This window comes from Aminobacter sp. AP02, assembly GCF_003148805.1.
Lineage (GTDB): Bacteria > Pseudomonadota > Alphaproteobacteria > Rhizobiales > Rhizobiaceae > Aminobacter.
The window spans coordinates 1-51,862 of sequence record NZ_QGGX01000026.1; the positions used below are offsets into that span (position 1 = coordinate 1).

Consider the following 51,862-nt stretch of genomic DNA (forward strand, 5'->3'; position numbering starts at 1 on the left):
GGAAGCCATCATCCCGCCAAGCCAAAACAATCCAGAACCAACCCGCCCGCCCCGCCACAACCAGCCAACAGCTTCAATCCCAACGCGAAAACCGCTGAGACGAGCGCTCGCAATTCGCGCAACCAGGCCAAACCACCAAGAATCGGACGCGAAAAATGCCGTAAGCCACGGCCTATATCGGCCAGCAAGAATGATTCAGAACCGATTCACTGGCACACCCCAAGCCGAGGGGCCATCGTAGGCGGGCCGCAAGGCCCCCGCTCTCCCTGGCTGCCGATGCCGCCATGCACAGCGCTATGTATATGAAGAGGGCACCGCCGGCCGGTCCCTCTTCCATCCCTCTTATATAGAGAGGGACAAAGTCTCCCTGATCCTGACGAAGCCCTATTCCCGCCCCATTGCGCGCAGATGTCTCGAAGCGGCCTTGGCGCGAAATGAGTCTGTACGCGCCACTCTTATATATGGTGAGGCTGACGGATCGCGGTTCGTTGACTTGGAGCGCCATGACAGGCAAATGTCTTGGCAACGAAAGCAAGCGGGCGCCAAGCGTCGGGGATAACTACCGTACTTGATGCAGGATACGGACCAGACCATAGCCGAGCTCGGCAATGAGCCGCCGCTTATCGCGGATGGCCGCGCCGGTCCCCCGGACCGTCGCGAGGTCTCGGCACGTTGGCTGTCAGGCACCTTCCTCACCGGCGTGACCTCCTCCGTTTTGATGGGCGTGGCACTCTTTGCCGCTCTCGACGGCCGCGAGCAGCTGGCGACGCCACCCGAGATCGCCGAACTCGCAACACTTGCCGCCGGCGGCGACGCCGGCCAGAAGGCCAAGACCACGCGCCTTGCGCCGCTGCGCCAGATCGCCAAGGCCAAAGACCGGCGGCGCATGGAAGTGTCGATGGTCACCAAGCAGGGCGATCGCGACGTGATCCGCACCATGCCCTTCGTCCAGATCAAGATGGCGCTGGCCGCGAGCCACCCGACCACGCGCAGCTACCCCGCCTTCGACCCGCTGACGGTTTTTGCCGAGGACGGCCCGGCACAGCCGGCGGCACCCGCCGCCGCGACCGGCCAGATCTACGGCGTCAAGGTCGAGAGCGAGATGAGCCTCAAGACTGTCGACTTCCCGGTGGAGACCGCAGCCTTCGACGAGACGTCCGCCCTTTCGGCCAACGAGGTCGAAAAAGTGGTCCGCGACGCCGGCGGCGACCTCACCGAAGGCGACATCCAGGTGGCATCGCTGCATTATGTCGACCCGCAGCGCTTCGGCGACGCCTTCGCCGACCAGACGCTGGCCGGTTCGTATGGCATCAAGATCGTGCCGGAGAATGTCTCGGTCGCGGCGCGCGCGGACGTTGATCCCGAAACGCTTTCTTATGCCGAAGACATCATCGCCTTCGAAAAGGACCGCAAGATCGTCGATGCGCTGGCCGATTCCGGCTATGTCGGCGAAGACGCACTCGGCATGGCGAAAGCGATCTCGCGGCTGCTCAACGCCACCGCGCTCAAAGCCGGCACCGTGCTGCGCATCGGCCTCGAGGTGCACGGCGATGTCGGCAAGATCGTGCGCACCAGCGTCTACGACCGATCCCAGCATATCCTCACCATCGCGCTCGACGACAAGAAGCAATTCGTGCCGGGCGACGAGCCGGAACCAAACCCGGAGATCGCCACCGCCTTCGATGACACGCCCCGGGTGCCGACGTCGCGTGGTGCCTTGCCCACGGTCTATGACGGCATCTATCGGGCGGCCTATTCCTACGGCATGTCGCAGGACATGACCAAGAAGTTAGTCAGGCTCTTGAGTTCCGACGTCGACTTCCAGTCGCGGCTCAACCCTTCCGACCGCATCGAAGTGCTGTTCTCGCAGCCCGACGGCGACGACAAGGCCTCCGACGATTCCGAATTGCTTTATGTGTCGGCGAATTTCGGCGGCAATGCCCGCAATTTCTACCGCTTCCAGATGGGCGATGGCGCGGTCGATTATTTCGACGAGGACGGCCGCAGCGCGCGCCAGTTCCTGCTGCGCAACCCACTGCCCAACGGCAAGTTCCGCTCCGGTTTCGGCGGCCGCAAGCACCCGATCCTCGGCTATGTCAAAATGCACACCGGCGTCGACTGGGCAGCTCCCACCGGCACGCCGATCATCGCCTCGGGCAACGGCACCGTCGAAAAGGCCGGCTGGGCCGGCGGCTACGGCAAGCAGACGATCATTCGCCACGCCAATGGCTACGAGACATCCTACAATCACCAGAGCCGCATCGCCGGCGATGTCGTTCCGGGCGCGCGCGTCCGCCAGGGCCAGGTCATCGGCTATGTCGGCACAACCGGCCTGTCGACAGGCGCGCATCTGCACTACGAGCTGATCGTCAACGGCACCAAGGTTGATCCGATGCGCGTGCGCCTGCCCACCGGGCGCGTGCTGGCAGGCGACGAACTGACAGCCTTCAAGCGCGAGCGCGAGCGTATCGACGACCTGCTCAAGGACGAAAACAAGGACTCGCTGAAAGTGGCGAGCACCGCAAAAGCCAGCGGCTAAGCCCGGCTGGCGACAGCGATGCCGTCGCTCGCCAGGGCATCATATTTGGCACGCTTGGCGATATACATGGCACGGTCCGCGGCCGCGATCAGCGCTTCGGGATCGCCGCCGTCTTCCGGGAAGACAGCGATGCCTATCGTGGCGCCTACGGTCAGCTGCAGCGTATCCGCATCGATGGGTCTGGCGACGTCGCGCTGGAGCCGCTGGCTCAAGAAGAACAGCGCCTCGGGATTGGCCACATCGTGCGGCACCACGCCGAACTCGTCGCCGCCAAGCCGGGCCACGATCGCTCCCCTTGGCACTGCATGTGCGATCCGTTGAGCAACCTCCACCAGCACGATGTCACCGGCGGCATGGCCATGGCGGTCATTGACCGGCTTGAACCCGTCCAGGTCGATGTAGATCACGGCACAGCATGTATCCTCGCCAGATGGCGGTGTTCCACGGCGGTGCCTTGATTAGGCCCCGGTGCCGATCGATCGCAGACATGATTTCCGCCCCTTTTCGAAACCAAAGACTTGCCTCCAATGCCTAACAAGGTGCTAGCGCAGCCCAATGCAATCGCATCAATCGGTGGGCGCCTGGGCGCTGGTTCCGGGCTTTTCGGCGACCCTCTTCCATGACGGCTGGGTGAACCAGGCAACGCCAGCCGCGGCGAAACACATCGCTGCTGAAATCGCGGCGATCGCTGAAAACGCCCGGTTGGTGGCCTGCACCCTGAGTGCTGCGGCGGCTGCATCGAGCGGGGTAGCGACAAATGCCCCGAACTCGGCACCCGGTGCCGCAGCCCCCAACACCTTGGCGAAGACGACGCCGGCAACCGCGCCGAGCGAGGCAACGGCCATCAATCCGGCTGCGCGCGCGAGCGCGTTGTTGATGCCCGAGGCGAGCCCGGTGTCTTCTTCGGGCGTCGCCCGCATCACCGCCGCCGAAACCGGCGAAACGACGATCGCCATGCCGAGGCCCTTGAGCAGCAGGATCGGGAATGTCACCTGCCACAGCATCATCAGCGGCATGGTCAGCGCGAGGCCGGCGTAAGAGATGCCGACGATCGCTGCGCCGATGGTCAGTGGCCAGCGGGGGCCGATCGCGTCGGAGAGCCTGCCCGAATAGCTCGACAGGCCGGCGATGAACAACGACAGCGGCAAGAACAGAAGGCTAGCTTCCCATTCCTTGGTGCCCCAGCCGGAGACGACGGTCATCGGCAGGAAAAACAGCACCGCGTTGAAGGCGAAGAACAGGATCAGCGTGTAGAGATTGGCCCCGGTGAAAGCGCGCGAGGCGAACAGGCCGAGCTTGACCATCGGTGCGCGGGCACGCTTTTCCCAAATGATGAAACTGGCGAAGATCGCGGCACCAAGGGCGACCCAGGCCCATGGCGAGACGGCTCGTGTTTCCACAGGCAGACCGAAGGCGGTAAGCCCCCATGCCATCAGGCCGAGTCCGGCAGTCGCGAGGATCGCCCCGGTTATGTCGAGCCTGCGCTTCGCGGACGGCCGGTCGCGCGGCACCTTGGCAAAGATCATGCCGAGCGCGACGAGCCCGATCGGAACGTTGATGGCGAAGATCAGCCGCCACATCCATTCGGCGCCGAACGACAGCACCATGCCGCCGATGAACGGTCCCATGGCGGTGGTCAGAGATGAAAACGCCGCCCATTGGCCGATTGCCTTGCCGCGGGTTTCCGTCGGGTAGGCCTTTGCGATGATGGCCAGGCTGCCCGGCACCATCAATGCCGCGCCGATCCCTTGGGCGGCACGCGTGACGATCAGCATTTCGGCATCGACGGCCAACGCGCAAGCCGCCGACGTGACCATGAACAGCAAGATGCCGGTGGCGAAGATGTTGCGGACGCCGAAGACATCGCCAGCCGCACCTCCAAGCAGGACCAGCGCCGACAAAAACAGCATGTAGCCATTGCTGATCCACTGGGCATCGACCAGCGACGCGCCGAGATCGGCGCGGATGATCGGCATGGCAAGCGACACCACAGTACCGTCGATGAAGCCCATGCTCGAGGCAAGGATCGCCGACACCAGGACGTAGCGCCGGGCCTCGGGCGGGCAAAATACGTGGTTGTTGCTTTGCACAGTATCGGATGTATCCATCTGTCGAGACTATGTGTGTGAAGGGTGCGCGGGAAGTGACCAAGGGAAATGAATCCGCGGAGCCAGATGAAGCGAAGTCAAGGACCCACGCACTTGTTCGCCGCAATGCTCGCATGGGCCCTGCCGACTGCGCAGATCGCCCCGGCGCGTGCGTCCCTTTCGGCGCCTTCCAATTAGCAAGTCCTTAAATACAACTGGTGATTCGGCCACGTGGCTGGTAAGCTCGAAAGCTGGACCTAGCCGTCCAATAGCCCGGCCACGGCGGTTAACCGTGTAGTCAAGATCGCCGAGGTCCCTGCACTCCCAACACAGGAGGAGGACGATCGTGGCAACAAATCTCATCTCGCTTGTAATGCAATCCCTGACGCCGGACCTGATCAGCAGGATCGCGTCTGCGTTTGGCCTCGACGCCAGCGCGACACAGAAGGTCGCCTCAGCTGCGGTACCCGCATTGCTGGGAGGCTTCACCCAGGTGGCCGGCACGCCTGACGGCGCGCGCAAGCTCTACGATGCAGTGTCGCAACAATCACCAGGCATCCTGGACAGCCTGACCAACGTGCTTGGCGGATCAGGCCAAAAGACCCTCGAACAGAACGGGCTGAACCTGGTTTCGTCTCTCTTCGGAGGCTCGAACACGCAAACGCTCGCCAGCACGATATCCAGATTTGCCGGCGTCGACCCCGGCGCATCATCTTCCTTGCTCGGACTTCTTGCCCCTGTCGTGACGGGCGCACTGGCAACGCAAGCCAATGCCGGCAATCTTGATGCCTCAGGCTTGGCCCGGATGTTGAGCTCGCAGAAATCCAGCATTCAAGCCGCACTCCCCGCCGGATTCGGCGATCTCCTGAAGGGGTCAGGCCTGCTCGGCGATATTGCTGGCGTGGCCGGCCAGACCACCCGAGCCGCAAGCGCGGCAGCACAAAGCACAACCTACGCCGCGCAGCAGGCGGCGCGCGCAACGACATCCACGGCTTCGTCGATGAACTGGGCGTATTGGGTCATCCCGGCCGCGCTCGTTCTGGCTGCCGGATGGTGGATGTTCGGGCATCGAGCGACACCGCTGGTCAGGGAGCAGGCTGGAACCGAGACCCAGCAGCCGGCTTCCTCGGAAACGACAGCATCCGTTCCCACCGGCAACATGGCCGCAAGCGCCACCCAGGCGTTGACCGTGCTGAAGGGTGTCCCCGGCGGAACCGAGATCGCGGACCAGACCACCTCGGCGCTGGATAAGCTGAGCAGCACCTTGAATGGGATCAAGGATGCGGCAACAGCCCAGACTGCCCTTCCCCAGCTTCAGGATGCACACACGCAACTGGACAAGGTTGGCGGACTCGCAGCGCAGCTGCCAACGGCAGGACGCGGCGCGCTGGCCACCATCGTCGCCGCCTCAATGCCGACGATCAATAAACACCTCGACCAGATCCTGGCGATACCGGGGGTAGCTGCGGTCCTGCAACAACCTGTCGACGCGTTGCGCTCCAATCTGGAGACCCTGGCAAAGGCTCCTGCCTAGGCCTTGCTTCGGTGCGCTCGGGCTCGCTCCCGAGCGCACCGAATGCGTTGTCGCTGCACGACATGCTTATTCACCGCCACGCTCGCTTGCGCGCCTGGCCATTGTCAAAGAGCACTCCCGTTTCGGGAGGAACCGGGAAGCGGGGCGCGAGGCCGAGCCGTCCTAGTTTTACAATGTGGCGCGACGTTCGCGCCCCGCCAGCGATTTTTGTTCCCGTCCGTTCCGCTTCCGCAGGCAAGGGCATTTGCGTCCCTGCCCCACTAGCGCATCGTCCAGCGCACCCGGGCCGTAATACCCGGAGGGGAACCCTTGGACGGAACCTCCCCGGGCAACAGGCTACGTTGGCCCATTGCCGGAGGCGCCGGTTCCTCCCCGCATGTCACCGTCGCGACCGGCGTTCCCGCGGGAGGAACTCAGGGGATTGTACGGGAGGTTTTCAGGGCGTGGAAAAACGGGAGCCGTCTATCCACGCTGATTGCTGACAGATGGTGACAGCGATCAGGTGGAGAGGACGTCCGCTCGCTTCTCCGGAGCGCCCAAGGCGCTGGCTATTTCCTGCACCGTCGGGCGCATCCGCGTTCCTTCCCTGCGCCCCAGCGGGATTCTGCGGCGAGAGCCAACACCATCCTTGCGTTTGCGACGAACAAGTCGGCAGGCTCGCCGGCGCCCAACAGCAGCAATCTCTAATATTATGAGCAGTCTGACCCAGTCGAACAAAATCCGATTGTCGCGGCAATCCATTTTCAATTCGAGGACTGGCACAAACGATTGATTGTCCATTTGCGATTTTTGACGGCTTCGCGCTTCCACTGTCATTGTCGCGGGCTATGCTCTCGCACCGCTCCTGCGCATTCGATCTGAGGAGCGAGGTTACCGGCTCATGATGTGATGAAAGGCGGAACTATCGTGCGAACATCCACCAAAACCAGCGCATTGCGCGTACTACTTCTCAGCTGTTCGGTTGCAATGGCTTTTCCTGCGACCTCGCTGGCGCAGGCGCCGAGCGTGCCTGAGATCAGCAAGGAAATCCCGGCCGGCCCGGTTTCGGGCACACACCTGCCGGATGCCTATGTAAGGGACATGGCGCGGGTCGCCTTTCTCTGGGGCTGGCCGATGGTGAACATGCACAATCGCCAGCTGGTGTTTTCAAAGGTTCCGGAGAACGGCCTTGGCGACGGTGTTCTGCCTGTCGGTCCGCTCAACAGCCTCACCATGCTGACCGACTACATCAAGCCGGAGGAGCGCGCGGTCGCGACGCCCAACCAGGATGTCGCCTATGGTTTTGGCCTCTTGGCGCTTGAAAAGGAGCCGGTGGTTTTCCAGGTGCCCGATTTCGGCGACCGCTTCTGGGTCTACCAGCTCGGCGATCAACGCACCGATACGCTCGGCGGCATGGGCAAGATGTATGGCAGCAAGCCCGGCTTCTACATGGTCGTCGGTCCCGACTGGAAGGGCGAGGTGCCCAAGGGTATCGAGGCTGTCTTCCGCTCGCCCACCAATCTCGCCTTCATCATCCCGCGCGCTTTCCTCGATGACACCAAGGAAGACCGCGCGGCGCTGCAGCCCGTCATCAGCCAGATCATGTCTTATCCGCTGAGCGAATTCGACGGCAAGATGAAGACCAAGGACTGGAGCAAGTTGCCGTTGCTTGCGGATCCGGCCGGCGGCAAGCAGGGCGGTGGCGGCGAAACCCAGTGGGTCAAGCCGGAAGCCTTCTTCGATGAGTTGCCGCAGGTCCTCAAGGAGGTGCCGCCACAGCCCGGCGAGGAGGCACTATATGCCTGGTTCGGCTCGCTGCTCGAGGCCGCCGCGAAAAACCCCGACGTTGCAGCAACCATGAAGCAGGCCGCGATCGACACCGACAAGGAGCTGATGAAGCAGATCCACAGCTACTACTACGCCGGCGTTCCGGTCGGCAACGATTGGATCGCGCCGATGAACGGAGCCCAGTTCGGTACCGACTATTTCAGCCGCGCGGCAGCCGCGCGGGCCAACATCTTCGTCAATCCGCGGCGCGAGTCGGCCTATTTCGGCCAGGAATACGGTGCCGACAAGAAGCGGTTGGACGGCGCCAATGGCTACACGCTGACTTTCGCCAAGGACGAGCTGCCACCGGTCGACGGCTTCTGGTCGCTGACGCTTTACGACGCGGATCACTTCTTTGCGCCAAACGAGATCAACAGGTTCTCTCTCGGCACCAAGAACAAGGACCTGGTCTTTGGCAAGGATGGGTCACTGACGATCTATGTGCAGCACGACAAGCCTGAAGGCGACAAGGCGGCCAACTGGCTGCCGGCGCCCAAGGGCGAGTTCGAGCTGTTCATCCGGGCATATGCGCCAAAAGCCGCGATCCTGGAGAACAAGTGGGCGCCGCCGCCGGTGCTGAAGGCCAAATAAGCTGGAGTAACCGGCAAACCGCGCCGCCGTCCGATCGGACGGCGGCGCGGTGGAGTGACCTCCGCCGCAAAGTTTCGCGCTGCCGACGGTCCTCAGCGCTCAGGTGCCTTGTGGCGGGCGAGCAGCTTGTCGATCCGCTTTCCATCCATGTCGATGATCTCGAACCGCCAGCCCTCGTAGTCGAAGGCCTCGCCCGCTTCGGGCAGATGGCCGAGCTGCGCCAGGGCAAAACCGGCGATGGTGTGAAAATCGCCTTCCGCCGAACCGGATCGGAAGCCGAGGCGCGCGAAGGCGTCGTGCGCCAGCATCATGCCGTCGATCAACAGCGAGCCATCCTCGCGCACGACGATCTCGGCTTCTTCTCCTTCCACTCCAGGCAGGTCGCCCGCGATGGCTTCGAGCAGGTCCGTCTGCGTGACGATGCCTTCCAGGCTGCCATATTCGTCGATGACGATCGCCAGGCGCACCGGCGCCTTCTTGAACTGTTCGAGCACGCGGAAGATCGCCGTCCCTTCGTGAACGATGACCGGCTCGCGGATCACCGACAGCGGATCGAGCGGCTTGCCATCGAGCACCTGCTCGAGCAGGTCCTTTTTCAGGATCATGCCCAGCGGCTCGTCGACGTCGCCGCGGCCGACAAGCAGCTGCTCATGGCGACATTCGCGGATGGTGCGCAACATCTCCTCGGTACTGTCATCCGCGTCGATCCAGTCGACGTCGCGGCGCGGCGTCATGATGTCGGCGATACGGCGGTTGCCGATGGAAAAGACGCGCTCGACGACTTCCTGCTGGGCCTGATGCAGCAGGCCCGCCTCCTGGCTCGCCGCGACAAGCAGCTTCAGCTCCTCGGGCGAATGCAGTGCTCCTTCTCCAGCCCCGGGACGCAGACCGCACAGGCGCAGGACGAGGTTGCCGAGACCGTTGAGCGCGACGATTGCCGGACGCAGCAAAAGCAGAAACAGGCCAAGCGGACGCACGACCCAAAGGGCCGTGCCCTCGCTGCGCTGAAGGGCAAGGCTTTTCGGCGCAAGCTCGCCCAGGACGATGTGCAACGTCGTGATGATGATGAACGAGATCGCGACCGCGAACGCATGGGAGCCCACCGTCGCAAGCGATCCCGGCAACGCGCTGAGCAATGGTTCGATCAGATGGGCAAGCGCCGGCTCGCCGATCCAGCCCAGCGCGAGAGACGAGATGGTGATGCCGAGCTGGGTGGCCGCGAGGTTGGCGTCGAGATTTTCGACGGCACGCTTCAGCGCGGAGGCGTTGGGCCTGCCGGCATTGACCAGTTCGGTCACCCGGCTGCTGCGGACTGCGACGAGAGAAAATTCCGCGGCGACGAAAAAGCCGTTCGCAGCAACAAGAACGAGTACGGCCAGTATGCCGATCAGATCGGACATACCGCCATCAAAACTGGACATGGTCTCCCTTTGGGCGGCGCGCCGCCACGATTGTTGGCAAGAGCTCACCTATAACATGGCTTGATGCCATTGCGATGAAGGGGCGAACCGGGTTCGCCAGGCGCGAGGGCCTCAGCTTGCCCAGAGCGCCGGGATCGCATCCGTGGTTCGCGCGTTTGTGTAGCGAATGGGAGCCAGATCAATGAACGTCGCCAACTTGCAGCTCGAAGGCCTGTTGATGGCCATTGCTTCGATTAATCACGTGCTCGTCCGCAAGGGCGTGCTGTCGGCCGAGGAAATCGACATCGCCTTGCGCCGGGCCGAAGCGAGCGAAACGGCCGAGGAGCGATCCGACGGCATGTCATCGTCCAACCGGGACGCCATCAATTTCCCCATAAGATTGCTGGAACTGGCCAACCGCTGCCAGCCCGAGGCCGATATTCCGTCGTTCTCCGCGCTGGCCCGAATGGTGGGGCAGATGAAGGAACCCTACAACGACCAGCTATGAGACGGGGATTGCCTGGATCTCAGGGACCGCCACCAGATTTGCGGGAACATCAGAATAACGTGAAGCGACATGGGTTGCCCCGGCCATAACGGCTGGTTACGCTCCAACATAATCAGGGAGCACGGACAACCGGCCGTTACGGCTAGCCAGCAAAGGCAATTCATGACCGACTTAAGCAAAGCGGCAATCGCCTACTCAGCCCTTATCCTGCTCGCCAATATGGCCCTAGTCTACGCGATCATGGGGTTCGTCACCGAGCCCTGACCTGCTTTCGGCCAACCCCCTGCCCTATTCGATGAACTCGACCGGCACGCCGGACTTGACGATCTTGGCGAGTTCGCGCGCGTCCCAGTTGGTCAGGCGCACGCAGCCATGGCTTTCGGTCTTGCCTATCTTGGACGGGTCGGGCGTGCCGTGGATGCCGTAGGTCGGCTTGTCCAGAGCGATCCAGACCGAACCCACAGGACCGTTCGGGCCCGGCGGGATGGTCAGGATCTTGTCGTTTTCGCCCTGCTTGAAATTGAGATTGGGATTGTAGGTGTAGTTGGGGTCGAGCGCGATGCGTGACACCGCGTGGATGCCGGTCGGCGAAGGGGTATCGCTCGAGCCGATCGTCGCCGGATAGGCCGCGACCAGCTGGCCTGCCTCGTTATAGGCGCGGACCTGCTTCAGCGTCTTGTCGGCGACGATGCGGGCGACCGGCTTGTTCACCAGCTTGCCGAAGTTCGCGACCTTGACGATGGTGCCGGGCCTGTTGAAGTTGGCTTCCGGGTTGAGCGCCTTGAGATAGGTCTCGTCCATGTGAAAACGCTCGGCCAGCATTTCGGTGACCGATGTGAAGGCCATGCGCTCGAGCTTGGCCTTTTCGCCGTAGTCGGTGGGAATCGAGGCCACGAACGGCCCGGCCGCGTCTTCCGGCGTGATCGTGTAGGAACCGAACGCGTCACCGCCGGTCGCGGCAAGTGCTGCCTTGATGCCTTCGGCGTCCGTCGATTTGAGGCTTGTGCCGGTCATTTCGTTGTAGGCGGCCAGCGCCTTGTCGACATTGGAGCCGAAGCGGCCGTCAATGACACCCGGCGAAGCACCGGCTCGATCGAGCAAGATCTGCAAGCCCGCGACATCCTCGCGGCCCTTGACGCCGATGGTCGGCTCGATGGATGCGCCGCCCGAACGCATCGGGTTTTCCGGAAGCGCAAGCTGGTCATCAGGGTTAGGCAGCGGCTCGCGCTCGACCAGCCGCTGGCCCGGGGCCTCGGGAAAAGCGTTGGGGTCGTTGACATAATAATCGTCGCCGCCGCCAAACGGCTCTTGGGGTATGGCTGGCGCGTCGTCGCCGTAGGAACCGTTTTCAACCGGGCCGAGCAGTTCGTCGCCCTGGCGGTAATCGCGTTGCAGTTGCTGGCGGCGCAGCTCGCGGCGCAGCGCCTGGCTGTTGTTGTAGCGGGTCTCCGGCGGCTGCACGGCGATGACCTTGCCAGTATAGGGATCGACAAGCACGCGGTTGCCGCGGCCGTCATAGAAAATCTCGACCTCGCTATCCTGCGCCAGGCGAATCGCCTGCGGATCCGCCCGGCGCGGCTCGGCCGGCCCTTCGACAGGTGCAACGGCAGCCATTGCCTGGAACGCCGACAGCGCAGTCGCCATGGCCGAAAGCACAATGATCTTGCGCAACATGGTCCCCAAATCTCTCCGAACCCCGACCGCCCCCAAGGCGACCTCCGGTGGAATCATGATTATCCACCGTCATCAAATAACGATTTGCTAACCCTTCCAACATGAACGGGGCATGAAAATGGCCATGGTCTAAGCCGGGATGCCAAGCTGCTTGCGCATTGCCCTGGGCAGCTTCGCGGTGACCATGCGGTAGCTTTCGCGGATGTAGTCGCGCAGGCCTTCGTCGTCCACACTTTCGTCCGAAGTGTGCTGGATCCATTTCAGGCCACGCGAGGCCATATGGGGTGCCGGCCGCAACCCCGGCTGGTCCTTGAGCACGTCGTAGGCAATTTCCGAGACCTTGAAGGTGACCCACGTCCCCTGCCCGTCGTTCTGGCCGCCGATGGCGAAGACCTTGCCGCCGACCTTCCAGACATGCGCCCCACGCCACTGCACGACATAGGTCGAGTGCGGAAACGAGGCGCAGAAGGCGTTGTATTCGTCGAGCGTCATGCCCCCCCATTCGGTTTGTCGTTCATTTCGCCTCGTCGCGCGAGGCACCTCCCCCCGTTCGACGGGGAGAGGTGCAAGCCGGGGCTCTCTTATGCCGCCGCCTCTTCGGCCGCGACCGTCGGCTTGGAGCGGAAGTTGAGCCGGTCCGAGCCTGCCGTGATCTTGACGGTGGAGCCGTCGAGGATATCACCCATCAAGATACGCTCCGCGAGCGGATCCTGCAGGTCCTTCTGGATCACCCGCTTGAGCGGACGCGCGCCATAGGCCGGGTCGTAGCCCTTGTTGGCGAGCCAGTCGATCGCATCCTTGTCGAGCGACAGCGTAATCTTGCGGTCGGACAACAGCTTCTCCAGGCGCTTGAGCTGGATCTCGACGATCTTGCCCATGTCCTGGCGACGCAGGCGATGGAACAGGATGACCTCGTCGACGCGGTTCAGGAATTCGGGCCTGAACGACGCCTTGACCACGCCCATGACATCGTCGCGGACCTTGTCGACATCCTCGCCCTCACCCAGCGCCACCAGATATTCGGCGCCAAGGTTGGAGGTCATGATGATCAGCGTGTTGCGGAAGTCGACGGTGCGGCCCTGACCATCGGTCAGACGGCCATCGTCGAGCACCTGCAACAGCACGTTGAAGACATCGGGATGCGCCTTTTCGATCTCGTCGAACAGGATCACCTGGTAAGGCCTGCGGCGCACGGCTTCGGTCAGCGTACCGCCTTCCTCATAGCCGACATAGCCGGGAGGCGCGCCGATCAGCCGGGCCACGGAATGCTTTTCCATGAACTCGGACATGTCGATGCGCACCAGCGCGTGCTCGTCGTCGAACAGGTAGTCGGCGAGCGCCTTGGTGAGCTCGGTCTTGCCGACGCCCGTCGGTCCCAGGAACATGAACGAGCCGATCGGCCTGTTCGGGTCCTGCAACCCCGCACGGGCACGACGAACAGCCTTGGACACCGCCTGCACGGCTTCACCCTGACCGACGACGCGGACGGCCAGTTCGTCTTCCATGCGCAGCAGCTTCTCGCGCTGGCCTTCCAGCATCTTGTCGACCGGGATGCCCGTCCAGCGCTCGACCACATGGGCGACGTGGTCGGGTGTCACGGTCTCCTCGACCATGGTGCCACGGCTTTCCAGGGCTTCCGCCTCGACGAGCTTCTTTTCGAGCTCGGGGATGCGGCCATAGGCAAGCTCGCCCGCCTTCTGGAACTCACCCTTGCGCTGGGCGATGGCGAGTTCGTTGCGGGCTTCCTCGAGCTTGCCCTTGAGATCGGCGGCGAGGCCGAGCTTTTCCTTTTCCGCCATCCACTGGCTGGTCACCTTGGTCGACTCTTCCTCGAGCCCGGCGAGCTCCTTTTCGAGCCGTTCGAGGCGATCGCGCGAAGCATCGTCCTTCTCGAGCTTGAGCGCTTCGCGCTCGATCTTGAGCTGCATGATGCGGCGGTCGATCTCATCGAGCGCTTCTGGCTTGGAATCGATCTGCATGCGCAGCCGCGAACCGGCCTCGTCGACGAGGTCGATCGCCTTGTCGGGCAGGAAGCGGTCGGTGATGTAGCGGTTGGACAGCGTCGCGGCTGCGACCAACGCCGAGTCCGAGATGCGCACCTTGTGGTGCTGCTCGTACTTTTCCTTCAGGCCGCGCAGGATCGAGATGGTGTCCTCGACCGTCGGCTCCGAGACGAAGACCGGCTGGAAGCGGCGAGCGAGGGCGGCGTCCTTTTCGACATGCTTGCGATACTCTTCGAGCGTGGTTGCACCGACGCAATGCAGTTCGCCTCGGGCAAGCGCGGGCTTGAGCAGGTTGGAAGCGTCCATGGCGCCATCGGCCTTGCCGGCGCCGACAAGGGTGTGCATCTCGTCGATGAACAGGATGATGCCGCCGGCAGCCGCGGTGACCTCGGAGAGCACGGCCTTCAGCCGCTCCTCGAACTCGCCGCGATATTTGGCGCCGGCAATCAGCGCGCCCATGTCGAGCGCCATCAGCTGCTTGTCCTTCAGCGATTCCGGCACGTCGCCATTGACGATGCGCAGCGCGAGCCCTTCGGCGATGGCGGTCTTGCCAACGCCCGGCTCGCCGATCAGCACCGGATTGTTCTTGGTGCGCCGCGACAGCACCTGGATGGTGCGGCGAATCTCTTCGTCACGGCCAATGACCGGGTCGAGCTTGCCGGCACGGGCATCCGCCGTCAGGTCGCGGGCGTATTTCTTCAAGGCGTCATATCCCTGCTCGGCGCTTGCCGAGTCGGCGGTGCGGCCCTTGCGGATGTCATTGATGGCGGCATTGAGTGCCTGCGCGGTCACGCCGGCCTTGGCCAGGATGTCGGAGGTCTTGGCCGATTTCTCGACGGCAAGGGCCGTCAACAGGCGCTCGACGGTGACAAAGCTGTCGCCGGCCTTCTTGGCCAGGTCCTCGGCAGTCGAAAACACTTTGGCGAGCGGCTGGGCCATGTAGAGCTGGCCATTGCCACCCTCGACCTTCGGCAGCGCATCGAGCGCAGCCTCGACGCCAAGCTTGACGTCGCGGGCACGCCCGCCTGCGCGCTCGACCAGCGATGCAGCAAGGCCTTCCTCATCGTCGATGAGGACTTTCAGAATGTGTTCCGGGGTGAACTGCTGGTGATTGCGCGAAAGCGCCATCGTCTGGGCGGACTGGATAAAGCCGCGGACGCGCTCGGAATATTTCTCTGGGTTCATTCTATGTCTCCATTCCGTACCCGGCCCGCTTTGCGGCACCGGTTAGGCTCCAGGTGACGGATCCGCCCAAAAGGGCCGGACCCAACTGAGCGTGATATGGTGAGTAGGACGATATCCCTCAAGGCGTATTGATCGAAGTCAAAAAACAAAAACGGCGAAGGACGTTGCCCTTCGCCGTTTTGACTGTTTCGCGATGTTTCCGGCTGCCCGGCTAAGCGTCAGCTCTCGGCGACCGCAAGTCCGCTGTCGGTCGCTGGTGCCTCGGATGCTGCCTCGCCTTCCGGCGTGGCGGCACCGCGCTCGCCACGGCGCGGGCGACGGCCACGGCGAGGCGCGGCGACGACTTCACCTTCGGCGGCCTCGACCTGAGGGGCCTCAACCTGCGGAGCTTCGACCGGTGCGGCCTCGTCCTCGGGAGCTTCGGCCTGCGCTTCAACCTGCACGGCTTCCGCCTGTTGCGGCTCTGCCTGCTGCTCGGGCTGGCGCGGACGACGGCCTTCGTGACGGGGGCGACGCTCGCGGCGACCTTCGCGCGGCTGGCCTTCGCCTGCAGCTTCGGGGTTCAGCGCGACCTCGGCCGGCGTGCCTTCGATCTCGGGCTGCGGGCCGGTGCCATTCACGACCGGCTGCGGCTGTGCATGAAGCTGCGGCTGGGCATGAACCTGCTGGGCCGGTGCCTCGGCAACATTGTTGCCCATGCCGTCTTCGTCGCGCTCGTCATCCAGATCGGAGTCGAAGTCGTCGCGGCTCTGTTGCTGTTGCTGGATTGGCATCTGCGCCATGGCAGCGGCAATGATGCGATTGTAGTGCTCTGCGTGCTGCAGGTAGTTCTCGGCCATCACGCGATCGCCGGAGCTGTGCGCGTCGCGCGCCAGTGTGGTGTATTTTTCGGCGATCTGCTGCGCGGAGCCACGGATCTTTACGTCCGGACCGTTGCTCTCGTAGTTGCGCGTAAGCGGGTTTGGACCCTTGCGGTTGTTGTTGCCGTTGTTGTTATTGTTGTTGTTATTATTGTTATTACGACCGCGCATGCGCCTGTTCTGCTGTTGTGGCCTCATCAGATTCTCTTTGTGTTGAAGTCTTAAATCCGAACGGGGGCACTTAGGCGGCCTGCCGTTTCGTAACTTTCCGCCGGTGATCGCCCGCAATCTTCCTGCGTCGGCGCCACATGCCATCCTGTCTCGGTTTCATGTCACTTGCCGGACGATCCCCGCACGAAGCTAGAGCGTCGTCTACGCAAGAAGGCAGCTAGTTTCGAAGGAAACCGAATCGTTAACAGCACTGCCTGCTTCGTCTCATCCGGTTGCCGGAACCTAGCGACATTCACTTTCCTTGCCAAGCGGTTTTTTGCGATGCCAAATGGCCCAGGTCAGCGCCGGAACACGAGCACCCGGTCGTTTCCACCCAAGTCCTTGTGCTGGGTGAACAAATTGTAGCCGGCCTGCTCGAATATCTCAGTCACGTCGCGCCGCTGGTCATGCCCGATTTCGAGCCCGACAAGGCCATCCTTCTCAAGATGGCGCGCGGCACCCGACGCAATGGTTCTGTATGGTTCAAGACCGTCCGGGCCGCCGTCGAGCGCGCGGCGCGGATCAAAATTGCGAACCTCGTTCTGCAAATCCTCGATCTCTCGTGAGCGTATATAGGGAGGATTTGAGACGATTAAATGGTGCAGGCCAACTATCTCTGCAAACCAGTCGGATTTTTGTGCTGAAAAGCGTCTTGCGACGCCGAGATGCGCGGCATTGACTGATGCGGTCGCCAAAGCGTCGTCGGAAACGTCGACGCCGATCGCGACGGCTTTCGGCTCCTGGGTGACAAGCGCAAGAGCGATCGCACCCGTGCCGGTGCCGAGGTCGAGGATACGGCAGATACCCTGGCGCGCCGCGGTCTCATGAACGAATGGCAAGACGGCATCGACAAGGGTCTCGGTGTCGGGGCGGGGCTCGAGCGTCTCGACGGAAAGATTGAGGCGCATGCCATAGAAATCGCGATAGCCGAGGATGCGATGAACCGGTTCGCCCGCGATGCGGCGGTCGAGCGCGGCTTCGATCTTGGTCACATGTCCGACGATGCGGTCGGGCGAAGAAATCGCGTCAGTGCGTGTCGTGGCCGTAAAATGTTCGACGATCAGCCGTGAATCAAAGGCCGCATCGGCGATGCCCGCGCCCGCCAGGCGCTGGCGCGCATGGCGCAGGAGTTCGCCGAGCGGACGGCCTATCTCAGCCATCCGAGCCCATGTCGGCCAGCAGCTTCGACTGGTGATCGGAGATCAGCGCGTCGATGACTTCGTCGAGTTCGCCCATCATCACCCGGTCGAGCTTGTAGAGCGTCAGGTTGATGCGGTGGTCGGTCAGCCGCCCCTGCGGGAAATTGTAGGTGCGGATGCGCTCGGAACGGTCGCCCGAGCCGACCTGCGACTTGCGCGACGAGGAACGCTCCTCGTCCGCCCTGCTCCGCTCCATGTCGTAGAGGCGGGCGCGCAGGATCTGCATGGCCCGTGCGCGGTTCTGGTGCTGCGATTTTTCCGCCTGCACCACCATGATGCCGGTTGGCAGATGGGTGATGCGCACGGCAGAATCGGTCGTGTTGACGTGCTGACCGCCCGAACCCGATGCGCGCATCGTGTCGATGCGGATGTCTTCCGCGCGGATGTCGATGTCGACTTCCTCGGCCTCCGGCAGGACGGCAACGGTCGCAGCAGAGGTGTGGATACGCCCGCTGGCTTCGGTCGCGGGAACGCGCTGGACGCGATGGACGCCCGACTCGAACTTCAGATGGGCGAACACGCCCTTGCCCGAGACGGTGGCAATGATTTCCTTGAAGCCGCCGGCATCGCCGTCGCTGGCCGACGCCACTTCGAAACGCCAGCCCTTCGAGGCAGCGTAGCGCTCGTACATGCGGTAGAGGTCGCCGGCAAAAAGGGCTGCCTCGTCGCCGCCGGTACCGGCGCGGATTTCGAGGATGGCGTTCTTGTCGTCGGCCGCATCCTTGGGCAGCAGCAGGATCTGGATTTCGTGCTGGAGGCTCTCGATGCGGTCCTCGACGTCGGGCTTGTCCATTTCGGCAAGCGCGCGCATCTCGGCGTCGGTGCCCTTGTCGGAGAGCATCGCATCGAGATCGGCGAGTTCCTGCTCGGCACCGCGCAGCTCGCGGATCTTGGCGACAAGCTCCTGGATATCGGAATATTCCGACGCCAGCTTGACGTAGACGTCGGGGGCGGGGCCGGCAGCCATCTGCGCCTCGAGCATGTCGAAGCGCTTGACGACTTGGTTCATTCGGTCATGGGGCAGGCTGATCATAGTGGTATGGAACGGTCGTCCGCAAAGGCCTGGAGCAGCGCGCGCATCGGCAGGCTGGCGGCAGGACCGGAAAGGTTATCGTCGAGGAAGGATTTCAACTCGCCCAGAGGAAGCTCGGTCAGCATCGCCTTGACCGGGCCGATCGACGCCGGCGACATCGAGATCGAACGGTAGCCGAGGCCAAGCAGTACCATCGCCGAGATCGGCTTGCCGGCAAGCTCGCCGCACAGCGTGACAGGCGTGTGGTTGCGCAACCCGGCATCGGCTATCTGCTTGAGCACCCTGAGGAAAGGTACCGACAGAGGGTCGAAACGGTCGGCAAGCTGGGTGTTGCCGCGGTCGGCGGCCATGACGAACTGGAACAGGTCGTTGGAGCCGACCGAAACGAAATCGACTGCCTGCATGAGCTCATCGAGCTGCCACATCAAGGAAGGCACCTCGATCATGGCGCCGAGCTTGAGGCTGGTCGGCAGGTGGTGGGCAAAGCGCGACAGGTGGCGGACCTCGCGGTCGATGATCTCGCGTGCCTGGGCGATCTCGCCAAGCTCGGTGACCATTGGCAGCATGACCTTGAGCTCGCGTCCGCCGGCGGCCTTGAGCAGCGCGCGGATCTGGGTGCGCAGCAGACCTGGACGGTCGAGCGTGAGGCGGATGGCGCGCCAGCCAAGGGCCGGGTTTTCTTCTTCCTGGCCCGAGCCCTTGAAATAGGGCAGCACCTTGTCGCCGCCGATGTCGATGGTGCGGAAGGTGACGGGACGTCCGCGCGCGATGTCGAGCACGTCGCGGTAGAGCTTTTCCTGCGCTTCGGCGCGCGGGAAGGTCGAGGCGACCATGAACTGCAGTTCGGTGCGGAAGAGGCCAATGCCGGCAGCGCCCGCCTCGGCGAGCTGCGGCAGGTCGACGGCAAGGCCGGCATTCATCAACAGGTCGACGGCGATGCCGTCCTTCGACTGCGACGGCTTCTTGCGCAGCTCGCGATAGAGCTCCTGCCTGCGGGCGCGGAAACGGACCTTTTCGGCGTAGGCTGCCTCAAGGTCGGCCTGCGGGCGCAGATGAACGGTACCTTCGACGCCGTCGACGATGATCGGATCGCCGTTTTCCGCCATCGAAACGGCGCCCTTCATCTGGCCGGCGACGGGAATGCCCATGGCGCGTGCGACGATGACGACGTGGCTGGTCGGCGCACCGTCCTCCAGCACCAGGCCGCGAAGCCTGTCGCGCGGATAGTCGAGCAGTTCGGCCGCACCCATCGAGCGCGCGACGATGATCGCGTCCTTGGGCAGCGATTCGGCGATGGTCTCGGGGCCACGGCCCATGAGCTGGCGCAGAAGGCGGTTGGCGAGATCGTCGAAATCGCTCATCCGCTCGCGCAGATAGGGATCGGTCATGTGCAGCATGCGCGCGCGCATGTCGCTTTGAACCTTTTCGACCGCGGCTTCCGCCGTCAGGCCGTTGCGGATCGCCTCTTCGAGCCGGCGCACCCAGCCACGATCATTGGCGAACATGCGGTAGGCTTCGAGAACCTCGCGGTGCTCGCCTTCGAAGGCGACGTCGCGGCGTTCCAGCATGTCGTCGATCGACAGGCGCAGGGAACCAAGCGAATCCTCGAGCCGGCGCAGCTCCTCGTCGCTATCTTCGTTGAACAGGTTGGTGACGACGATACGCGGCTCGTGCAGCACGACATGGCCGAGCCCGACGCCCTCGTTGAAGGCAATGCCGGTGAAGCTGGCCGGGCGCGACATGTCGAGTTCGAGGCCGGGACGGCTGAGGCGGCCGATGTCGCCGGATGCGATCATCTCGGCGATGACCATGGCGGTGGTTTCAAGCGCCTCGATCTCGTCGTCGCGGTAGTGGCGCATGGTCTTGTTCTGGACGACCAGGACGCCAAGCGTGCGCCCTGCCCTGAGCACCGGCACGCCGAGGAAGGAGTGGTAGATCTCCTCGCCCGTTTCCGGCAGGTAGGCGAAGGCGGGATGTTCCTGGGCGTTGGACAGATTGAGCGCGCGCGCACTCGCCGCGATCGTGCCGACAAGGCCCTGGCCGAGACGCAGCTGGGCCAGGTGAACGGCATTCGGGTTCAGACCGACGGTGGCGTAGAGCTCAAGCACCGAGTCGGCGCGAAGCACATATAGCGAGCAGACTTCGGCCACCATGTTGGCGGCGATATCGCGCACGATCCTGTCGAGCCGTTCCTGTGGCTCGAGGGGCTCCGCCATCAATTCGCGGAGCCGTTTCAGAAGTACGCGCGGCCCGGCGGCCATGTCACGTATCATTCACCGTCTCCAATGGTTGGACCCGGCGCGGCACGTGCTTGCCACGCCGGCAACGCGGTGACGCTCGACTCCTAATACTACTGCTTATCGAGACCGTAGACGGAATGCAAAGTGCGAACAGCAAGTTCCGTGTAGGGGCCGTCGATGAGAATCGAAATCTTGATCTCGGAGGTGGTGATGGCGCGGATGTTGATGCCCTTCGATGCCAGCGCCTGGAAGGCGGTTGCAGCGACGCCCGCATGACTGCGCATGCCGATGCCGATGACCGACACCTTGGACATGCCCTCGTCGTGCTGGACGGCGTCGTAGCCGATGTCAGGGCGGATCTTCTCAAGCACCGCCAGCGCCTTGTTCACGTCGCCCGAAGGCACGGTGAAGGTCATGTCGGTGAATTTGCCGTCCTCGGAAATGTTCTGGACGATCATGTCGACATTGATGTTGGCTTCGGCCAGCGGGCCGAAGATCCCGCCTGCCACGCCCGGCCTGTCGGCGACACGGCGCAGCGAGACCTGGGCTTCGTCCTTGGCGTAGGCAATTCCGGTGACGACCTGCTGTTCCACGATTTCATCCTCGTCACAAATGAGCGTTCCAGGCGGATTGAGAAAATCGCCCATGCCGGGCGCATCCGGATCTTCGAAGGAAGAACGCACGAAGGTGCGGACGCGATGCACCATGGCGAGTTCAACCGAGCGGACCTGCAGCACCTTGGCGCCGAGCGAGGCCATTTCGAGCATTTCTTCAAACGAGATGCGCGACAGGCGCCGCGCCTTGGGCTCGATGCGCGGGTCGGTAGTATAGACCCCATCGACATCGGTGTAGATATCGCAGCGATCGGCCTTCACCGCAGCCGCGATGGCAACAGCGCTGGTGTCGGAGCCGCCGCGGCCCAGCGTGGCGATGCGGTTGTCGGGGCCAAGCCCCTGGAAGCCGGCGACGACTGCGACCTGGCCCTCCTGGAAGCGCTTGACCAGGAATGAGCCGTCAATGTCGAGGATACGGGCAGCGCCGTGGGCGTTGTCGGTCTTGATCGGGATCTGCCAGCCCTGCCAGGAGCGCGCATTGACGCCGATGTTCTGCAGCGCAAGGGCCAACAGGCCGGCCGTCACCTGTTCGCCCGAGGCGACGACGGCATCGTATTCGCGCGCGTCGTGCATCGGGGAGGCCTCGCGGGTCCAGGCGACAAGCTCGTTGGTCTTGCCGGCCATGGCCGACACCACCACCGCAACCTCGTGGCCCGCGTCAACCTCGCGTTTGACATGACGCGCCACGTTGCGGATTCGGGCGATGTCGGCGACGGATGTCCCGCCGAATTTCATCACGATGCGCGCCATAGAAGCGAAATGCCCTTGCCATACACGCCGGCCCGAAGCGGGCCGGAAAATAAGTGAAAACACCGATGCTTGGCACGGTGTCGAATGCGCGGCCTGCATAGCCAAAACCGCAAGCTTCCGCAAGGCGCGGAAATTGTCGCCTTGACAATCCGAGCGCCAGACCCGACTTCCTTGCGCTCGAAGGAGACCACATCCATGCCAGATCCCCGCCCATCGACCATCGATGCCGGAGAAGTCGAGCGGTTCTCGGCACTCGCCGCCGAATGGTGGAACCCCAACGGCAAGTTCCGCCCGCTGCATAAATTCAATCCGGTGCGCCTGGGTTATATCCGCGACCAGGTCGCGGCGCGCTTCGGCCGCGACACGCACGCCGCGCGGCCATTCGAAGGCCTGCGCATCCTCGACATCGGCTGCGGTGGCGGGCTGTTGTGCGAGCCGATGTCGCGCCTGGGCGCCGAAGTCGTCGGGGCCGATGCGTCGACGACCAACATCGAAGTCGCAAAAATTCATGCTGCGGAAGCCGGCGTGAGCGTGGACTATCGCGCCACGACCGCCGAGGACCTGGCCGACGCGGGCGAAAAATTCGACGTCATCCTCAACATGGAAGTCGTCGAGCACGTCGCCGACGTCGAGCTGTTCGTCAAGAAATGCGGCGAAATGGTCAAGCCGGGCGGCATCATGTTCGTGGCCACCATCAACCGCACCTTCAAGGCGCTCGGCCTCGCCATCGTGGGCGCCGAATATGTGCTGCGTTGGCTGCCGCGCGGTACCCACCAGTACGGCAAGCTTGTGCGCCCCGAAGAGCTCGACAAGGCGCTCGTGGGTGCCGGCCTCGCCACCATCGACCGCACCGGGGTGACCTACAACCCGCTCTCCGATCGCTGGCAGAAATCCCGCGACATGGACGTCAACTACATGGTGCTGGCGGAAAAAGCGGCCTGAGGGGCCGCCTGCAACGGGGTCGCGCAAACTTGCGCGGTCCGCCGCGATCCCTCACCATCACGGCGCACCAAGACGGGATCGAGAGCCATGACACCACACGATGTCAGACGGATCGCCCTGGAATTGCCCGGGGCGGTGGAGAAATCGCATTTCGGCAAAGCCGATTTCCGCGTCCGCGACCGCGTCTTCGCCACCTTGCCCGAGGACGGCAATGCGGTGATCAAGCTGACGCGCGACCAGCAAGAGATGATGTGCGCAGCCGAGGCGGCAGTGTTTCAGCCGGTGGACGGCGGCTGGGGCAAGCAGGGCTGGACCCGGCTGATGCTGGCAGCGGCGGATGAGAAGACGCTTCGCAGCGCGCTGGTGACGGCCTGGCGCAACACGGCGCCCATTACCTTGCGCAAGGCATTTGATCTGTCGGCAGGCGGGGTTTGAAGAGGCGTGGTTGGCCGGCGGGCTCGGCTCATGGTGAGCTTGTCGAACCACGGATATTGGACTCGTGAGTTGAAGTGCGAGCCCCAGCGCCCTCGTGGTTCGACAAGCTCACCATGAGGGCCAGGCGGCGCCGAAAACAAGACCGAACCCAGGCGAGAGATTTCAGTTCCGGTCGTCGGGAAACACCGGCAGCGGCATGAATTCGATGCCATCCTCGGCGAGGCCCTGGGCCTCTTCGAAGGTGGCGGCACCGTAGATGCCGCGCGCTTCGGTCTCGCCGAAATGGATCTTGCGCGCTTCCTCGGCGAACTTGTCGCCGACATTTTCGGCGTTCTCACGCACTTTCTCGGACAGTTCCTTCAGTGCTGCCATCATCTTGCGCTGCTGCTCGCCCATGGCGAGGGCGATCTTGTCCTGCTTGCGCGAGGTCGAGACCGCAGGCGCCATCAGCGCCTTTTCGACTTTCTGCGAGCCACATTCCGGGCAGGCGACAAAACCCCGCTTGCGCTGGGTTTCAAAGTCGTCGTTGCTGCGGAACCAGCCTTCAAAGTCATGCGCATGGTCGCAATGAAGCGAAAAGCGGATCAAGATGCGGCTCCCCTGAGCGCCCCCTCGCCCGCTCCACGAAGCGACACGCTGAATTCGCGCGCGTTCTTGAGGTTCGGGATCTTCTTGCGCGCATCAGCCGAATGACGCGTGTCGATCTCGGCAATGATGACGCCGGGTTCGTCATGGGCGGCTTCGGCAAGGATGCGGCCCCACGGATCGATGATCAGCGAATGGCCGAAGGTCTCGCGGCCGTCCTCATGCTTGCCGCCCTGGGCGGAAGCGACGACAAAGGCGCCGTTTTCGATGGCGCGGGCGCGCAACAGCACGTGCCAATGCGCAAGGCCGGTCTGGCGCGTGAAGGCGGCGGGAGCGGTCAACAGCTCGGCACCGGCAAGAGCCTCAGAGCGGAACAATTGCGGGAAACGCAAATCGTAGCAGATGGCAAAGCCGATCCTGGCGAGCGAGGTGTCGGCAACGACAGCCTCGGTGCCCGGCTCATAGGCCGAGGATTCGCGCCAGCTCTCGCCATTGTCGAGATCGACGTCGAACATGTGGATCTTGTCGTACACGGCAAGCGTGCCGCCGTCGGGGCCAAACAGGAAGGCTCGGTTGGCGAGCTTGCCGTCGGCGCGGACGATCGCCGTCGAGCCGACATGCAGGTGGATGCCGAGTTCGGCGGCAAGCTTGCGACCCAAGGCGACGATCACGTCGCGATCTTCTGTCGTGAAGGCGGCGGCCCGCGCGTCCTTGTCGCCGACGATGGCACCGGTCATTTCCGGCGTCTGGACGTAGGTCGCGCCCAGACCGGCTGCCTCGCGGACCAGTGCTTCGAAATCGCGGGCGTTGCGTTCCGGCTCCTTGCCCGAACGCATCTGCACTGCTGCCGCCTTGAAAATAGCCATGGTTCGTCCTCTGGTCTAAGCGCCGGTCGTGAGAAGCTGATCGAGCCTGCCTTGCGCATCGAGCGCATGCAGGTCGTCGCAACCACCGACATGGGTATTGCCGATGAAAATCTGCGGGAAGGTCGCGCGGCCATTGGCCCGCGTGATCATTTCCTGCCGAAGCTCGGGCGAGAAGCTAGCGTCATGCTCGGTGAATGCAACGCCCTTGCGCTCCAAAAGCCGCTTTGCCGCCGTGCAATAGCCGCACATCATGCGCGTATAGATAGTCACATCGACCATGACGAAAATCCGTTGTCCTTGGTCGACTATATAGTGTCTGCCTCGTCGGGCCGGAAGTCCCCCGGCAGCACGCGCGCGAAGGTCAGTACGTCGACGGCGCTTGCCCCGCTTTTCCTGAGCGCTCGCGTCACCGCCACGACCGTGGCGCCAGTGGTATAGACGTCGTCGACGACAAGCACCCGCCTGCCCCGGATGTCGACCTCGGCTTCGGACGGAACGAAAAAGGCAGCACGCACATTGTCCTCGCGTTCGCGCTGGCCAAGGCCTATCTGCTGGCGCGTAGGCTTGAGCCGTCGCACGGCGCCCGGTGCGAAAGGCACGCCCGAGAGCGAGGCGATGGTGCGGGCAAGCTCCGCCGACTGGTTGAACTGGCGCCAGTAGAAACGACGCCAGTGCAGCGGCACCGGCACGACTACCTCGGCATCGGCGACGAGCTCTGACCCCGCCCTGAGCATCCAGCGCGCCATCCATGGCGCGAGATCGGTGCGGTCGTGGAATTTCAGGCCCTGCACCATCCGACGGGCGACGCCCGAATATGCAACCGCAGCGCGCGCCCTGTTGAAAGGCGGAGGGTTGGCGATGGCTTCGGCAGACAAAAAGCCGGCACCGAAATCGTGGCTGAACGGCGTGCCCATCACCTCGCACCACGGCTTTTCGAGGAAACGCAGTTTGGGCCAACAAGCGCCGCATAGCGCGCCTGGCTGCGTGACCTGACGGCGGCAACCGGCGCACACCGGCGGAAACAGCATCCGCGCCGGCCAAGCAGCGACTGACAAAGCGAGGCTCTTGATCTCCGGCATCGGATCGGCCACGACAGTTCGAGGTCGGGCGACCATAGCAGAAACCCGCCGAACAAGGACATCAGCACGTGCAAGCCATTTTCGACGCCAGCCTCGTGATCGCCCACCGCAGGCGCGCGTTAGCGCAAGGGGTGGCGGGTGCCGATTTTCTGATGGCGCGCGCCGCCGAGGACCTGGCCGAACGGCTGTCGACAGTGGAGCGCAAGTTCGAACGGGGTGCGGCCATTTTTTCCGTCAGCCCGGCGGCGACCGCCGTGCTCGCCGCGAGCGGCAAGGTCACCCATCTGGTTCGCGTCGAAGCCGACAAGAGTTTTCTCGGTGGCGGTCCGGGCATCGTTTCCGATCCCGAGACGATTGCGCTGGAACCGGCGAGCATCGATCTCGCCGTCTCGCTGCTGGCGTTGCAGGAGGCCAACGACATTCCCGGCCAACTGATACAGATCAGGCGCGCACTGAAGCCGGACGGGCTGTTTCTCGGCGTCCTGGCGGGCGCGGGCACCCTGGTTGAGCTGCGCGAAAGCCTGCTGGCGGCGGAAACGGAGATTTCAGGGGGTGCGAGCCCCCGCGTCATTCCCTTTACCGACGTGCGCGATGCGGGCGGGCTGTTGCAGCGCGCGGGGTTTGCCCTGCCGGTCGCCGACGTAGAGTCGGTGACCGTGCGCTACGACACCATGTTCGGCCTGATGGCCGACCTGAGGGCGATGGGGGTGACCAGTGCGCTTGCCGACCGGTCGCGCAAGCCGGCAACACGACGGCTGTTCCAGCGCGCGGCCGAGATTTATGCCGAACGATATTCCGACCCTGACGGGCGTGTGCGGGCCAGCTTTTCATTCGTCTGGCTGTCGGGATGGGCGCCAGATCCCTCGCAGCAAAAGCCGCTCAAGCCGGGCTCGGCGCAAGTATCGCTGGCCAAGGTGCTTGGCGAGAACGGCAAGAAGTAGGCTACTTCAGTGCTTTCCGGAGCTCGCTGTCATTGTCTCCCCAGAGAGCGTTCAGCTGGTCGGAGAACTTTGTGACGCCACCGATCATCGCAATGGAAATCAGCGCGGCGATCAATCCGTATTCGATCGCCGTGGCTCCGCTTTCGTCCTTGAGGAATCGCCAGATCATCGGTCGCATCCACCCATCTCGTTGAACACACCATGGATCAGACAGATTAAGAAATGTTAACAGCGTACCCTTAACATACGGTGTAGCGCCAAGGCGGCATCCTCAGCATTGGCCGCTGCGCACACCGCTCTCGCTGATGATGCAGACCGACTGGGGCGTTTTCTGCAGCACGCTGCGGCGCAGGGTGTAGCTGGAGCTGCGCCCGATCGAGCCGGTTGTGGTGTAGTCGAGCCCGTCGAACCGGACCTGACCGGCCTGCATACGCGTCTTGCCCTCGAGATAGGGCGTGGCGACAAGCGCCAGTGCGATGGCGGCAAAACCGAACAACAGCGCGACGCGCAGCATGCCCGCGCCTGCCCGAACAGTCGAGGACTGGCGCTCGGGTCGGATCAGGTCCCACTCCTTGTCAGCCTGCATTGGCAACGCCCCCAAAGCCGTGTCGATGCGCAGCCCGTCCACGACGGCGGCCATTCAATTTTTCACGTTTGGATAAACTTTGCCTTAACGCTGACGGCTTCGGTTCAGAGCAGATCGATGAGGAACGGGATCAGCGGCTCGTCCGCTGGCGGCATGGGATAGTCGCGCATCTGTTTCGGGCGAACCCACTTCAGCACCTGACCTTCGCGCGGCTCGGGGATGCCCCAGAAGCGTCGACAGACATAAAGCGGCATCAACAGATGGAAATCATTGTAGGTGTGGCTGGCAAAGGTCAGCGGTGCGAGGCACGCCGCCTTGGTTTCGATCCCGATTTCCTCGCGCAGCTCGCGGATGATGGTTTCTTCAGGCGTTTCGCCCGGTTCGACCTTGCCGCCGGGAAATTCCCACAGGCCGGCCAGCGACTTGCCGGGCGGTCGCTGAGCAAGAAGCACGCGGCCGTCGGCATCCACCAGCGCGCAAGCTGCAACCAGGAGGAGGCGTTTTCCCTGTTCGGTCAAGTCAGGCCTCCGGCGGGCGGCGATAGTGGTAGCGATAGACTTCCTTGAAGCCCATCCGGGTGTAGAGGCGGATAGCGCCTTCATTGGCGGCTTCAACCTGCAGCCAGGCTTGCCGGGCGCCCCTGAGCCGCGCCCATTTCAGGGCCGACAGGATCAGCCGGCGGCCAAAGCCCTTGCCGCGCTCGGCCTCGGTGGTGGCAATCTCGAACAGGCCGGCAAGATCGTTGTCGTGCACGCAAATTACCGATGTCACCGGCTGCTCGTCCTGTTCCAACACGAAGAGACCAGCCTCCGGCTGGATCGCGCCGATGATCTCGGACAGGCCGGGCCTGAGCGTCGCATCGAGCCCATGCACCGCCATCGAGGCGCTGACAAAGCGACCAATGTCCTTGAGCGGTATCTGGTCCATGGCGCTATCGACGAGGTCGTCGTCGAGCGACAGCCGCATGACCATCGATTCCGAAAAGGTGCTCCAGTGCTCGCGGTCGAGATGGGCAGCGATCGCGGGCCCCGACAAAGGCGACATGCGGAAGGTGAGCGGCCGGCCATAGGCCTCGAAGCGGCGGCTGGCCCGAGCGATGCGGTCGGGAATGTTGCGGATGTCGGCGGGATCCAGCGGATTGACCGAATTGAGCCGCTTGGCCGGGTGGCCGGCTGTCAGCCTGACCAGCCAGGTGCCATCATAGTGGACGGCCGCCGCCGGCCAGGCGCGAAAACCCGCCGCCTCATAGCGGCGGACAATGGCGAGTTCGTGCGACGGGCGGTTCTGGTTCACGTGGGCTATCAGCTCCGGTAGTCGCCGTTGATGGCGACATATTCCTTGGTCAGGTCGCAGGTCCACACCGTCGCCTTGCCACGACCTAGGCCGATGTCAGCGCGTATGACGATGTCGTCGCCCTTCATATAGGCCGAGGTGGCCGCTTCCGAATAGTTCGGATCGCGCTCGCCATTGTGAGCGAGGCGGTTGTCGCCGAACCAGATCGACAAGAGATCGCGGTCGGCCGGCTCGCCCGCCTTGCCCACGGCCATGACGACGCGGCCCCAATTGGCATCCTCGCCGGCAACCGCCGTCTTGACCAGCGGCGAATTGGCGATCGACAGCGCGATGCGCTTGGCCGAGCGCGACGACTTGGCGCCGGTGACAGTCACTTCGACCTGCTTGCGCGCGCCTTCGCCGTCGCGAACGACCTGAAGCGCAAGCGTTTTCAGCATCTTGTTGAGCGCGCGGCGGAACGATGCGAGGCGCGCGTCCTTGGGGTCCGAAATCTTCGGCGCTCCGCGCTTGCCCGCGGCACCGGTGGCAAACAGCATCAGCGTGTCGGAGGTCGAGGTGTCGCTGTCGACGGTCACCGCATTGAAGGTGCTGGCGGTGCCACGCGACAGCATGTCCTGCAGGACTTCGGCCGCGATCGGCGCGTCGGTCGCGACGAAGGACAGCATCGTCGCCATGTCGGGCGCAATCATGCCGGCACCCTTGGCGATGCCGTTGATGGTGACGTCGATGTCGCCGAGCTTGACGGTCGCTGTGACCACCTTGGGATAGGTGTCGGTGGTCATGATGGCCTTGGCGGCCTCGGTCCACTGGTCGGGCCTGGCATCCTTGACCATGCCGGACAGCAGGTGGCTGAATTTTCCCGCATCAAGCGGCTCGCCGATCACCCCCGTCGAGGCAAGGAAGACGTCTCCTGGAGTGCAGCCGGCAGCCTTGGCAGCCGCCTGGCCGGTCAGCGTGGTCGTCTCGCGGCCCTTCTTGCCGGTGAAGGCGTTGGCATTGCCGGAATTGACCACCAGAATCCGCGCCTTGCCGCCCGAAAGGTTCTCGCGGCAGAAGTCGACCGGTGCCGAGGGGCATTTGGAGCGGGTGAACACGCCCGCTGCCGCTGTCCCCTCGTCGAACACCATGGCGAGCACGTCGGTGCGGCCCTTGTACTTGATCCCCGCTTCGGCGGTTGCGATGCGCACGCCTTCAATGGCGGGCATCTTGGGGTATTTCTTCGGTGCGAGCGGGGAAACGGTAGTCGACATGAGGAACCTCTGCGGGCTCGGGAAACGGTGAATGCAGGCTCCGTTTGCCCGATAGCGCGAGCCTTCGCAAGGCGTTTTCACCTCACGAAAGCGTGGTCCACCTCAATGTACGGCCGGATTGAGGAAGCCGCGAAACATGCGTTGGACCGCCGGAATCAGGCCCCAGATCATCGCCGTCACCATCAGGGGTGCGATCAGGAGCGTGCGCTGCCAGATCGACCAGCCATCGGTCAGCGGCATGATGACGTAGAGAAGAGCGGTAATGAGCGGATAGACGCCAAGCAGGACCATGAGAGCGAAACGCGGACGAGAAAAGCGGGTTGAAGAAGCTGTCATTTCCAATCTCCATCGGAACGAAACGTTTCGTTATATAAAACGGACCGTTTCGTTTCGTCAAGAGGTCGTATAGTGTTGCCGTCGAACCGGAGAACGAGATGAGCACTGAGGCAGAGACCGCGCGAAAGTCGATCGGCGCGAGGCGCAGCCCCGAAAGCGCCGAGGCGATCCTCGAGGCGGCGGAAGCCGTGCTGCGCGAAAATGGCCATGCCGGCTTCTCTATCGAAGCCGTCGCGCGCCGCGCCCGCGCCGGCAAGCCGACGATCTATCGCTGGTGGCCAAGCAAGGCGTCCCTGTTGCTGGAGGTTTATCAACGCCAAAAAGGCGATGTCGCCTACCCCGACACCGGCAGCATCGAGGAAGACCTGTTCGGCTTTGCCAAGAGCCTGTTTTCCCATTGGCGCCAAACGCCTTCGGGCGGCATTTTTCGCTCACTGGTGGCAGAGGCCCAATCCGATCCTGGCGCCGCCGAAGCGCTGGCCGAGTATGCAGCCGGACGCAGGGCCAACACCGGCAAGATCGTCGAGCGCGCAAAAGCGCGCGGCGAAGTGGCCGCCGACATAGACCCGAGCCAGATCGCCGACATGGTCTCATCCTATGCCTGGGTGCATCTGCTCACCGGCCGGCTTGACGAGGACGATGCGACCTTGCGCGCGGCGATCAGGGTAATCGTGCACGGCATCAAAGCCCAAGAACCGCGCTGATTTGATGCCGCCCGACACGTTTTTGGCGCGACTTGACAAACAAAAAAGGCGGCACCATCGGCGCCGCCTTTTGAGGTGACCTGGAACGAATTACTTCGACGCGTCGATGGCGTCGATCGCCTTCTTCAGCGTCGGGTCGGTGACCTCGACCTTGCCGGCGGCGCGGACCTGCTTGACCAGTTCGATGTACTTTTCGCGGATCAGAAGCGAGCGGACCTGGTCCTTGACCGTTTCGAATGCCGGCGGCTGCTGGGTGCGCTTGTCTTCCACCTTGATGATGTGCCAGCCGAACTGGGTCTGCACCGGCTCCTTGGAGTAGGCACCGATTTCAAGGGCGAGCGCCGCCGTCTCGAATTCCGGCACCATCTGGCCGGGGCCGAAGAAGCCGAGGTCGCCACCGGAGGTCTTGCCGGACGGATCGGTGGTGTTTTCGTTGGCGAGCTTCTGGAAGTCCTCACCGCCATCGAGCTTCTTGATTATGGCGTCGGCTTCTTCCTTGGTCTTGACCAGGATGTGGCGGGCATGGACCTCGTTGACCGGCTTCTGAGCCGCGATTTCCTTGTCGTAGCGGGCGCGGATCTCTTCGTCGGTGATCTTGCCGGCGACTTCCTTTTCAACCAGCTCGCCATGCAGGGCGCGCTGGTCGAGGAAGGCCAGGCGGCGCTTGAAGTCAGGGTCCTTGTCGAGGCCCTTGTCAACTGCCTGGGCAGCCATCAGCCTGATCTCGATGATCGATGACAAAGCCGCGGCACGGCGCTGTTCGGGCGACAGGTTGCCGAACTGCTGGCCAAGGTCCTGCTCGGCCAAGGTGATGTCGGCCTCGGTAACATCCTGGCCGTTGATGGTGGCCACGATCGTGTTCGGATCTATCGGCGCAGCAGCGGGAGCTGCGGCCTGGGCTGCTGGCGCAGCCTCCTGCGCGACGACTGGCAGCGACGACAGCGCCACGAGCCCAGCGGCGAGCCCTAGGCTGGCAAGCGAGGCGCTACGGAACGAAAAAGGCATCTAAACTCTCCGGTGGGATGACCGCGCTTCCAAATCAACCTAAATGTGGCGGAATTTGGCGTCTTCGGCAGGCTCTCTGCGACGTTGACATAAGTTGTAGCCCCTCTTATCTGTCCATCGTCTTCGCGTCCAGAACCGTTTTCCGGGCGCTTTTCGTGTTGAGTCTGCCATCCTAGGTTCCTCGGCAGGCTCGGCCGGCGGACAGTCGGCTTCATTCGAATTGAAAGGACCACTTGATGGTCAGTCTCGGCGGTCTCGCCCGTAAGATTTTCGGTTCCTCCAACGACCGCCGCGTCAAGTCGACCCGGCCCCGGGTGGAAGCGATCAATGCAATGGAAAATGAACTGCAGGCGCTGACCGACGACGAGCTTCGGGCGCGCACCGAGCAGTTCCGCAAGGACATTGCCAACGGCGCCTCGCTCGACGACCTCCTGGTCCCGGCCTTCGCCACGGTGCGCGAAGGCGCCAAGCGCGCGCTCGGCATGCGCCCCTTCGACGTCCAGATGATCGGCGGCATGGTGCTGCACGGTCGCGGCATCGCCGAAATGCGCACCGGCGAAGGCAAGACGCTGGTCGCCACCTTGCCCGTCTACCTCAATGCCCTGACCGGCAAGGGCGTGCATGTTGTTACCGTCAACGACTACCTGGCCCGACGCGACGCCGAATGGATGGGGCGGCTCTACAAGTTCCTTGGTCTTTCGGTCGGCATCATCGTGCATGGCCTGTCCGACGAAGAGCGCCGCGCTGCCTATGCCTGCGACATAACCTACGCCACCAACAACGAACTCGGTTTCGACTATCTGCGCGACAACATGAAGTATGAGCGTGCCCAGATGGTGCAGCGCGGTCACTTCTTTGCGATCGTCGACGAAGTCGACTCGATCCTGGTCGACGAAGCCCGCACGCCGCTGATCATTTCCGGTCCGCTCGAAGACCGCTCGGAAATGTACAACACGGTCGATGCCTTCCTTCTCCACCTGGTTCCGTCCGACTACGAAGTCGACGAGAAGCAGAAGACCGCCATCTTCACCGAAGAAGGCACCGAGAAGATGGAGAACATGCTGCGTGAGGCAGGCTTGCTGAAGGGCGAGTCGCTCTACGACGTGGAGAACGTCGCCATGGTCCATCACGTCAACAATGCGCTCAAGGCGCACCGTCTTTTCCAGAAAGACAAGGACTACATCGTCAAGGACAATGAAATCGTCATCATCGACGAGTTCACCGGCCGCATGATGCCTGGCCGCCGCTTCTCCGAAGGCCTGCATCAGGCACTCGAAGCCAAGGAACACGTGGCCATCCAGCCGGAAAACCAGACGCTGGCCTCGGTCACCTTCCAGAACTACTTCCGCATGTACGAAAAGCTCGCCGGCATGACCGGCACGGCACTGACGGAAGCCGAAGAATTCGGCAACATCTACAATCTCGACGTCACCGAGGTTCCCACCAACGTCCCGGTCAAGCGTATCGACGAGGACGACGAGGTCTACCGGACGGTCGAGGAGAAATACAAGGCGATCGTTCGCGAGATCAAGGAGGCCAACGCCAAGGGCCAGCCGACGCTGGTAGGCACCACTTCGATCGAGAAATCCGAGCAGCTCGCCGCGCGCCTGCGCCAGGACGGCTTCAAGGACTTCGAAGTGCTGAACGCCCGTCACCACGAGCGTGAAGCCTCGATCGTCGCCCAGGCCGGCAAGCCGGGCGCCATCACGATTGCCACCAACATGGCTGGCCGCGGCACCGACATCCAGCTCGGCGGCAACGCCGACATGCGCATTGCCGAGGAACTGGCCGACGTGCCGGCAGGCCCCGAGCGCGAAGCCAAGGAAAAGGCGATTCGCGAAGACGTCGCCCGCCTCAAGGAAAAGGCGCTCGCCGCCGGCGGTCTTTACGTGCTGGCCACCGAACGCCACGAAAGCCGCCGCATCGACAACCAGCTGCGTGGCCGCTCCGGCCGCCAGGGCGATCCGGGCCGGTCGAAATTCTTCCTGTCGCTGCAAGACGATCTGATGCGCATCTTCGGCTCCGAGCGCATGGACGGCATGCTGCAGAAGCTGGGTCTCAAGGAAGACGAAGCCATCATCCACCCCTGGATCAACAAGGCGCTAGAAAAGGCTCAGAAGAAGGTCGAAGCCCGCAACTTCGACATCCGCAAGAACCTGCTCAAATATGACGACGTCCAGAACGACCAGCGCAAGGTGGTGTTCGAACAGCGCATCGAGCTGATGGACGCGACCAGCCTTTCCGAGACTGTCGGCGAAATGCGCCACGACGTGATCGAGGATCTCGTCTCCAAGCACATCCCTGAAAACGCCTATGCCGAGCAGTGGGATGTCGCGGGCCTCAAGGAAGGCGTGATCCAGTCGCTCAACCTCGATCTGCCGATCGAGGAATGGGCCAAGGAAGAAGGCATCGCCGAAGAGGAAGTGCGCGAGCGCATCACCGCCGAGGCCGACAAGGCCGCCGCCGACCGCGCCGAGCGCTTCGGCCCCGACGTCATGACCTATGTCGAGCGCTCGGTCGTGCTGCAGACGCTCGACCATCTGTGGCGCGAGCATTTGGTCAATCTCGACCATCTGCGCTCCGTCGTCGGTTTCCGCGGCTATGCCCAGCGCGACCCGCTCAACGAATACAAGGGCGAGGCCTTCGAGCTGTTCCAGGCGATGCTTGGCAATCTGCGCCAGGCCGTGACCGCGCAGCTGATGCGCGTCGAGCTGGTGCGCCAGGCAGCTGACGCCCCGCCGCCGGAAACGCCTGAAATGTTCGGTCACCATATCGACGGCACCACCGGTGAGGACGATTTCGGCGAAGGCTCTCTCGCGGTGTTGCAGGACGCACGCGTAGTCGCCGCCGAAGACCGCGACCCCAACGAGCCTTCGACCTGGGGCAAGGTTGCCCGCAACGAACCCTGCCCCTGCGGCTCGGGCAAGAAATACAAGCACTGCCACGGCACCTTCGCCTGATCGGCAGCCGGCACAAAGCCAGCTTGGAAAATACAACGGCGACCCAACGCATCGGCCCGAAAATCGTATTCGATTTTCGGGCCGATGCGTTTTGTTCCTAGCTGTTAGAGCGTCCTTTGTGCGTCCGTCCGGACGCACGGCGCTCCAATAGGGTCGCCGTTGATGTTTCCGGGGTCTTTCGTCCCTATACGTGCCGGTAGTTGGCGATATCGGCCTTGATTCCGAGCCGTGCGATCAATTCCTGCGGGTTGAAGTTCGCCTGGGCGTGCATCGCCTGGACCCTGGCCTTGGCCGGCGCAATTGCCGCCTCGCTTTCCCACTCGACGATGGTGATGATGTTGAGCGCGCCGGGCTCCGACGTCTGCTCCAGCAGCATGTCCTGCAGGAAACCCGGCTGCTGCCTCAGCAATTCGTGCGTCTGCCGGACCCTGCCAAGAAACTCGACGCGCGCGCCATCCGGAACAGTGAACCTGTCGACCCTATAGATACGTTGCGCCTTGCCCGCGTCCTGACTCATCGCCTTCTTCCTCTCTTCGCTTCAGAGAAAGGAGTTGTGCGACCTCAACCAATATTGAGGTCAAGGGCCAATTTCAGGCCGCCGAAGAATTTCTTGTGACCGCTCAGGACGGCTCGTTGATTGCCAGCTCGATCAGGTTGCGCAGGGCAGCCACTCCCAGGCTGTTCATATGCTTGCGCCCGAGCGCGATGTCGATTCGCATGGCCAGCTCATGGGCGTCGGCGCCACGAAGGTCGGCTAGCCTCTCGATGCCGATCTCTTCGAGGTAGCTGATCATCCTGGGCCCGATCGAATGGGCCCGCAGCATCGATTTGCGTTCTTGCTGGGCTATCATCGCGCTGTCCCTGCCCCAATTTGCATCCAACCGTTTCTTAATGGGTGTTGGGTAGATGCTGTCAGCGAAAATCGCAGAAGATGGAGTGTTTGGTTGCGCTTTTCCGCGGCTATGACGGCTGAACGGTGGCTTCCGGAGCGAATTGCTTCGCGCGTCATGCCATTGTTGCGCCGCATCGACGCTGTCGTCTTCAGCGCCGACGAACGTGGCGAAGCCGGCCGCATGTCGCTGATTGCCTTTGCCGTGCGCATCGTCAGTGCAGCCATCGCCTTTGTCAGCCAGGTGCTTCTGGCACGCTGGATGGGCGGCTTCGAATACGGCATCTTCGTGCTGGTGTGGGTGACGATGATCATCGTCGGCTCGCTGTCCTGCCTCGGCTTCCACACCTCGATCATCCGCTTCATCTCAGAGTACCGCGAAAAAGGCATGCATGCCGAATTGCGCGGCGTACTGCTGGCCAGCCGGCTGTTCGTGCTGGCCGCATCCACCGCCATCGCAGCGCTCGGCGTCGCAGGGGTCTGGCTTTTCTCCGGCAGAATCGAAAGCTACTACATCGTGCCATTCGCACTTGGCATGTTCTGCCTGCCCATGCTGGCGCTGTCGGACGTACTGCAAGGCCTGGCGCGCGCCAATTCCTGGGCTTTTTCGGCCCTCGTGCCGACTTACATCATACGCCCGGTGCTGATCTTGGTGTTCATGGCAGCGGCTGTCATGACTGGCCTTGCGCCAACGGCCGAAACTGCGGTGATTGCCTCGATCGCGGCCACCTACGTGACCACCCTTGCCCAGTTCGTCGGCATCACCGGGCGTACCGACAAGCGCATTCCCGATGGCCCCCGCAAGATCCATCTCGGCTACTGGCTCAAGATTTCACTGCCGATCTTTCTGGTGGAGAGCTTCTTTTTCCTGCTCACCAATGCCGACGTGCTGATGGTCGGCTTCTACATGCCGCCCGACAAGGTCGCTGTCTATTTCGCCACGGTGAAGACGCTGGCGCTGGTCCATTTCGTCTATTTCGCCGTCAAGGCCGGCGTTGCGCAGCGCTACGCGCAGATTGCCCACAGCGAGCCGGAAAACCTGGCTGGCTTTGCCCGCGAAACGGCATCATGGACGTTCTGGCCGTCGCTGTTGATGGGAATTCTGGTGCTGCTGTTTGGCCAGCCGCTGATCGGCATGTTCGGCCCAGGCTTCGACGAAGGTTATCCGCTGCTGTTCCTGCTGGTGACGGCAGTGGTCGCGCGCTCGGCGGTCGGTCCCTGCGAAAGCCTGTTGACGATGAGCGGCTACCAGAATGTCTGCGCCATGGTCTATGCCGCAACACTAGCGCTCAACATCGGCCTCAACATCGTCCTGATCCCCACACTCGGACTGTGGGGCGCTGCTATCGCCACCTCGGCGGCCATGATCTTCGAGGCGTCCGCGCTGTCATTCACCGTATGGCGCAAGCTCGGCATCGTGATGGTCCTGTTCATTCCTGTCCGACGCGTCCCGGAGAAGGCCTGATGGCAGCCATCCCGATTCTCGAAGAGACCAGTGGCGGCTCGGTTGGGTCGATGATCGCCGGCATCGCTGGGGTTCCAGCCGGCCTCGCCGATCTTGCCCATGTCGAATTGACCGCGAGCGAGCGTCCGCTCAGGCGCCTTGCGATCTATCCTGCCTCCGCCGGCTTCGACCTGGTCGAGGAACTCGACCATCTTTGCGCCCGCACCATCGAGCCCAACGTCTTCTTCAATCCGCGTTTCCTGGCACCCGCCATGCCCAGGCTGGAAGACCGCGAGGTGCGCCTGGCCGTCATCCGCGACGGCAACGAGTTCCGCAGCCGGCTCAGGCTGCTCGTGCCCTATTCGGTCGAGCGCCCCGCGATACCGCTTGGCGTACCGGTGATGCGGACCTGGTCGAGCCCGTTCGGCCCGCTCGGCACCCCGCTGCTTGACCGCGACGACCCGGAAGGCGTGATCGCCGACTTCTTCGCCATGCTGGCACGGCCTCATCTCAAGCTGCCACGCGTGTTCGTTCTGCCCGACATGCGCCTCGACGGTGCCGTGGCGCGCATGCTGAGCGCCACCGCCGAAAGTCGGGGGCTGCCTTTGGTCATCACCGGCCAGTTCGACCGGCCCTTCCTCGAAAGCGAGGCCGAAGGCGAGGAGTATCTCAAGGCATCGCTCGGAAACCGCCACTACAAGGAATTCCGCCGCCTCGGCCGAAGGCTCGCCGAACAGGGCGTTGTCGAGCACAAGGTCGCCCGCACCCAGGACGACGTGCGCCACGCCATCGAACAGTTCCTGACACTGGAAGCCTCCGGCTGGAAGGGCCGCAAGCGCACCGCCATGGCGATAGACCGCTACCGCGCCGCCTTCGCGCGCGAGGCGGTGCACCGGATGTCCGAGCAGGACATGTGCCGCATCCATTCGCTGACACTCGACGGACGCACCATCGCCAGCCTCGTCGTGTTTGTCGAGGCGGGCGTCGCCTATACCTGGAAGACCGCCTATGACGAGACGCTGTCAGCTTTTTCCCCGGGCGTGATGTTGATGATGGCGGTGACCGCCCAGCACCTTGAAGACCCCAACATCATGATGACCGACTCCTGCGCTGTGCCGGACCACCCGATGATCGGCAAGCTGTGGAGCGAGCGCAAGCCGATGGGCACCTTCGTCGTTGGGCTGACGCCCGACGCCGACCGCGCGACGCGTCAGGCGGCCTCGCAGCTGCACCTCCACCGTGAGACGCGCAAGCTCGCCGTCAAGCTGCGCGACCGGATGCGCGGGCTGCTCAAGAAGCGCTAGAGCTTCTTTGCTTCGCGCCTGGCGCGGTCGCGGAAGATGCGGCGAATCACCTTGCCGGTGGTTGTCAGCGGCATCGAATCGACGAATTCGACCTCGCGCGGATACTCATGCGCCGACAGCCGCTCGCGCACCCAAAGCCTGATCTCCTCGGCGAGCGCCACATCGCCCGAAACCCCATCCTTGAGTACGACATAGGCCTTGACGATCTCGGTGCGCAGCGCGTCGGGCTTGCCGACGGCTGCGGCGAGCGCCACCGCGGGATGGCCGGTCAGGCAGTCCTCGATCTCGCCGGGGCCGATGCGGAAGCCGGCGGAGGTGATGACGTCGTCGTCGCGGCCAAAGAAGGCGACGTAACCGTCCTTGTCTTCGACACCCTGGTCGCCGGTGGTCATCCACTCGCCGATGAACTTGTTTTCCGTCGCCTCGGGGCTTTGCCAATATTCGAGGAACATCACCGGGTTGGGCCGGGCGATGGCGATCTGGCCGGGCTCGCCAGAAGGCACGCGACGCCCCTCGCCGTCGATGATGGCGACACGGTGCCCGGGAACGGCCTTGCCGATGGCTCCGCCACGGCTGACGCCAAGTGCGGCGCATGAGGCAAGCACCGCGTTGCATTCGGTCTGGCCGTAGAACTCGTTGACAACGAGGCCCAGCCCGGCCGCCGCCCAGTCATAGGTCTCGCGGCCTAGAGCCTCGCCGGCAGAGCCTATGCTGCGCAGATCGAGCCGGAAGCGCTTGCGGATGTCGGGCACAACCTTGAGCATGCGCAAGGCCGTCGGCGGGATGAAGGCATTGCGCACCTTCATCTTTTCCATCAGCAGCAGCGCTGCCTCGGGATCGAACTTGTCGAAACGGGCAGCGACCACCGGCAGGCCGAGATAGAGGCCGGGCAGCAGCAGATTGAGCAGGCCGCCGGCCCAGGCCCAATCGGCGGGAGTCCACATCAGATCGCCAGGCTGCGGCAGGAATTCATGCGCCATCTGGATGCCCGGCAGATGGCCTAGCAGGACGCGGTGGCCATGTAGCGCGCCCTTGGGCGGGCCGGTGGTGCCGGAGGTGAAGATCATCATCGCCGGATCGTCGGGACCGGTGTCCTCGGCGTTGAAAACAGGCGAATGCGATGCCAGCAGCCGGTGGAAGTCGCCAATGTCGCCGCCGCCTACCACCACGATGGTCTCAAGTTCGGGCAGCCGCCCGTCGATCTGGCTCACCTTGGCGAAACCGGCCTCATTGGTGACGATCGCCCGCACGCCTGCGGTCTGCAGGCGGTATTCGAGCGCCTCGACGCCGAACAGCAGCGCCAGCGGCACGGCGATCGCGCCAAGCTTGTAGATCGCGACATGGGCGATGGCGGTTTCGAAACTCTGCGGCAACAGCAGCGCGACGCGGTCGCCACGGCGCACGCCCCTGGCGCGCAGTGCGTTGGCGAAAGCATTGGAGCGGCGCGACAGTTCGCCGAAGCTGAGCTTTTCCGCTGCCCCGTCGATACGGTAATCGAGCAGCGCGGTGCGGTCAGGATCGACTGATGCCCAGTGGTCGGAAACTGCGGTGCCGATGTTGAACTTTTGCGGGATATTCCAGCGGAAGTCGCGATAAAGCGCATCGTAAGTGTCGCGCCGTTCGAGCATGGACGGTCGTCTCCGCTCCTCCGCGAGGGGACTTGGCGCCAAGTACGGATGTCTTGGGCGTAGTGAACAGGACTGTCGCGTAGCCCCTGCCCCATGGCGCGTCAAGATATCCCGCTGATTTGCGGTCGAGCTTCCAAAAAGATGAAGCGACTGGGGGCCGGCATTGCCAACCACCCTTGCGAGTGAATGCACACACATTGCAACCAGGATAAGACGCAGCACCGCTTTCGTGATAGGGTATCGCGCCTGATCTTTTCGAAAGGGGAACGCCATGAAGTCGAAGACTTTATTGTACGCCGCGCTCGCGGTGACCCTGGCAATGGCTGGCACCGTTGTCGCTGGCAAGATCATCGGCAACGGCAATGTGGCCAGAAATGCGGACGACCAAGGCACCGAAGTTGCCAGCAAGATCATTGGGAACGGCAAGAAGGACGATCCGACAGCCTGCAATAACGGTGTCGCTGCCGCCGATTGTGGTACGTCCACGCTCACTGAGGCCGACCAGCCGAAGCTGACACAGCCGCCAGCCGGTCAGTCGTCCAAGACAAAGCCCGCTTCCGCGGCAATGACGGCTACGAAGCCCAATTGAGGTAACTTCGCTTTCCGGCCGCCAAGAAATGAAACCCGCCTCTTGCGTGAGCCAACGCAGGAGGTGGGGATCCAGCGCATGGCTACAGCTTGGGCCTGTTGCGCATCCAGCGGATAACACTGCCAAATTTGCTTCGTGAGTTCGTCTTGCGGGCGAAATCATAGCTGTCGTTGATGATGGCTTCGGCGGCCGGATTGGCGCTCGAAGCGACCCGTCGTCCGAGCGAAAAGGCTCCCAGCATCATGCTGCGCTCGAGCGCGTGCGCCAGCGTGCTGTCCACTTGCCCGTCTTCGGCTTCGAAATCGTCATCTTGGAAATTCAGATCGATAATCGGCTGGAGGGCATCGCCACGGGCCATGAACATGGTTCCGGCAAAAAAGCCCGCGCCAAGAACCTGTTGCTCGCTCAACCCCAGGCGAGACCCGATTGACAAAACGCCGGCTCTATTGCCGCCTATATAGTTGGCAATCGAGAGGAAATGGCCGTCAGGGCCGACTATTCCCAAAGAGGGATCGCTGCGAAAGGCCTCGATCGAGCGCTCCAGCATGTCTGGCAGAAGAAGAGCTTCCAGCATGGCGCGGCGCCAGATATCGCCATCGGCGCGATGCGACGACTTCTTGGTGTGAACCTTGACCAAAAGGTCAAAGCCCTCGGCCCGGAGAATGGGAAACATCCGCAGGAACGGGAGAACGTCCCGCCCCCGGTTCCCGGAAACTTGAAGGGCAAAGTCCCGGCCACTTGCTTCGAGCCGTGAACGCGCCGCCATTTCGCGGTCAGGCACGGTCGTTACGAAAAGCTTGTGGCGGGCAGGAAGAGCACGCACCAGGCCGAGGATTTCTTCAAAAACCTCCATGTGGAATGCATGGACGACGATCGCAACCTTTGGCTCTTCCTGCATGCGCGACGCCCTATCTGCGGCCTATGGGTCATTCGATGTTGTGCCGCGCTAGCAGCATGATGGGACAAGGCGCAGACACGCCGTCACCCGACGAGATAGCATAGATCCAGGAAAAGAAACGGCCTCCATCGAGCGCCCAAGCAACAACCTCGCTGCAAGATGGTGCCGCGCCACGATGCCTGACGAGTGAGTGGACCCACATGGTTCCGCGGCAGCCATGACTGCGCGTCTCATCTTGATGACCGAGCGTCCCAATCTGCAGCTGCGGGCGGCGACAGTGCCGTTCGGCTGTGCGAAAAATTCCACGGCTACGACTTGCGAACAGCGTTTTATCAGGAGGGTCTTGTCCGGCATGCGGTGGACCGCATGCAGCGGAGGCCAACGGCTTGCGCCTGATCGCAGCGGTGTGGTGCGGTCATCAGCCATTTCAGCACTGGGGACGTGCTGTTGCAGGGTTGCTTGAGGCAGGGGGAAAACCATGAGTGTCACAGATGCCAAATCGATCGGGCAATTACACGGTGCTGCACCATCTTGCCTCACCCACAGGCGCAAAACACGGCCGCTGACCTTGGGCAGCGTTTTTCCGACCTCAGGCATCGCAACTTCGATCTTTACGGTGTGGCGCTTCTGGCACCGCAATTCACCGAGGCGCCCGCACTCGACCAAAACGGCTTGCTGCGCATGGCAGGCTATTTTTCAACCCAGCCGCTGCAGATCAAATTCGATCTCGCCTTCCAGATCGCATCAGGGTTGGTGCCCCTAGCCGGGATCGAACCAGCACTCCTTGCGGAACTCGATTTTGAGTCGAGCGCGTCTACCAATTCCGCCATAGGGGCCTGCCCTAAACGGACAGAATGGTCGCGGACTATACGGTTGGGCCACCCGCCGTCAACAGGGCAGGCGCGTCTTTGTTCAACTTGCTGCAGCAAAAGCACTACTGTCATCGGAGATTGGCAAAGTCTGCGAGGCCCGATCAATCGTTTCGGTCAGTTGAATGTGCGGTTCGACCTGCCCCCGAGCGGGACAGCAGCCGTTCGCGCAGGTGCCGCGGCGGGGCCGCCGCCGGTCTTGCTTGTCGCGGCGGGACGCTCGTGCGACAGATTGTGCCGGTTACCCCAGCTTGCGCATTCGTGAAGGCCTTACGCATTGTGCGCCACAGCAATTCTTCCTAAACAGGCAGCGCACAATCCCAGGGGGCCCGATGCTTCGCCGACTCTACGACTGGACCTTGTCGCTTGCGGCAAGGAAATCCGCCGAATGGTGGCTGGCCTTCATCGCCTTCGTCGAAAGCTCGGTCTTCCTCGTGCCGGCAGACGTGCTCTATTTGCCAATGGCGCTGTCGCGCCCGGACAAAGCCTATCGCTACGCCATCGTGGCAACGGTAGCCTCGGTCCTCGGCGGCATCGCGGGGTGGTACATTGGGCACTACGCCTTCGAGGCAGTGGCGAAGCCGGTGCTCGAATTCTACGGCAAATATGACGAATTCGAAGCGCTGAAACTGTCGTCGGGGACCGGCATCATCCTGCTGATGCTGGTGACGTCGGGCCTTTCGCACCTGCCGCCGATCAAGGTGGTGACCATCCTGTCGGGCGTCATCGGATTTCCGCTCGGCTGGTTCATCGTCTCGGCCATCATCGCGCGCGGCGCCCGTTTCCTGTTCCTGGCCTGGCTGCTGCGCACCTACGGCGAACCCATTCGCGAATTCATCGAAAAGCGCCTTGGCCTGCTCGCAGGCCTCGCAGCCGCTGCCCTCATTTTGCTCTATCTTCTCGTCAGATACCTGCACTGAACGGCAACATGCCGGTAACACCAGCTGGGCACCATACAATGACCTCCCTCGCCTCCCCGACTGGCCGCAGCCAGACGCTGACAGCACTCTTCCTCGCCATTGCCATGGCTGCTGTCGTCGGCACGGCCCTCGGCTTCCAGCATCTCGGCGGCTACATGCCCTGCAAGCTTTGCCTGGAGCAGCGCACGCCCTACTATGTCGGCGTGCCGCTGATGGCGCTTGCGGCACTTTCGTCGGCCATGCATTGGCCGTCATGGCTGACCCGCGCGCTCTTGGCTGTCGGCGGCTTGCTGATGCTCTACGGGCTCTATCTCGGTGCCTACCACGCCGGCGTCGAATGGCGCTGGTGGGCCGGCCCGACCGACTGCGCGGCAGTCAGCGGGACGATCGATACCGGCGGCAAGGGCCTGCTCGACGTGCTCAATGACGTCGTGCCGCCGCGCTGCGAGGATGCTGCCTTGCGCGTGCTTGGCCTGTCCTTCGCCGGCTGGAACGTGCTCGCAAGCGCGTTCCTGGCTTTCGTTGCTCTGCGTGGCGCGTTCAGGAAGTAACCGCTTTCTTCTTCCCGCCATTGGGAGAAGGTGGCCCATCGGGCCGGATGAAGGGCAGCGCATTGTCCTGTGAGGTTGGCTCAGCCCCTCATCTGCCTGCCGGCGTTCGATGCTCAAAGAGCCAAGCAATTGGCTCTTTGCCCGCTAAAGCGGGCCACATCTCACCTCCCCGTAAACGGGGAGAAGAACGAAAGCCTCAAGGCTCCAGTTCGACATCCCAGTAGAGATAATCCATCCAGCTTTCGTGCAGATGGTTGGGCGGAAACAGCCGACCATTGTTGTGCAGGTCGTGCACGGTCGGCTGGAACGGCTTTTGCAGCGGCCACATCTTGGCTTGCGCCGGCATAAGCCCGCCCTTCCTGAGATTGCAGGGCGAGCAGGCGGCAACGACGTTTTCCCATGTCGTCGCCCCGCCGCTGTGGCGCGGGATGACGTGATCGAAGGTAAGATCCTCCGGCGTGCCGCAATACTGGCACTGAAAGCGGTCGCGCAGGAACACGTTGAAACGGGTGAAGGCCGGATAGCGCGACGGCTTCACATAATGCTTCAGGCTGACGACGCTGGGCAGCTTCATCGAGAAGGTCGGCGAGGAGACCGCGTGGTCGTATTCGGCGACGATGTTGACGCGGTCGAGGAACACCGCCTTGATCGCGTCCTGCCAGGACCATAGCGACAAGGGGTAGTAGCTGAGCGGACGATAATCCGCGTTCAGCACCAGTGCTGGGAGCCCATCCGGAGACACGGCAACCGTCACTTCGTCTACCTCCTTGGTCCTCGAACCTAACGGTGCGAATACTGTAAGCCCGAGGTGACAGGAATGTGAAGCGCCTAGTCGGTCATATAGCCTGTCAAAAAACCGCGATTTCGCCGATTTAAGCAGGATTTCCGGCCGGCGGTGCACCATCGCGACCGCGGGTCTCGCGATAATACGCCCAGAACAGCCGCGAGGCGACCCCTCGCCAGGGCGCCCATGATTCGGCAAGCCGAATCAGTGCCTTCTCGCCGGGGCGTGGATCGATGCCCAAGGCATGGCCGACGGCCGATTGCAGCGCGACATCGCGGGCTGGAAAAATGTCGGGATGGCCGGCGGCGAACAGCAGGTAGACTTCCGCCGTCCATGGACCGATGCCGGGAATGGCGACCATCGCCGCCATCGCTTCCACGGCGTCGAGCTGGCAAAGCCCGTCGAGGTCGAGACCCTCGCTGGCTGCCTGGGCAACCGCCAGCAATGTGCGCTGCTTGGGCCTGGACAGCCCAGCTTCGCGGAAGACGCCCTCGCCGGCGGCAAGCAGCGCTTCCGGCGTCAGCGGATCGACGAGAGCGCTGAAGCGACCGAAGATCGCCCTGGCGCTCGCCGTCGACACCTGCTGGGAAACGATGATCGAGGCAAGGCTGGCGAAGCCAGGTTCGGCCAGCCTGAGCGGCACCTCACCGGCCATGCCGCGTACGGCATTCAATCGCGGATCGAGGGCGCAAAGCGCATCGAGGCCGAGCTTGACGTCGTCGAGATTGGAGATCCGGCGCATGGCGTCTCTTGTGAGGTTCGAGCCGGCAACGTAGCAATCGGAAACGCAAACCACCAATCCGAAACCGCAACGCTCATGACTGCTCCTGTCTTTCGCTTCGCGCCGAGCCCGAATGGCGAACTGCATCTGGGCCACGCCCTGTCGGCCTTGACCAACCAGCGCATGGCGCAGGCATCGAGCGGGCGGTTGCTGCTGCGCATCGAAGACATCGACATCACCCGCTGCACGGCGGAGTTCGAGGCAGGCATCTATCGCGATCTCGCCTGGCTCGGCATCGGCTGGGAACAGCCGGTGCGGCGCCAGTCCGAGCATTTCGGCGAATATCAGGCGGCACTCGAGCGCCTGCAGCGCGAGGAACTGGTCTATCCCGCATTCATGAGCCGCGGCGAGATCCGCGGCGCGATCATGGATCATGAAGCGACGGGGAAAAGCTGGCCGCGCGATCCCGATGGCGCACCGGTCTATCCCGGCAATGACAAGGCACTGTCGGCAAGGGAGCGCAGGCGACGCATCGATGCGGGGGCGCCCTTTGCCTGGCGGCTCGATACCGCGGCCGCGCTGGCAGGGCTGGGAAGCCCGCTCGATTGGCGCGAATGGGCCGACGGCAACATGACGGCGACGTCAGAGATCGTTGCCGATCCGCTGCAATGGGGCGATGTGATCATTGCGCGGCGCGAAATCCCGACCAGCTATCATTTGTCGGTCGTGATCGATGACGCATTGCAATCCGTCAGTCATGTCGTGCGCGGCCAGGACCTGTATTTCGCGACGTCGGTGCAGCGGGTGCTGCAGGAAGTCCTCGAGTTGCCGCAGCCAACTTACTTCCACCACAGGCTAGTTCTCGGGCCTGACGGACGCAAGCTGTCGAAAAGCCAGCGCGACACCGGCCTCAACGCATTGCGTGAGGCCGGAGAAACGCCCGAGACGCTGGTGGCGCGGCTAGGGCTGTAGAAGCCATCCGAGAGCAGCCTTGAGCAGGGCCAACACGCTGATGAAGATGAACGCGCCGCCGAGACCCCAGGCCGTCGCCAGGCTCAACTCGCGCAAGGAAATGCCGTAGCTGTTGGCGACCAGGACAGCACCGAAGAAGCCGGTGGTAAACAGCATCATGTTGCCGGTAGGGCCAAAGCCGTCTTCCTTCATGATGGCGTCGAGCGCCGCGCCGAAGAAGAACGACATGACGGCGACGAAAGCGACCGCCATCATCAACCAGCCTGGATCCAAATTCCACAACATCGCAGTCCTCTCGGAGGCCGACAGTGCAGTTGTTGTCCCGCCGCATCCGGGACGTTGAGCTCCAGATCGGGTCGTCAGATCAGGTCCGGTGAATCTATGGATCAATCGTTTCATTTTGCTTGTTCTAATATTCGGCATTAGAGCGATTCCGATAAACTTCCTTTCCGGGCGTGGCGTCCGGCGACGCTCGGGGCAACATGACATCCACGCCAAAGCGGCTGATCCCTGCGACCTTCGTGCTGCTGTGGGCGACCGGCTTCATCGGTGCGCGCTACGCCATGCCATGGGCGGAGCCGTTCACCTTCCTTGCCGTACGATTCCTGCTCGCCTTCCTGATCCTGGGCGCGGTGATGCTGGCACTAGGCTCGCGACGGCTTCCGCGACGCGCAGCCTTTCATGCCGTGCTCATCGGCATGCTGCTGCACGGGGTCTATCTGGGCGGTGTATTCTGGGCGATCCATCAAGGATTGCCGGCCGGCCTTTCAGCGCTCATTGCCGGGCTTCAGCCACTGGTGACCGCGGTACTGGCCGGCAAGCTGCTTGGCGAGGAAATCCGCCCGCGCCATTGGGTCGGGCTTGCCGTCGGTTTCGTCGGCGTGGTGGTCGTCCTGTCGCCGAAACTCGGCACGATCGGCGGCGGAGTGACATGGCAAACATTGACGGCCTCCGTCATTGCCATGGCTGGTATCAGTGCCGGCACCATCTGGCAGAAGCGTGTCGGATCGACGGGCGACCTGGTGACCGGCACCTTCTGGCAATATGTCGGCGCGGCGATCCTGATGGCGGCTGCCTCGATGATCTTCGAGACGCGCCAGATGACGATCAATGGCGAGCTTATCTTCGCAATGGCCTGGCTGGTCTTCGTGCTGTCGATCGGTGCCATCTTCTTGTTGATGGTGATGATCCGCGACGGCGCGATGTCGAAGGTCGCGTCTCTATTTTACCTCGTGCCTTCGGTCACCGCCGTCATCGCCTGGTTGCTGTTCGGCGAACAGTTGTCCCTGGTGCAGCTCGTTGGCATGGCAATCGCCACGCTCGGCGTAGGCCTGGCTACGGCTCAGCCAGGCACGCGGGCCCGAGCCTCGAGGTAACGGATGATCGCGGCGTTGAGTTCGCCTCCCAGGATGAAGATCGCCGAGATGATGTAGAGGAACACCACCGCGATCATGATCGAGGCCAGGCCTGCATAGGTGGTGACGTAAGACGCGAAGGTATCGAGATAGGCAGCAAAGATCGTCGAGCCGATGAGCCAGGCGATCAGCGTGAAGACGATGCCGGGTATGACGCTGAGAAACCGCCGGCGACCGTCGGGCAACCACATGTGCACGGCAAACAGGCCAAAGACGATGACTCCCGAGGCGATGGTGAAGCGCCACACGGTGATGGTGCCCATATAGGGCTGGATCCACACGAACTTGGCTTCGAGGATGCGTGCGATGATCGGCGCGAAGACCAAGAGCACCGAGATCGCCACGAAGCTGATCGTGGCGATGAGCACGAAAAACAGGCTTTGGGTGCGGCGAAACCAGATGGTGCGGGTTTCGGTGACGCGGTAGGCGCGGTTGAGCGAGGTGCGCAGTGCCTCGACGCCGTTGGAGGCAAAGAAGGCGGCAAGCAGCACGCCATAGGTCAGCAGGTCGGTGCGCTGCACGGTGAGCACGTTGACCACTTCGCGCGCAATCGGCTCTGCGATCTGATCGGGCCAGGTGTCAAACACCAGATGCACCGCCGTTTCCGCAAAGGCGTCGGCGCCGAGAAAGCTCGCCAGCGTGGTGGCGAAGATGAGGAACGGAAACAAGGCCATCAGCGCGGAAATCGCAAGATGACTGGCCATCGCCCAACCGTCATCGTCATAGAAATGACCGACTGCGTCAAAGAGCACGCGCTTGGTAGCAACGATCCTGCGCATCAGGTCCAGTTTACCGCTCCGTCCGATTGTTTCCAGGGCGCGAATATGGGAAGGGAATGCCCCAGTTGGCAAGTGTAGGCGACGGCGACGTGAACCCGATCAAGGAGTTACGCACGATAATCGTGACCGGAGCGTCGTCGGGCATCGGCGCTTACTGCGCGCGTGCGCTGAAGGCGGAAGGCTGGCGCGTGTTTGCCACAGCCCGCAAGGCCGAGGATCTGGCGGCACTGGAAGCTGACGGCCTCGAAGCGCTCTATCTCGATTACACCGAGCCGCAGTCGATCGAAGCGCTCGTGACGACCGTTCTGGAACGCACCGGCGGCAAGCTAGATGCGCTGTTCAACAATGGCGCCCATGCCCAGCCGGGCGCCGTAGAAGACCTGCCGATGGCCGCATTGCGCGACCAGTTCGAGTCCAATTTCTTCGGCTGGCATGACCTGACCCGCCGCATCGTTCCTGTCATGCGCGCGCAAGGGCATGGCCGCATCGTCAACTGCTCGTCGATCCTCGGCCTGACGCCCGTGCCTTTCCGTGGCGCATATTCCGCCTCCAAGCACGCGCTCGAAGGTTTGATGCTGTGCATGCGCCAGGAACTTGCCGGCACGGGCATCCATGTCTCGATGATCGAGCCGGGGCCGGTGAAGTCTAAGATCGCCACCAATGGGCTGACCTGGTTCCAGCGCTACATCGACCATGAGAACTCGCCGCACCACTTGGCCTACCGTGCCCAGCTCGACAGGCTGAGCAGCGGCGGCTCGGTATCGCGGCTGAAACTCGGACCCGAGGCGGTTCATGCGGTATTGCGACACGCCCTGCTGTCGCCGCGTCCGCGTCCGCATTATGTTGTCACGACCCCGGCGAGAATCGGCGTCGTGCTGAAACGCATCTTGCCCGCCTCGCTGCTCTACAAGATCTTGGCCCGGCAGGCCTGAGCCGGCAGCGGCCAACAGGACTGGAACCTAAATGGCAACCGTATTCCACATCATCGCCGTCGTCTTCATGTTCGCCGTGGTGGTCGTTCTGATCCGCGGCCTCATCAACATGCTGCGCGGCGGCTCCGGCACCACGTCCAACAAGCTGATGCAGGCGCGCGTGCTGCTGCAGGCGGTGGCGCTGGTCTTCATCCTGCTGACGCTCTATTTCACCCGCGCCGGCTAGGCGCTCATGGTCAAGCTCAACAAGATCTACACCCGCACGGGCGATGACGGCACGACCGGGCTGGGCTCGGGCGAACGCCGACTGAAATCCGACCTGCGTGTCGAAGCCTATGGCGCGGTCGACGAGGCCAATGCCTGCATCGGCATGGCACGTGTGCACACCGCCACCGAGCATCCAGAAATCGACGCCATGCTCGGCCGCATCCAAAACGACATGTTCGATCTTGGCGCCGATCTGTCGACGCCCGACACCGGCAAGGACCTCGGCTACGAGCCGCTGCGCATCATCGCCAGCCAGACCGCGCGCATCGAGGCCGACATCGACCGGCTCAACGCCGATCTCGAACCGCTCAGGTCGTTCGTGCTGAATGGCGGTTCGCCGGCGGCCGCAGCACTTCACCTTGCCCGCACGGTGACGCGGCGCGCCGAGCGCGTGATGGTGGCGCTGACCCAGGACCCGGAAGAACCCGTCAACCGCGAGGGCATTCGCTACATCAACCGCGTCTCCGACCTGCTGTTCGTCGCCGCCCGCGTCGTCAATGACAACGGAAAAGCCGATGTGCTATGGGTGCCCGGCAAGAACCGCTGATTAACCGACTAGATCGCCTGGAGGGCGGAAGCGAGCCGCATGTTCATTCCGCTCTACGATTCAAACCATCTGCGCCACATCCGGCTGCAATATGTGACGTTCGCGCTGATCGCGGTCAACGTCATCGTTTATCTGGTGACGACGCTCGGGGGCGAGGAATTCACCCAAGCAACAGTTCTGGGTCTGGGCTACATTCCCTCCGTGGTGCATGACCTTGCCGAGCTGTCGCCAGATCTCGTCATCATCCCGGAAAACCTGAGCTACCTCACCTATTCCTTCCTGCATGGTGACATCCTCCACCTCGGCGGCAACATGCTGTTCCTGTGGGTGTTCGGCGACAATGTCGAAGACGCGCTCGGCCATTTCCGCTTCCTGGTGTTCTACTTGCTTTGCGCGGTTGCCGGTGCCTTCCTGCACGGAATGATCCTGCCAGATTCCGAAACGCCGCTCATAGGCGCGTCGGGCGCCATTGCCGGCATCGTTACCGCCTATCTCATCCTCTACCCCAGGGTGAAGATCTGGGTGCTGGCCTTTGCCCGTATTCCGCTGCGCATTCCGGCATGGATACCGCTGATCCTGTGGGTCGTCTTCCAGTTCGCGATGATCGCCATCGGGGGCGATGACGAAGTAAGCTGGGCAGCCCATGTCGGCGGCATCATCGCCGGCGCCGTGCTGGTTCTGGTGCTGCGCCGGCGCGACGTGCCATTGTTTGGAGATGCCGAAGACACGGCACCGGCCCCTGACAAGGCCGAAGCGCCTGTCATGCCCGCGCCCGCAACACCAGAGCCGCGAACTGCCCAACCACCGCCACGCTGGGGCCGGCAATAGCGCCACGAGCATAGTTTGTTTCAAACGATTTGAGCTTGAAGCAGATATTGACGCTAACGTTAGCCGCAACTACGTTCCCGCCCGCTTGCGGCAGCCCTCCCGCCACCAAAAGCGCGAGATCGAGTCCGTTTTTCCGCCCAATATGTCGGCAATCGACAATTGCGTGGGCCCGAGCGCTGCTATAGCGCGCACAATATCGCTGTTCAGAGAGGTACCAGCCCATGAAAGTTCTCGTCCCGGTCAAGCGGGTTGTCGATGCCAACGTGAAGGTGCGCGTGAAATCGGACGGCTCGGGCGTTGAGCTGGCCAA

The 51,862-nt window shown here is 63.0% G+C and carries 49 protein-coding genes, 1 tRNA gene and 2 pseudogenes; 21 read left to right on the forward strand and 31 right to left on the reverse strand.

The annotated features are described in order from the left end of the window. The first annotated feature begins 571 nt into the window (after nucleotides 1–571). On the forward strand, nucleotides 572–2,539 hold the full coding sequence (locus C8K44_RS23980; protein ID WP_109578297.1) for a M23 family metallopeptidase: 1,968 nt from the start codon (nucleotides 572–574) through the stop codon (nucleotides 2,537–2,539). Here C8K44_RS23980 and C8K44_RS23985 read toward each other — a convergent pair. Together C8K44_RS23985 and C8K44_RS23990 are read right to left on the reverse strand one after the other, a co-directional pair. Further along, nucleotides 2,536–2,949 (reverse strand): annotated as a pseudogene (locus C8K44_RS23985) (GGDEF domain-containing protein); the annotation flags it as partial. The gene C8K44_RS23980 and the pseudogene C8K44_RS23985 overlap by 4 nt on opposite strands. Before the next feature lie 156 nt (nucleotides 2,950–3,105). After that, nucleotides 3,106–4,629 (reverse strand): MFS transporter, encoded by a 1,524-nt coding sequence (locus C8K44_RS23990; RefSeq protein WP_245417608.1) that lies wholly within the window; start codon nucleotides 4,627–4,629, stop codon nucleotides 3,106–3,108. Between the two features lie 370 nt (nucleotides 4,630–4,999). Here C8K44_RS23990 and C8K44_RS23995 point away from each other — a divergent pair, with 370 nt between their 5' ends. Beyond that, nucleotides 5,000–6,160, forward strand: a complete 1,161-nt coding sequence (locus C8K44_RS23995) for a DUF937 domain-containing protein (protein WP_109578300.1) — start codon at nucleotides 5,000–5,002, stop codon at nucleotides 6,158–6,160. 1,005 nt (nucleotides 6,161–7,165) lie between these two features. Then, nucleotides 7,166–8,557: a DUF1254 domain-containing protein gene (locus tag C8K44_RS24005; RefSeq protein ID WP_245417609.1), complete on the forward strand. Its 1,392-nt coding sequence runs from the start codon at nucleotides 7,166–7,168 to the stop codon at nucleotides 8,555–8,557. Nucleotides 8,558–8,649: 92 nt separating this feature from the next. Here C8K44_RS24005 and C8K44_RS24010 read toward each other — a convergent pair whose 3' ends face one another. Next, nucleotides 8,650–9,978, reverse strand: a complete 1,329-nt coding sequence (locus tag C8K44_RS24010) for a hemolysin family protein (RefSeq protein WP_109578303.1) — start codon at nucleotides 9,976–9,978, stop codon at nucleotides 8,650–8,652. 181 nt (nucleotides 9,979–10,159) lie between these two features. Here C8K44_RS24010 and C8K44_RS24015 point away from each other — a divergent pair, with 181 nt between their 5' ends. Next, complete coding sequence (locus tag C8K44_RS24015; RefSeq protein ID WP_109578304.1) at nucleotides 10,160–10,465, forward strand: hypothetical protein; 306 nt, start codon at nucleotides 10,160–10,162, stop codon at nucleotides 10,463–10,465. A 288-nt stretch (nucleotides 10,466–10,753) separates the two neighbouring features. Here C8K44_RS24015 and C8K44_RS24025 read toward each other — a convergent pair whose 3' ends face one another. From C8K44_RS24025 to C8K44_RS24060, 8 genes are all read right to left on the reverse strand, one after another. Beyond that, nucleotides 10,754–12,139: a L,D-transpeptidase family protein gene (locus C8K44_RS24025; protein ID WP_109578306.1), complete on the reverse strand. Its 1,386-nt coding sequence runs from the start codon at nucleotides 12,137–12,139 to the stop codon at nucleotides 10,754–10,756. Between the two features lie 129 nt (nucleotides 12,140–12,268). After that, on the reverse strand, nucleotides 12,269–12,631 hold the full coding sequence (locus C8K44_RS24030) for an MmcQ/YjbR family DNA-binding protein (protein WP_109578307.1): 363 nt from the start codon (nucleotides 12,629–12,631) through the stop codon (nucleotides 12,269–12,271). A gap of 89 nt (nucleotides 12,632–12,720) precedes the next feature. Further along, the gene (gene clpB / locus C8K44_RS24035) at nucleotides 12,721–15,327 is read right to left on the reverse strand and encodes an ATP-dependent chaperone ClpB (RefSeq protein ID WP_109578308.1); all 2,607 of its coding nucleotides are present in this window, start codon (nucleotides 15,325–15,327) and stop codon (nucleotides 12,721–12,723) included. Nucleotides 15,328–15,545: 218 nt separating this feature from the next. Further along, the gene (locus C8K44_RS24040) at nucleotides 15,546–16,385 is read right to left on the reverse strand and encodes a DUF4167 domain-containing protein (protein ID WP_109578309.1); all 840 of its coding nucleotides are present in this window, start codon (nucleotides 16,383–16,385) and stop codon (nucleotides 15,546–15,548) included. A 311-nt stretch (nucleotides 16,386–16,696) separates the two neighbouring features. After that, on the reverse strand, nucleotides 16,697–17,557 hold the full coding sequence (prmC, locus tag C8K44_RS24045) for a peptide chain release factor N(5)-glutamine methyltransferase (RefSeq protein WP_109578310.1): 861 nt from the start codon (nucleotides 17,555–17,557) through the stop codon (nucleotides 16,697–16,699). Further along, the gene (gene prfA / locus C8K44_RS24050) at nucleotides 17,550–18,629 is read right to left on the reverse strand and encodes a peptide chain release factor 1 (RefSeq protein WP_109578311.1); all 1,080 of its coding nucleotides are present in this window, start codon (nucleotides 18,627–18,629) and stop codon (nucleotides 17,550–17,552) included. The genes prmC and prfA overlap by 8 nt, the downstream gene beginning before the upstream one ends. Next, nucleotides 18,626–20,899: a phosphoenolpyruvate--protein phosphotransferase gene (ptsP, locus tag C8K44_RS24055; protein ID WP_109578343.1), complete on the reverse strand. Its 2,274-nt coding sequence runs from the start codon at nucleotides 20,897–20,899 to the stop codon at nucleotides 18,626–18,628. The genes prfA and ptsP overlap by 4 nt, the downstream gene beginning before the upstream one ends. An 80-nt stretch (nucleotides 20,900–20,979) precedes the next feature. Continuing rightward, nucleotides 20,980–22,233, reverse strand: coding sequence for an aspartate kinase (locus tag C8K44_RS24060; RefSeq protein WP_109578312.1), 1,254 nt, complete (start codon nucleotides 22,231–22,233; stop codon nucleotides 20,980–20,982). A gap of 195 nt (nucleotides 22,234–22,428) precedes the next feature. Between C8K44_RS24060 and ubiG the strand changes: the two genes are divergently transcribed. Both ubiG and C8K44_RS24070 read left to right on the forward strand, forming a co-directional pair. Beyond that, complete coding sequence (ubiG, locus tag C8K44_RS24065; protein ID WP_109578344.1) at nucleotides 22,429–23,175, forward strand: bifunctional 2-polyprenyl-6-hydroxyphenol methylase/3-demethylubiquinol 3-O-methyltransferase UbiG; 747 nt, start codon at nucleotides 22,429–22,431, stop codon at nucleotides 23,173–23,175. Between the two features lie 87 nt (nucleotides 23,176–23,262). Beyond that, nucleotides 23,263–23,610: an MmcQ/YjbR family DNA-binding protein gene (locus C8K44_RS24070; protein WP_109578313.1), complete on the forward strand. Its 348-nt coding sequence runs from the start codon at nucleotides 23,263–23,265 to the stop codon at nucleotides 23,608–23,610. A gap of 162 nt (nucleotides 23,611–23,772) precedes the next feature. Here the strand turns inward: C8K44_RS24070 and C8K44_RS24075 are convergent, their stop codons facing one another. The 4 genes from C8K44_RS24075 to C8K44_RS24090 are packed head-to-tail and all read right to left on the reverse strand — an operon-like array spanning nucleotide 23,773 to nucleotide 26,152. After that, the gene (locus tag C8K44_RS24075) at nucleotides 23,773–24,198 is read right to left on the reverse strand and encodes a DUF1178 family protein (protein WP_109578314.1); all 426 of its coding nucleotides are present in this window, start codon (nucleotides 24,196–24,198) and stop codon (nucleotides 23,773–23,775) included. Beyond that, the gene (locus tag C8K44_RS24080) at nucleotides 24,195–25,061 is read right to left on the reverse strand and encodes a carbon-nitrogen hydrolase family protein (protein ID WP_109578315.1); all 867 of its coding nucleotides are present in this window, start codon (nucleotides 25,059–25,061) and stop codon (nucleotides 24,195–24,197) included. The genes C8K44_RS24075 and C8K44_RS24080 overlap by 4 nt, the downstream gene beginning before the upstream one ends. Nucleotides 25,062–25,076: 15 nt before the next feature. Continuing rightward, nucleotides 25,077–25,340: a glutaredoxin 3 gene (gene grxC, locus C8K44_RS24085; protein ID WP_109578316.1), complete on the reverse strand. Its 264-nt coding sequence runs from the start codon at nucleotides 25,338–25,340 to the stop codon at nucleotides 25,077–25,079. 26 nt (nucleotides 25,341–25,366) lie between these two features. Further along, nucleotides 25,367–26,152, reverse strand: a complete 786-nt coding sequence (locus tag C8K44_RS24090) for a ComF family protein (protein ID WP_109578317.1) — start codon at nucleotides 26,150–26,152, stop codon at nucleotides 25,367–25,369. 56 nt (nucleotides 26,153–26,208) lie between these two features. On the opposite strand from C8K44_RS24090, the gene C8K44_RS24095 reads away from it, so the two are divergent. Beyond that, nucleotides 26,209–27,081, forward strand: coding sequence for a methyltransferase domain-containing protein (locus tag C8K44_RS24095; protein WP_109578318.1), 873 nt, complete (start codon nucleotides 26,209–26,211; stop codon nucleotides 27,079–27,081). Between the two features lies 1 nt (nucleotide 27,082). Here C8K44_RS24095 and C8K44_RS24100 read toward each other — a convergent pair whose 3' ends face one another. From C8K44_RS24100 to C8K44_RS24125, 6 genes are all read right to left on the reverse strand, one after another. Continuing rightward, nucleotides 27,083–27,259, reverse strand: a complete 177-nt coding sequence (locus C8K44_RS24100; RefSeq protein WP_109578319.1) for a Flp family type IVb pilin — start codon at nucleotides 27,257–27,259, stop codon at nucleotides 27,083–27,085. Between the two features lie 93 nt (nucleotides 27,260–27,352). Then, nucleotides 27,353–27,721: a hypothetical protein gene (locus tag C8K44_RS24105; RefSeq protein WP_348626353.1), complete on the reverse strand. Its 369-nt coding sequence runs from the start codon at nucleotides 27,719–27,721 to the stop codon at nucleotides 27,353–27,355. Between the two features lie 50 nt (nucleotides 27,722–27,771). Then, nucleotides 27,772–28,185, reverse strand: a complete 414-nt coding sequence (locus C8K44_RS24110; RefSeq protein WP_109578320.1) for a (deoxy)nucleoside triphosphate pyrophosphohydrolase — start codon at nucleotides 28,183–28,185, stop codon at nucleotides 27,772–27,774. A gap of 1 nt (nucleotide 28,186) precedes the next feature. Continuing rightward, nucleotides 28,187–28,969 (reverse strand): GNAT family N-acetyltransferase, encoded by a 783-nt coding sequence (locus tag C8K44_RS24115; protein ID WP_199227198.1) that lies wholly within the window; start codon nucleotides 28,967–28,969, stop codon nucleotides 28,187–28,189. Further along, a complete protein-coding gene (gene argJ / locus C8K44_RS24120) occupies nucleotides 28,969–30,210 on the reverse strand; it encodes a bifunctional glutamate N-acetyltransferase/amino-acid acetyltransferase ArgJ (protein ID WP_109578322.1) in 1,242 nt (413 codons plus the stop codon). Before argJ ends, C8K44_RS24115 begins: the two co-directional genes overlap by 1 nt. Nucleotides 30,211–30,312: 102 nt before the next feature. Next, a complete protein-coding gene (locus tag C8K44_RS24125; protein WP_109578323.1) occupies nucleotides 30,313–30,546 on the reverse strand; it encodes a hypothetical protein in 234 nt (77 codons plus the stop codon). A gap of 98 nt (nucleotides 30,547–30,644) precedes the next feature. Here C8K44_RS24125 and C8K44_RS24130 point away from each other — a divergent pair, with 98 nt between their 5' ends. Further along, nucleotides 30,645–31,250 carry a TetR/AcrR family transcriptional regulator gene (locus C8K44_RS24130; RefSeq protein WP_109578324.1) on the forward strand — a complete coding sequence of 202 codons (606 nt, stop codon included), beginning with the start codon at nucleotides 30,645–30,647 and terminating at the stop codon, nucleotides 31,248–31,250. Nucleotides 31,251–31,340: 90 nt separating this feature from the next. Here the strand turns inward: C8K44_RS24130 and C8K44_RS24135 are convergent, their stop codons facing one another. Then, a complete protein-coding gene (locus tag C8K44_RS24135; protein WP_109578325.1) occupies nucleotides 31,341–32,255 on the reverse strand; it encodes a peptidylprolyl isomerase in 915 nt (304 codons plus the stop codon). A gap of 236 nt (nucleotides 32,256–32,491) precedes the next feature. Here C8K44_RS24135 and secA point away from each other — a divergent pair, with 236 nt between their 5' ends. Beyond that, entirely contained in the window at nucleotides 32,492–35,215 is a 2,724-nt protein-coding gene (secA, locus tag C8K44_RS24140; protein ID WP_109578326.1) for a preprotein translocase subunit SecA, read from the forward strand. Nucleotides 35,216–35,399: 184 nt separating this feature from the next. Here the strand turns inward: secA and C8K44_RS24145 are convergent, their stop codons facing one another. Together C8K44_RS24145 and C8K44_RS24150 are read right to left on the reverse strand one after the other, a co-directional pair. Beyond that, a complete protein-coding gene (locus C8K44_RS24145) occupies nucleotides 35,400–35,732 on the reverse strand; it encodes an antibiotic biosynthesis monooxygenase family protein (protein WP_109578327.1) in 333 nt (110 codons plus the stop codon). A 103-nt stretch (nucleotides 35,733–35,835) separates the two neighbouring features. After that, nucleotides 35,836–36,066: a hypothetical protein gene (locus tag C8K44_RS24150; RefSeq protein WP_109578328.1), complete on the reverse strand. Its 231-nt coding sequence runs from the start codon at nucleotides 36,064–36,066 to the stop codon at nucleotides 35,836–35,838. A 93-nt stretch (nucleotides 36,067–36,159) separates the two neighbouring features. Here C8K44_RS24150 and C8K44_RS24155 point away from each other — a divergent pair, with 93 nt between their 5' ends. Together C8K44_RS24155 and C8K44_RS24160 are read left to right on the forward strand one after the other, a co-directional pair. Then, nucleotides 36,160–37,569, forward strand: coding sequence for a lipopolysaccharide biosynthesis protein (locus C8K44_RS24155; protein ID WP_199227195.1), 1,410 nt, complete (start codon nucleotides 36,160–36,162; stop codon nucleotides 37,567–37,569). After that, complete coding sequence (locus C8K44_RS24160) at nucleotides 37,569–38,852, forward strand: GNAT family N-acetyltransferase (RefSeq protein ID WP_109578330.1); 1,284 nt, start codon at nucleotides 37,569–37,571, stop codon at nucleotides 38,850–38,852. The genes C8K44_RS24155 and C8K44_RS24160 overlap by 1 nt, the downstream gene beginning before the upstream one ends. On the opposite strand, the gene C8K44_RS24165 is transcribed toward C8K44_RS24160, so the two are convergent. Beyond that, nucleotides 38,849–40,480 (reverse strand): AMP-binding protein, encoded by a 1,632-nt coding sequence (locus C8K44_RS24165; protein ID WP_109578331.1) that lies wholly within the window; start codon nucleotides 40,478–40,480, stop codon nucleotides 38,849–38,851. The two genes, C8K44_RS24160 and C8K44_RS24165, sit on opposite strands and share 4 nt — an antisense overlap. 271 nt (nucleotides 40,481–40,751) lie before the next feature. Here C8K44_RS24165 and C8K44_RS24170 point away from each other — a divergent pair, with 271 nt between their 5' ends. After that, nucleotides 40,752–41,069, forward strand: a complete 318-nt coding sequence (locus C8K44_RS24170; protein WP_109578332.1) for a hypothetical protein — start codon at nucleotides 40,752–40,754, stop codon at nucleotides 41,067–41,069. A gap of 82 nt (nucleotides 41,070–41,151) precedes the next feature. Here the strand turns inward: C8K44_RS24170 and C8K44_RS24175 are convergent, their stop codons facing one another. Together C8K44_RS24175 and C8K44_RS24185 are read right to left on the reverse strand one after the other, a co-directional pair. Beyond that, nucleotides 41,152–41,967 (reverse strand): rhamnan synthesis F family protein, encoded by an 816-nt coding sequence (locus tag C8K44_RS24175; RefSeq protein ID WP_109578333.1) that lies wholly within the window; start codon nucleotides 41,965–41,967, stop codon nucleotides 41,152–41,154. A 751-nt stretch (nucleotides 41,968–42,718) separates the two neighbouring features. Further along, nucleotides 42,719–42,803: transfer RNA gene (locus C8K44_RS24185), tRNA-Leu, on the reverse strand. Between the two features lie 365 nt (nucleotides 42,804–43,168). On the opposite strand from C8K44_RS24185, the gene C8K44_RS24190 reads away from it, so the two are divergent. Then, entirely contained in the window at nucleotides 43,169–43,756 is a 588-nt protein-coding gene (locus C8K44_RS24190; RefSeq protein WP_109578334.1) for a YqaA family protein, read from the forward strand. Between the two features lie 38 nt (nucleotides 43,757–43,794). Further along, the gene (locus C8K44_RS24195; protein WP_109578335.1) at nucleotides 43,795–44,307 is read left to right on the forward strand and encodes a disulfide bond formation protein B; all 513 of its coding nucleotides are present in this window, start codon (nucleotides 43,795–43,797) and stop codon (nucleotides 44,305–44,307) included. A 196-nt stretch (nucleotides 44,308–44,503) separates the two neighbouring features. Here the strand turns inward: C8K44_RS24195 and C8K44_RS24200 are convergent, their stop codons facing one another. After that, nucleotides 44,504–45,061 carry an HNH endonuclease gene (locus tag C8K44_RS24200; protein ID WP_109578336.1) on the reverse strand — a complete coding sequence of 186 codons (558 nt, stop codon included), beginning with the start codon at nucleotides 45,059–45,061 and terminating at the stop codon, nucleotides 44,504–44,506. A gap of 118 nt (nucleotides 45,062–45,179) precedes the next feature. Continuing rightward, a complete protein-coding gene (locus tag C8K44_RS24205) occupies nucleotides 45,180–45,833 on the reverse strand; it encodes a DNA-3-methyladenine glycosylase (RefSeq protein ID WP_109578337.1) in 654 nt (217 codons plus the stop codon). A 75-nt stretch (nucleotides 45,834–45,908) separates the two neighbouring features. Between C8K44_RS24205 and gluQRS the strand changes: the two genes are divergently transcribed. After that, nucleotides 45,909–46,784: a tRNA glutamyl-Q(34) synthetase GluQRS gene (gene gluQRS / locus C8K44_RS24210; RefSeq protein ID WP_109578338.1), complete on the forward strand. Its 876-nt coding sequence runs from the start codon at nucleotides 45,909–45,911 to the stop codon at nucleotides 46,782–46,784. Here the strand turns inward: gluQRS and C8K44_RS24215 are convergent. After that, nucleotides 46,773–47,069 (reverse strand): hypothetical protein, encoded by a 297-nt coding sequence (locus tag C8K44_RS24215; protein ID WP_109578339.1) that lies wholly within the window; start codon nucleotides 47,067–47,069, stop codon nucleotides 46,773–46,775. The genes gluQRS and C8K44_RS24215 overlap by 12 nt on opposite strands. Nucleotides 47,070–47,266: 197 nt before the next feature. Between C8K44_RS24215 and C8K44_RS24220 the strand changes: the two genes are divergently transcribed. After that, entirely contained in the window at nucleotides 47,267–48,160 is an 894-nt protein-coding gene (locus C8K44_RS24220) for a DMT family transporter (protein ID WP_109578348.1), read from the forward strand. On the opposite strand, the gene C8K44_RS24225 is transcribed toward C8K44_RS24220, so the two are convergent. Next, entirely contained in the window at nucleotides 48,127–48,978 is an 852-nt protein-coding gene (locus C8K44_RS24225) for a YihY/virulence factor BrkB family protein (protein WP_199227196.1), read from the reverse strand. The genes C8K44_RS24220 and C8K44_RS24225 overlap by 34 nt on opposite strands. Nucleotides 48,979–49,034: 56 nt before the next feature. On the opposite strand from C8K44_RS24225, the gene C8K44_RS24230 reads away from it, so the two are divergent. The 5 genes and pseudogenes from C8K44_RS24230 to C8K44_RS24250 form a co-directional block, all read left to right on the forward strand. Then, on the forward strand, nucleotides 49,035–49,910 hold the full coding sequence (locus C8K44_RS24230; RefSeq protein WP_199227197.1) for an SDR family oxidoreductase: 876 nt from the start codon (nucleotides 49,035–49,037) through the stop codon (nucleotides 49,908–49,910). Nucleotides 49,911–49,941: 31 nt separating this feature from the next. After that, nucleotides 49,942–50,136 carry a twin transmembrane helix small protein gene (locus tag C8K44_RS24235; protein WP_109578340.1) on the forward strand — a complete coding sequence of 65 codons (195 nt, stop codon included), beginning with the start codon at nucleotides 49,942–49,944 and terminating at the stop codon, nucleotides 50,134–50,136. A 6-nt stretch (nucleotides 50,137–50,142) separates the two neighbouring features. Then, nucleotides 50,143–50,724: a cob(I)yrinic acid a,c-diamide adenosyltransferase gene (locus C8K44_RS24240; RefSeq protein ID WP_109578341.1), complete on the forward strand. Its 582-nt coding sequence runs from the start codon at nucleotides 50,143–50,145 to the stop codon at nucleotides 50,722–50,724. Nucleotides 50,725–50,763: 39 nt separating this feature from the next. After that, nucleotides 50,764–51,552 (forward strand): rhomboid family intramembrane serine protease, encoded by a 789-nt coding sequence (locus C8K44_RS24245; protein WP_109578342.1) that lies wholly within the window; start codon nucleotides 50,764–50,766, stop codon nucleotides 51,550–51,552. A gap of 221 nt (nucleotides 51,553–51,773) precedes the next feature. Beyond that, a pseudogene (locus C8K44_RS24250) lies at nucleotides 51,774–51,862 on the forward strand (electron transfer flavoprotein subunit beta/FixA family protein); the annotation flags it as partial.

What these genes read in the sequence shown, in the direction of transcription:
- C8K44_RS23980 (WP_109578297.1), top strand. Translation starts at nt 572, where the DNA reads ATGCAGGATACGGACCAGACCATAGCCGAGCTCGGCAATGAGCCGCCG.
- C8K44_RS23995 (WP_109578300.1), top strand. Translation starts at nt 5,000, where the DNA reads ATGCAATCCCTGACGCCGGACCTGATCAGCAGGATCGCGTCTGCGTTT.
- C8K44_RS24010 (WP_109578303.1), bottom strand. Translation starts at nt 9,978, where the DNA reads ATGTCCAGTTTTGATGGCGGTATGTCCGATCTGATCGGCATACTGGCC.
- C8K44_RS24015 (WP_109578304.1), top strand. Translation starts at nt 10,160, where the DNA reads ATGAACGTCGCCAACTTGCAGCTCGAAGGCCTGTTGATGGCCATTGCT.
- C8K44_RS24025 (WP_109578306.1), bottom strand. Translation starts at nt 12,139, where the DNA reads ATGTTGCGCAAGATCATTGTGCTTTCGGCCATGGCGACTGCGCTGTCG.
- C8K44_RS24030 (WP_109578307.1), bottom strand. Translation starts at nt 12,631, where the DNA reads ATGACGCTCGACGAATACAACGCCTTCTGCGCCTCGTTTCCGCACTCG.
- clpB (WP_109578308.1), bottom strand. Translation starts at nt 15,327, where the DNA reads ATGAACCCAGAGAAATATTCCGAGCGCGTCCGCGGCTTTATCCAGTCC.
- C8K44_RS24040 (WP_109578309.1), bottom strand. Translation starts at nt 16,385, where the DNA reads ATGAGGCCACAACAGCAGAACAGGCGCATGCGCGGTCGTAATAACAAT.
- prmC (WP_109578310.1), bottom strand. Translation starts at nt 17,557, where the DNA reads ATGGCTGAGATAGGCCGTCCGCTCGGCGAACTCCTGCGCCATGCGCGC.
- prfA (WP_109578311.1), bottom strand. Translation starts at nt 18,629, where the DNA reads ATGATCAGCCTGCCCCATGACCGAATGAACCAAGTCGTCAAGCGCTTC.
- C8K44_RS24060 (WP_109578312.1), bottom strand. Translation starts at nt 22,233, where the DNA reads ATGGCGCGCATCGTGATGAAATTCGGCGGGACATCCGTCGCCGACATC.
- ubiG (WP_109578344.1), top strand. Translation starts at nt 22,429, where the DNA reads ATGCCAGATCCCCGCCCATCGACCATCGATGCCGGAGAAGTCGAGCGG.
- C8K44_RS24070 (WP_109578313.1), top strand. Translation starts at nt 23,263, where the DNA reads ATGACACCACACGATGTCAGACGGATCGCCCTGGAATTGCCCGGGGCG.
- C8K44_RS24080 (WP_109578315.1), bottom strand. Translation starts at nt 25,061, where the DNA reads ATGGCTATTTTCAAGGCGGCAGCAGTGCAGATGCGTTCGGGCAAGGAG.
- grxC (WP_109578316.1), bottom strand. Translation starts at nt 25,340, where the DNA reads ATGGTCGATGTGACTATCTATACGCGCATGATGTGCGGCTATTGCACG.
- C8K44_RS24100 (WP_109578319.1), bottom strand. Translation starts at nt 27,259, where the DNA reads ATGCGACCGATGATCTGGCGATTCCTCAAGGACGAAAGCGGAGCCACG.
- C8K44_RS24105 (WP_348626353.1), bottom strand. Translation starts at nt 27,721, where the DNA reads ATGGCCGCCGTCGTGGACGGGCTGCGCATCGACACGGCTTTGGGGGCG.
- argJ (WP_109578322.1), bottom strand. Translation starts at nt 30,210, where the DNA reads ATGTCGACTACCGTTTCCCCGCTCGCACCGAAGAAATACCCCAAGATG.
- C8K44_RS24125 (WP_109578323.1), bottom strand. Translation starts at nt 30,546, where the DNA reads ATGACAGCTTCTTCAACCCGCTTTTCTCGTCCGCGTTTCGCTCTCATG.
- C8K44_RS24130 (WP_109578324.1), top strand. Translation starts at nt 30,645, where the DNA reads ATGAGCACTGAGGCAGAGACCGCGCGAAAGTCGATCGGCGCGAGGCGC.
- C8K44_RS24135 (WP_109578325.1), bottom strand. Translation starts at nt 32,255, where the DNA reads ATGCCTTTTTCGTTCCGTAGCGCCTCGCTTGCCAGCCTAGGGCTCGCC.
- secA (WP_109578326.1), top strand. Translation starts at nt 32,492, where the DNA reads ATGGTCAGTCTCGGCGGTCTCGCCCGTAAGATTTTCGGTTCCTCCAAC.
- C8K44_RS24145 (WP_109578327.1), bottom strand. Translation starts at nt 35,732, where the DNA reads ATGAGTCAGGACGCGGGCAAGGCGCAACGTATCTATAGGGTCGACAGG.
- C8K44_RS24150 (WP_109578328.1), bottom strand. Translation starts at nt 36,066, where the DNA reads ATGATAGCCCAGCAAGAACGCAAATCGATGCTGCGGGCCCATTCGATC.
- C8K44_RS24160 (WP_109578330.1), top strand. Translation starts at nt 37,569, where the DNA reads ATGGCAGCCATCCCGATTCTCGAAGAGACCAGTGGCGGCTCGGTTGGG.
- C8K44_RS24165 (WP_109578331.1), bottom strand. Translation starts at nt 40,480, where the DNA reads ATGCTCGAACGGCGCGACACTTACGATGCGCTTTATCGCGACTTCCGC.
- C8K44_RS24170 (WP_109578332.1), top strand. Translation starts at nt 40,752, where the DNA reads ATGAAGTCGAAGACTTTATTGTACGCCGCGCTCGCGGTGACCCTGGCA.
- C8K44_RS24175 (WP_109578333.1), bottom strand. Translation starts at nt 41,967, where the DNA reads ATGCAGGAAGAGCCAAAGGTTGCGATCGTCGTCCATGCATTCCACATG.
- C8K44_RS24190 (WP_109578334.1), top strand. Translation starts at nt 43,169, where the DNA reads ATGCTTCGCCGACTCTACGACTGGACCTTGTCGCTTGCGGCAAGGAAA.
- C8K44_RS24195 (WP_109578335.1), top strand. Translation starts at nt 43,795, where the DNA reads ATGACCTCCCTCGCCTCCCCGACTGGCCGCAGCCAGACGCTGACAGCA.
- C8K44_RS24205 (WP_109578337.1), bottom strand. Translation starts at nt 45,833, where the DNA reads ATGCGCCGGATCTCCAATCTCGACGACGTCAAGCTCGGCCTCGATGCG.
- gluQRS (WP_109578338.1), top strand. Translation starts at nt 45,909, where the DNA reads ATGACTGCTCCTGTCTTTCGCTTCGCGCCGAGCCCGAATGGCGAACTG.
- C8K44_RS24215 (WP_109578339.1), bottom strand. Translation starts at nt 47,069, where the DNA reads ATGTTGTGGAATTTGGATCCAGGCTGGTTGATGATGGCGGTCGCTTTC.
- C8K44_RS24220 (WP_109578348.1), top strand. Translation starts at nt 47,267, where the DNA reads ATGACATCCACGCCAAAGCGGCTGATCCCTGCGACCTTCGTGCTGCTG.
- C8K44_RS24225 (WP_199227196.1), bottom strand. Translation starts at nt 48,978, where the DNA reads ATGCGCAGGATCGTTGCTACCAAGCGCGTGCTCTTTGACGCAGTCGGT.
- C8K44_RS24230 (WP_199227197.1), top strand. Translation starts at nt 49,035, where the DNA reads ATGCCCCAGTTGGCAAGTGTAGGCGACGGCGACGTGAACCCGATCAAG.
- C8K44_RS24235 (WP_109578340.1), top strand. Translation starts at nt 49,942, where the DNA reads ATGGCAACCGTATTCCACATCATCGCCGTCGTCTTCATGTTCGCCGTG.
- C8K44_RS24240 (WP_109578341.1), top strand. Translation starts at nt 50,143, where the DNA reads ATGGTCAAGCTCAACAAGATCTACACCCGCACGGGCGATGACGGCACG.
- C8K44_RS24245 (WP_109578342.1), top strand. Translation starts at nt 50,764, where the DNA reads ATGTTCATTCCGCTCTACGATTCAAACCATCTGCGCCACATCCGGCTG.